At 59.0% G+C, this 57671-nt stretch carries 53 protein-coding genes and 3 tRNA genes (2 of these 56 running past the window's edge); 12 read left to right on the plus strand and 44 right to left on the minus strand.

From position 1 onward, the window contains the following. From JK208_RS04505 to JK208_RS04565, 13 genes are all read right to left on the minus strand, one after another. Nucleotides 1-1212 carry the 5' portion of a lipoprotein-releasing ABC transporter permease subunit gene (locus tag JK208_RS04505; RefSeq protein WP_211574499.1) on the minus strand. 39 nt of this gene lie to the left of the window's left edge, so the window shows 1212 of its 1251 coding nt (coding positions 1-1212); its start codon is at nucleotides 1210-1212; the stop codon falls past the left edge of the window. Next, nucleotides 1212-2528, minus strand: a complete 1317-nt coding sequence (gene proS / locus JK208_RS04510; RefSeq protein ID WP_211574500.1) for a proline--tRNA ligase — start codon at nucleotides 2526-2528, stop codon at nucleotides 1212-1214. Before proS ends, JK208_RS04505 begins: the two co-directional genes overlap by 1 nt. A 12-nt stretch (nucleotides 2529-2540) precedes the next feature. Then, nucleotides 2541-4199: a ribonuclease J gene (locus JK208_RS04515; RefSeq protein WP_062029683.1), complete on the minus strand. Its 1659-nt coding sequence runs from the start codon at nucleotides 4197-4199 to the stop codon at nucleotides 2541-2543. A 40-nt stretch (nucleotides 4200-4239) separates the two neighbouring features. Then, complete coding sequence (locus JK208_RS04520) at nucleotides 4240-5052, minus strand: type III pantothenate kinase (protein ID WP_211574501.1); 813 nt, start codon at nucleotides 5050-5052, stop codon at nucleotides 4240-4242. A 16-nt stretch (nucleotides 5053-5068) separates the two neighbouring features. Then, entirely contained in the window at nucleotides 5069-5800 is a 732-nt protein-coding gene (locus JK208_RS04525) for a biotin--[acetyl-CoA-carboxylase] ligase (protein ID WP_211574502.1), read from the minus strand. 19 nt (nucleotides 5801-5819) lie between these two features. Further along, nucleotides 5820-5894: transfer RNA gene (locus JK208_RS04530), tRNA-Val, on the minus strand. Between the two features lie 75 nt (nucleotides 5895-5969). Then, on the minus strand, nucleotides 5970-6254 hold the full coding sequence (locus JK208_RS04535) for an HU family DNA-binding protein (protein ID WP_011251684.1): 285 nt from the start codon (nucleotides 6252-6254) through the stop codon (nucleotides 5970-5972). 141 nt (nucleotides 6255-6395) lie between these two features. Further along, on the minus strand, nucleotides 6396-8948 hold the full coding sequence (gene lon / locus JK208_RS04540) for an endopeptidase La (RefSeq protein ID WP_211574503.1): 2553 nt from the start codon (nucleotides 8946-8948) through the stop codon (nucleotides 6396-6398). A 152-nt stretch (nucleotides 8949-9100) separates the two neighbouring features. Then, nucleotides 9101-10366: an ATP-dependent Clp protease ATP-binding subunit ClpX gene (clpX, locus tag JK208_RS04545; RefSeq protein ID WP_194267759.1), complete on the minus strand. Its 1266-nt coding sequence runs from the start codon at nucleotides 10364-10366 to the stop codon at nucleotides 9101-9103. A 192-nt stretch (nucleotides 10367-10558) separates the two neighbouring features. Continuing rightward, nucleotides 10559-11206, minus strand: a complete 648-nt coding sequence (locus tag JK208_RS04550; protein ID WP_062029672.1) for an ATP-dependent Clp protease proteolytic subunit — start codon at nucleotides 11204-11206, stop codon at nucleotides 10559-10561. Between the two features lie 134 nt (nucleotides 11207-11340). Beyond that, on the minus strand, nucleotides 11341-12672 hold the full coding sequence (gene tig, locus JK208_RS04555; protein ID WP_211574504.1) for a trigger factor: 1332 nt from the start codon (nucleotides 12670-12672) through the stop codon (nucleotides 11341-11343). A 59-nt stretch (nucleotides 12673-12731) separates the two neighbouring features. Continuing rightward, nucleotides 12732-12816: transfer RNA gene (locus JK208_RS04560), tRNA-Leu, on the minus strand. A 68-nt stretch (nucleotides 12817-12884) separates the two neighbouring features. After that, a complete protein-coding gene (locus tag JK208_RS04565; RefSeq protein ID WP_211574505.1) occupies nucleotides 12885-14354 on the minus strand; it encodes an NAD(P)H-hydrate dehydratase in 1470 nt (489 codons plus the stop codon). Between the two features lie 182 nt (nucleotides 14355-14536). On the opposite strand from JK208_RS04565, the gene JK208_RS04570 reads away from it, so the two are divergent. The 3 genes from JK208_RS04570 to JK208_RS04580 all read left to right on the plus strand — a co-directional run bounded on the left by JK208_RS04570 (nucleotide 14537) and on the right by JK208_RS04580 (nucleotide 18797). Then, the gene (locus tag JK208_RS04570) at nucleotides 14537-14989 is read left to right on the plus strand and encodes a hypothetical protein (protein ID WP_099286455.1); all 453 of its coding nucleotides are present in this window, start codon (nucleotides 14537-14539) and stop codon (nucleotides 14987-14989) included. Between the two features lie 501 nt (nucleotides 14990-15490). Further along, nucleotides 15491-17479: a DEAD/DEAH box helicase gene (locus JK208_RS04575; RefSeq protein WP_408872099.1), complete on the plus strand. Its 1989-nt coding sequence runs from the start codon at nucleotides 15491-15493 to the stop codon at nucleotides 17477-17479. Continuing rightward, nucleotides 17472-18797 carry a class I SAM-dependent RNA methyltransferase gene (locus tag JK208_RS04580; RefSeq protein WP_249201940.1) on the plus strand — a complete coding sequence of 442 codons (1326 nt, stop codon included), beginning with the start codon at nucleotides 17472-17474 and terminating at the stop codon, nucleotides 18795-18797. The genes JK208_RS04575 and JK208_RS04580 overlap by 8 nt, the downstream gene beginning before the upstream one ends. On the opposite strand, the gene JK208_RS04585 is transcribed toward JK208_RS04580, so the two are convergent. From JK208_RS04585 to JK208_RS04620, 8 genes are all read right to left on the minus strand, one after another. After that, a complete protein-coding gene (locus JK208_RS04585) occupies nucleotides 18742-19098 on the minus strand; it encodes an iron-sulfur cluster assembly accessory protein (RefSeq protein WP_194262092.1) in 357 nt (118 codons plus the stop codon). The two genes, JK208_RS04580 and JK208_RS04585, sit on opposite strands and share 56 nt — an antisense overlap. Nucleotides 19099-19114: 16 nt before the next feature. Continuing rightward, nucleotides 19115-19471, minus strand: a complete 357-nt coding sequence (locus JK208_RS04590; RefSeq protein WP_249201941.1) for an SUF system Fe-S cluster assembly protein — start codon at nucleotides 19469-19471, stop codon at nucleotides 19115-19117. Between the two features lie 8 nt (nucleotides 19472-19479). Continuing rightward, nucleotides 19480-20721: a cysteine desulfurase gene (locus JK208_RS04595; RefSeq protein WP_211574507.1), complete on the minus strand. Its 1242-nt coding sequence runs from the start codon at nucleotides 20719-20721 to the stop codon at nucleotides 19480-19482. Next, nucleotides 20718-21911 carry a Fe-S cluster assembly protein SufD gene (gene sufD / locus JK208_RS04600; RefSeq protein ID WP_211574508.1) on the minus strand — a complete coding sequence of 398 codons (1194 nt, stop codon included), beginning with the start codon at nucleotides 21909-21911 and terminating at the stop codon, nucleotides 20718-20720. The genes JK208_RS04595 and sufD overlap by 4 nt, the downstream gene beginning before the upstream one ends. Then, nucleotides 21908-22678 (minus strand): Fe-S cluster assembly ATPase SufC, encoded by a 771-nt coding sequence (gene sufC, locus JK208_RS04605; RefSeq protein WP_011251696.1) that lies wholly within the window; start codon nucleotides 22676-22678, stop codon nucleotides 21908-21910. Before sufC ends, sufD begins: the two co-directional genes overlap by 4 nt. 1 nt (nucleotide 22679) lies before the next feature. Then, nucleotides 22680-24164 (minus strand): Fe-S cluster assembly protein SufB, encoded by a 1485-nt coding sequence (gene sufB / locus JK208_RS04610; RefSeq protein ID WP_211574509.1) that lies wholly within the window; start codon nucleotides 24162-24164, stop codon nucleotides 22680-22682. A 12-nt stretch (nucleotides 24165-24176) separates the two neighbouring features. After that, entirely contained in the window at nucleotides 24177-24659 is a 483-nt protein-coding gene (locus JK208_RS04615; RefSeq protein ID WP_211574752.1) for an SUF system Fe-S cluster assembly regulator, read from the minus strand. 120 nt (nucleotides 24660-24779) lie between these two features. Continuing rightward, nucleotides 24780-26069 carry a DUF445 domain-containing protein gene (locus tag JK208_RS04620; RefSeq protein WP_211574759.1) on the minus strand — a complete coding sequence of 430 codons (1290 nt, stop codon included), beginning with the start codon at nucleotides 26067-26069 and terminating at the stop codon, nucleotides 24780-24782. A gap of 134 nt (nucleotides 26070-26203) precedes the next feature. Here JK208_RS04620 and JK208_RS04625 point away from each other — a divergent pair, with 134 nt between their 5' ends. Next, complete coding sequence (locus JK208_RS04625) at nucleotides 26204-28981, plus strand: phosphoenolpyruvate carboxylase (protein ID WP_211574510.1); 2778 nt, start codon at nucleotides 26204-26206, stop codon at nucleotides 28979-28981. A gap of 89 nt (nucleotides 28982-29070) precedes the next feature. Next, complete coding sequence (locus JK208_RS04630; protein WP_211574511.1) at nucleotides 29071-30654, plus strand: S10 family peptidase; 1584 nt, start codon at nucleotides 29071-29073, stop codon at nucleotides 30652-30654. 171 nt (nucleotides 30655-30825) lie between these two features. Here the strand turns inward: JK208_RS04630 and fusA are convergent, their stop codons facing one another. From fusA to JK208_RS04645, 3 genes are all read right to left on the minus strand, one after another. Next, nucleotides 30826-32928 carry an elongation factor G gene (fusA, locus tag JK208_RS04635; RefSeq protein WP_099286467.1) on the minus strand — a complete coding sequence of 701 codons (2103 nt, stop codon included), beginning with the start codon at nucleotides 32926-32928 and terminating at the stop codon, nucleotides 30826-30828. Between the two features lie 169 nt (nucleotides 32929-33097). Further along, nucleotides 33098-33400: a 50S ribosomal protein L28 gene (rpmB, locus tag JK208_RS04640; protein ID WP_041110511.1), complete on the minus strand. Its 303-nt coding sequence runs from the start codon at nucleotides 33398-33400 to the stop codon at nucleotides 33098-33100. A gap of 113 nt (nucleotides 33401-33513) precedes the next feature. Continuing rightward, nucleotides 33514-35310 (minus strand): ABC transporter ATP-binding protein/permease, encoded by a 1797-nt coding sequence (locus JK208_RS04645; RefSeq protein ID WP_211574512.1) that lies wholly within the window; start codon nucleotides 35308-35310, stop codon nucleotides 33514-33516. A gap of 67 nt (nucleotides 35311-35377) precedes the next feature. Here JK208_RS04645 and JK208_RS04650 point away from each other — a divergent pair, with 67 nt between their 5' ends. The 3 genes from JK208_RS04650 to JK208_RS04660 all read left to right on the plus strand — a co-directional run bounded on the left by JK208_RS04650 (nucleotide 35378) and on the right by JK208_RS04660 (nucleotide 37911). Then, entirely contained in the window at nucleotides 35378-36220 is an 843-nt protein-coding gene (locus JK208_RS04650) for an NUDIX domain-containing protein (RefSeq protein ID WP_211574513.1), read from the plus strand. After that, nucleotides 36217-36663 carry a DUF3574 domain-containing protein gene (locus tag JK208_RS04655; protein ID WP_211574514.1) on the plus strand — a complete coding sequence of 149 codons (447 nt, stop codon included), beginning with the start codon at nucleotides 36217-36219 and terminating at the stop codon, nucleotides 36661-36663. Before JK208_RS04650 ends, JK208_RS04655 begins: the two co-directional genes overlap by 4 nt. A gap of 123 nt (nucleotides 36664-36786) precedes the next feature. Further along, nucleotides 36787-37911, plus strand: coding sequence for an AI-2E family transporter (locus tag JK208_RS04660; protein WP_211574515.1), 1125 nt, complete (start codon nucleotides 36787-36789; stop codon nucleotides 37909-37911). A 22-nt stretch (nucleotides 37912-37933) separates the two neighbouring features. Here the strand turns inward: JK208_RS04660 and JK208_RS04665 are convergent. From JK208_RS04665 to JK208_RS04695, 7 genes are all read right to left on the minus strand, one after another. After that, nucleotides 37934-38010, minus strand: a tRNA-Pro gene (locus JK208_RS04665). A gap of 60 nt (nucleotides 38011-38070) precedes the next feature. Next, nucleotides 38071-38853 carry a MerR family transcriptional regulator gene (locus JK208_RS04670; RefSeq protein ID WP_211574516.1) on the minus strand — a complete coding sequence of 261 codons (783 nt, stop codon included), beginning with the start codon at nucleotides 38851-38853 and terminating at the stop codon, nucleotides 38071-38073. Beyond that, nucleotides 38843-39166 carry an integration host factor subunit alpha gene (locus JK208_RS04675; RefSeq protein WP_194262106.1) on the minus strand — a complete coding sequence of 108 codons (324 nt, stop codon included), beginning with the start codon at nucleotides 39164-39166 and terminating at the stop codon, nucleotides 38843-38845. Before JK208_RS04675 ends, JK208_RS04670 begins: the two co-directional genes overlap by 11 nt. 72 nt (nucleotides 39167-39238) lie before the next feature. Next, nucleotides 39239-40213 (minus strand): beta-ketoacyl-ACP synthase III, encoded by a 975-nt coding sequence (locus JK208_RS04680; RefSeq protein ID WP_211574517.1) that lies wholly within the window; start codon nucleotides 40211-40213, stop codon nucleotides 39239-39241. Nucleotides 40214-40219: 6 nt separating this feature from the next. Further along, nucleotides 40220-41329, minus strand: coding sequence for a phosphate acyltransferase PlsX (plsX, locus tag JK208_RS04685; protein ID WP_211574518.1), 1110 nt, complete (start codon nucleotides 41327-41329; stop codon nucleotides 40220-40222). Between the two features lie 73 nt (nucleotides 41330-41402). Continuing rightward, on the minus strand, nucleotides 41403-41615 hold the full coding sequence (gene rpmF / locus JK208_RS04690) for a 50S ribosomal protein L32 (protein WP_062026921.1): 213 nt from the start codon (nucleotides 41613-41615) through the stop codon (nucleotides 41403-41405). Nucleotides 41616-41768: 153 nt separating this feature from the next. Then, nucleotides 41769-42350 carry a DUF177 domain-containing protein gene (locus JK208_RS04695; protein ID WP_211574519.1) on the minus strand — a complete coding sequence of 194 codons (582 nt, stop codon included), beginning with the start codon at nucleotides 42348-42350 and terminating at the stop codon, nucleotides 41769-41771. A gap of 107 nt (nucleotides 42351-42457) precedes the next feature. Between JK208_RS04695 and JK208_RS04700 the strand changes: the two genes are divergently transcribed. After that, nucleotides 42458-43030, plus strand: coding sequence for an outer membrane protein assembly factor BamE (locus JK208_RS04700; protein ID WP_211574520.1), 573 nt, complete (start codon nucleotides 42458-42460; stop codon nucleotides 43028-43030). A 16-nt stretch (nucleotides 43031-43046) separates the two neighbouring features. On the opposite strand, the gene JK208_RS04705 is transcribed toward JK208_RS04700, so the two are convergent. From JK208_RS04705 to def, 4 genes are read right to left on the minus strand one after another with little or no spacing between them, the layout of a single operon-like run. Further along, nucleotides 43047-44441, minus strand: coding sequence for an ATP-binding protein (locus JK208_RS04705; RefSeq protein WP_211574521.1), 1395 nt, complete (start codon nucleotides 44439-44441; stop codon nucleotides 43047-43049). Beyond that, on the minus strand, nucleotides 44419-45117 hold the full coding sequence (locus tag JK208_RS04710) for a response regulator (RefSeq protein ID WP_211574522.1): 699 nt from the start codon (nucleotides 45115-45117) through the stop codon (nucleotides 44419-44421). The genes JK208_RS04705 and JK208_RS04710 overlap by 23 nt, the downstream gene beginning before the upstream one ends. After that, nucleotides 45114-45602 carry a MarR family transcriptional regulator gene (locus JK208_RS04715; protein ID WP_211574523.1) on the minus strand — a complete coding sequence of 163 codons (489 nt, stop codon included), beginning with the start codon at nucleotides 45600-45602 and terminating at the stop codon, nucleotides 45114-45116. Before JK208_RS04715 ends, JK208_RS04710 begins: the two co-directional genes overlap by 4 nt. After that, nucleotides 45599-46111: a peptide deformylase gene (def, locus tag JK208_RS04720; RefSeq protein ID WP_211574762.1), complete on the minus strand. Its 513-nt coding sequence runs from the start codon at nucleotides 46109-46111 to the stop codon at nucleotides 45599-45601. Before def ends, JK208_RS04715 begins: the two co-directional genes overlap by 4 nt. A gap of 201 nt (nucleotides 46112-46312) precedes the next feature. Between def and rpsU the strand changes: the two genes are divergently transcribed. Next, nucleotides 46313-46516: a 30S ribosomal protein S21 gene (gene rpsU, locus JK208_RS04725; RefSeq protein WP_011251722.1), complete on the plus strand. Its 204-nt coding sequence runs from the start codon at nucleotides 46313-46315 to the stop codon at nucleotides 46514-46516. 115 nt (nucleotides 46517-46631) lie between these two features. Here rpsU and JK208_RS04730 read toward each other — a convergent pair whose 3' ends face one another. Genes JK208_RS04730 through JK208_RS04755 form a run of 6 tightly spaced genes read right to left on the minus strand, consistent with a single transcriptional unit; the run spans nucleotide 46632 to nucleotide 53702 of the window. Then, nucleotides 46632-48749 carry a prolyl oligopeptidase family protein gene (locus tag JK208_RS04730; RefSeq protein ID WP_211574524.1) on the minus strand — a complete coding sequence of 706 codons (2118 nt, stop codon included), beginning with the start codon at nucleotides 48747-48749 and terminating at the stop codon, nucleotides 46632-46634. 52 nt (nucleotides 48750-48801) lie between these two features. Beyond that, nucleotides 48802-49668: a flagellar motor stator protein MotA gene (gene motA / locus JK208_RS04735; protein ID WP_062027286.1), complete on the minus strand. Its 867-nt coding sequence runs from the start codon at nucleotides 49666-49668 to the stop codon at nucleotides 48802-48804. 26 nt (nucleotides 49669-49694) lie between these two features. Next, nucleotides 49695-50645, minus strand: coding sequence for a flagellar motor protein MotB (locus JK208_RS04740; RefSeq protein WP_211574525.1), 951 nt, complete (start codon nucleotides 50643-50645; stop codon nucleotides 49695-49697). A gap of 50 nt (nucleotides 50646-50695) precedes the next feature. Then, a complete protein-coding gene (locus tag JK208_RS04745) occupies nucleotides 50696-52189 on the minus strand; it encodes a glycosyltransferase family 39 protein (protein ID WP_211574526.1) in 1494 nt (497 codons plus the stop codon). Continuing rightward, nucleotides 52101-53207, minus strand: a complete 1107-nt coding sequence (locus tag JK208_RS04750; RefSeq protein WP_211574527.1) for a glycosyltransferase family 2 protein — start codon at nucleotides 53205-53207, stop codon at nucleotides 52101-52103. Before JK208_RS04750 ends, JK208_RS04745 begins: the two co-directional genes overlap by 89 nt. A gap of 12 nt (nucleotides 53208-53219) precedes the next feature. After that, the gene (locus JK208_RS04755; protein WP_099286487.1) at nucleotides 53220-53702 is read right to left on the minus strand and encodes an Lrp/AsnC family transcriptional regulator; all 483 of its coding nucleotides are present in this window, start codon (nucleotides 53700-53702) and stop codon (nucleotides 53220-53222) included. Between the two features lie 99 nt (nucleotides 53703-53801). Here JK208_RS04755 and trxB point away from each other — a divergent pair, with 99 nt between their 5' ends. Beyond that, nucleotides 53802-54776: a thioredoxin-disulfide reductase gene (gene trxB / locus JK208_RS04760; RefSeq protein ID WP_194267786.1), complete on the plus strand. Its 975-nt coding sequence runs from the start codon at nucleotides 53802-53804 to the stop codon at nucleotides 54774-54776. A gap of 118 nt (nucleotides 54777-54894) precedes the next feature. Continuing rightward, a complete protein-coding gene (locus JK208_RS04765) occupies nucleotides 54895-55800 on the plus strand; it encodes a LysR family transcriptional regulator (RefSeq protein WP_211574763.1) in 906 nt (301 codons plus the stop codon). Between the two features lie 451 nt (nucleotides 55801-56251). Here JK208_RS04765 and JK208_RS04770 read toward each other — a convergent pair whose 3' ends face one another. The 3 genes in view from JK208_RS04770 to JK208_RS04780 are tightly spaced (at most 43 nt apart) and all read right to left on the minus strand, a layout consistent with a single transcriptional unit that may run on beyond the window. Further along, nucleotides 56252-56557, minus strand: coding sequence for an integration host factor subunit beta (locus tag JK208_RS04770; RefSeq protein WP_211574528.1), 306 nt, complete (start codon nucleotides 56555-56557; stop codon nucleotides 56252-56254). Between the two features lie 40 nt (nucleotides 56558-56597). Further along, on the minus strand, nucleotides 56598-57542 hold the full coding sequence (gene sppA, locus JK208_RS04775) for a signal peptide peptidase SppA (protein WP_211574529.1): 945 nt from the start codon (nucleotides 57540-57542) through the stop codon (nucleotides 56598-56600). Nucleotides 57543-57585: 43 nt separating this feature from the next. Then, nucleotides 57586-57671 carry the end of a MucR family transcriptional regulator gene (locus JK208_RS04780; RefSeq protein WP_194262122.1) on the minus strand. Its footprint extends 382 nt past the window's final position, so only the last 86 of its 468 coding nucleotides appear in the window; its start codon lies off the right edge, out of view; its stop codon occupies nucleotides 57586-57588.

The raw sequence follows: 57671 nt of genomic DNA on the forward strand, positions 1-57671 counted from the left end.
CGCGCGCCAGGATGGATAAAGCGTCGCCAGAAGCGAGAGCGCCAGAGACATTCCGATCACTTCCCACACCTGAGACCACACCAGTTTCGCTGGCAGACGCTCCAGAAAATAGACTTCCGGGTTGAACAGATTGGTTCCCGTCAGAGACTGAAGCCATTGACGGATCCGCTCAATGTTCAGCGCAAAAGCAATCCCCAGCGCGGATCCGGCTACGGTTCCGACAATTCCGACAGATGCGCCGCACATAAGGAAAATCCGCATGATCGCGCCCCGGCTCGCACCAAGCGTCCGCAGCACCGCGATATCCCGAGTCTTGTCTTTGACCATCATGATCAGCGACGAAATCACATTGAACGCCGCGACAAGAATGATGAGCGTCAGGATCAGGAACATGACGTTCTGCTCGACCGTCACCGCATCCAGAAAACCGTTGGCGCTCTGCGTCCAGTCCAGCACCCGCAGACGCGGATCTTCCAAACGCTCGGCAATCGCCTTGCGCGTTGGCTGGACGTTGGACGGGTCATCCGTCGAAACCTGAATGAGGGAAACCGCCGAAGACCCCAGCATCAGGAATTTCTGTGCGGCAGGAAGCGGCATCAGGACGATGCTGGAATTATAATCGTTCCAGTTGGCGTCGAAAATGGCAGCCACATGATAGGTTTTGACCCGTGGCATGGTGCCGAACGGCGTCGCCTGCCCGTCTGGCGACAAAAGCGTGATCGGAGAACCGATCGACAGCCCGGCCCGGTCGGCCATCGTCGTTCCGATCGCAACCGCGTCATCGCCCGTGAAATTGTTCAGACTTCCCGCAATGATACCGCTGCTCAGCGCCGTCCAGTCCCGAAGCGACTGCTGGGACACGCCCTGCATTTCTGCTCCGGACGAGAAACGCCCTGCCTCCACCAGCACGGTTCCCTGCGCCATGGGGATGACGGATTTTACACCCGGAACCTGCCGGATGGCGGCCACGTCGTTCTCATAAACTTCGATAGGGCGCCCGTAGCCATACACGGTCAGATCACCGTGCAGACCGAGGATGCGTCCCATCAAATCGGCCTTGAAACCGTTCATCACCGACATGACGATGATGAGAGTCGCCACTCCAAGCGCAATCCCGATCAGGGAGAAAATGGCGATGATCGAAGCGAAACGTTCGCCACGGCGGGCCCGGAGATACCGTCCCGCCACCATGCGCTCGAAGCGGCCGAACATCAGGCGGCTCCGATTTTGGCCAGAGCATCCTCGACCGACAGCTCAAACCGCTCGCCTGTAGCACGCTGCTTGAGCTCGACCTTGCCTTCCTTGGCGCCGCGCGGTCCGACGATGATCTGCCAAGGATGTCCCATCAGATCCGCATCGTTGAACTTCACGCCGGCACGCTCAGAGCGGTCGTCATAGAGGAAGTTCTCGGGATCGGTACCATAAATGCTGTCACAGATCGCATCGCAGGCCTCATCACCCTGACGCAGGTTCAGGATTGCAGCACGATATGGCGCGACCGATGCGGGCCAGATAATGCCGGCCTCGTCATGCGATGCCTCAATGATCGCACCGACCAGACGCGACACGCCAATGCCGTACGACCCCATCTGCGGATGGAACGACGCTCCATCAGAGCCGATCACTTCAATACCCATCGATTCCGTGTACTTCGTACCGAAATAGAAGATATGACCGACCTCGATCCCGCGGCCTTCGCGCTTACGCTCCTCCGGGATTTTGGCCCATTCGGCTTCGTCGTGCTTTTCGTCCGTTGCCGCATAATGATCGGTCACGGTTGAGAAGAATGTGGCGAGACTTTCGTGATCGTCACAATCGACCGGACGACCCAGCCAGTCCTGCTCTTCGAGTGCGGCATCGAAGAAGACGCCGCTTTCACCCGTCGGAGCAAGAACGAGGAATTCGTGGCTGAGATCACCACCGATCGGTCCCGTATCGGCGACCATCGGAACGGCCCGAACACCCAGACGCTGGAAGATACGCAGATAAGACAGCATCATCCGGCGATAGCTGGCGACGGCATCCTCGTATGTCGCATCGAAGGAATAGGCGTCCTTCATAAGGAACTCACGCCCGCGCATCACACCGAAACGAGGACGCACCTCGTCACGGAATTTCCACTGAATGTGATAGAGCGCCTTGGGCAGATCCTTGTAGGACTTCACGGATGCTCCGAAGATATCCGTGATCATTTCCTCATTCGTCGGCCCGTACAGCAGATCACGACCATGACGATCCTGAATCCGGAGCATTTCCGGGCCATAAGCGTCATAACGCCCCGAACGGCGCCACAGATCGGCGGACTGAAGCGTCGGCATCAGGACTTCCTGTGCGCCAATCGCGTCCTGCTCTTCACGGACGATCTGCTCGATATTGCGCAGAACCCGCAGACCTGCCGGCAGCCAGGCATAGATGCCCGAAGAGGTCTGGCGCACAAGGCCAGCCCGCAGCATCAGGCGATGAGACGCGATCTGCGCCTCGGCCGGAACTTCCTTCAGCGTCGGCTGAAAGGCTTTCGTCAAACGCATATGTTACTTCTCTCAGACGCGCAGCAGATGGACATCGACAAGCGGACGTTTCTGGAGCTTGCGCCCCAGAGCACGACGCAGGGCCGTTTTGGCCGCATCGCGGAAAGCGGCATCGTCCTGACGCAGTTCGTCCGGAATCTGGTCGATGGAGTCGGCAAACTCTTCCTGAATCCGGATGCTTTCAGGGTCATCGGATTCCAGCAGACCCGGCGCACTAATCTTGGGCTCACCAATGACATAACCTTCGTCATCGACGGCAAAACTCGCCAGAACGATGCCGTTGAACAGCATCTTGCGACGCGCTGCGAGGACACCGCCCGTCATCGGCAGCAGACGGCCGCCATCCAGTGCCAGACGGCCCGTCGGTGCCGTGTCGACAACCTTCACCTCACCCGGGGACAGATTCAGGATATCGCCGTCTTCCAACAGAATCGGCTCGGAACCCATTTCATGCGCCAGCGCAGCATGAGCCGTCAGGTGACGCCATTCGCCGTGGGTCGGAATGCTGTATTTTGGACGGACGATCCGATAGAGCGTGCGAATGTCTTCGCTGGTCGCATGGCCGGACGTGTGAACCTTGGCATCCTTGTCAGTCAGGACCGTCACACCACGGCGCGACAGATTGTCCTGCACAGCCATGACGGCCTGTTCGTTGCCCGGGATCATCCGCGAGCTGTAAATCACCGTATCGCCCTCGCCGAGGGCAATGTTCGGATGCGTGTCCGAAGCAATTCGGGACAAGGCCGAGCGCGGCTCGCCCTGACTGCCCGTGATAATCATCAGCAGGCTGTCATCATCCACGTCCCGGGCATCCTGCTCGGTCAGGAACGGGGGCAGGTCCTGAAAATAACCGCATTCACGTGCGGCCGTCTCAAGGTTACGCAGCGAGCGCCCGACGATCATGACCACACGCCCCGACGCCTGAGCTGCCTTGGCGATGCTCTCGACGCGCGCCACGTTACTGGCAAAGCAGGTCACGGCGATGCGGCCTTCCAGCCCCATGATCAGATCCGTCAGGCCCTTACGCACATCTGCTTCGGACTCGGACTTGCCCGGCTTGAGCACATTGGTGCTGTCGCCGACCATGGCCAGAACGCCTTCGTCGCCCAGCTTGCCGAACGTCTCAAGATCCGTCACCGGGCCAACCAGCGGGTTCTCGTCCAGCTTCCAGTCGCCGGTATGCACGATCAGGCCGTGCGGTGTCCGAAGTGCCACGGCCTGAGCCTCGGCGACGGAATGCGTGACGGACACAAACTGAAGATCGAACGGTCCAACTTCAAAACGCGAAGCCGGACGAATGACATGGATCTTCACCTGATTGTTCAGATGCGCTTCCTGCAATTTGCGCCGCAGAACAGCCGCCGCAAACGGCGTTGCATAAACCGGGCAGCGCAGATACGGCCACAGATGCGCCACGGCACCCAGATGGTCTTCATGCGCGTGCGTAATCACCAGACCGCACAGGTCCCGAGCGCGATCCGCGATGAAGGTCGGGTCCGGCATCAGCACTTCGGCTTCGGGTGTGTCGTTGCCCGAAAATCCGATGCCGCAATCGATGGCAAGCCAGGTGTCGCGACCATTCTTTGTCAGGCAGTAGAGATTGAAATTCATGCCGATCTCGCCCGTCCCGCCCAAGGGCAGGAAAGACAGACCGTCCGGTTTTTCCGTCATGATGGTTCCTTGCAGATACGATATAAAATTAAAACGTGAGTCATTGCCCAACGCCCTGCGGGCGCTCAGGGGAATAAGAAAGCGGCGGACCCGTGTTGCGGTCCGCCAGAAGGCGCAGGCCATCCAGCGTCAGATCGGGCGCCAGCACATCAAAAAGCGGCGTTCCCTCAGAGAACAGTGGAGCCAGACCGCCTGTTGCGATCACTGTTGGCTTTGCGTCCATTTCATCGGAAATACGACGGATCAGTCCCTCGACGAGGCCGACATAGCCCCAGAACAGACCGGAGCGCATCGCAACACTCGTATTGCGGCCAATCGCCGTGGAAGGACGGCCAATGCTCATGCGGGGCAATCGTGCGGCGGCCCGGTGTAGCGCGTCGATCGACAGGTTCACACCCGGAGCAATCGCCCCCCCACAGAACTGACCCGCCGTGTTGACCACATCGAATGTCGTCGCGGTACCGAAATCAACAACGATCAGGGGTGTGCCATAAAATTCACGGCCTGCCAGACCATTCAGACGCCGGTCCGCACCCAGTTCGTTCGGATTGTCCACAAGAACATCAATGCCCCAGTCCAGCCTTGCATTGGCGACAAGAGGCACGACATCCAGCCATTCACGACAGAAACGGCGCAGTTCATACAGCGCAACAGGAACCACGGTCCCGATAATGGCGCGACTGATCTTTGTCGCATCCAGACCGCGCCGGTCAAAAAGCGTCAGAAGCCAGGCAGCATATTCATCCGCCGTCCGTGCTTCGTTCGTCGAGATTCGCCATTGCCCGAGCCACGACTCTCCGTTGTGTACAGCGAACACGATGTTGGTGTTTCCAGCATCAATGACGAGAAGCACGTTGCGGTCCGGTCCTTCAGTCCAGCAGGATATCGCCGGTTACAACCGGAATGGTTTCACCGTTGGGAAGGGTGAGCAGCAGGCGTCCCTGCGCATCGAGCCCTGAAAACGAACCTGTAATATAGGTTTCACAACCCTGAACCGCAAGCCGCGACCCAACGGGGTGTGCGCGGGCCAGCCAGGCAGCCCGGATCGGTGCAAAGCCCTGCACCGCCAGAATGTTGGTCCAACGCTCGATCTGCGCGACCAGAATTTCGCCAAATGCCTTTGCGGATGGGGCAGCCGTTTTTTCGGAAAGCGCGGCGAGACGGCGACCGGGGATCTCGGGAGCCTGCGTCAGATTGGCGCCGATTCCCACGACAACCCACGGCCTGCCCTGTGGTCCGCCCGTCTCGATCAGGACACCAGCCATCTTCCGGCCATCCAACAGCAGATCATTGGGCCACTTCACCATGAAAGGCGTCGGCCCCACAGCGGCAGGACAGAAATGCGCGGCCGTCTCGTAAAGAGCCACTGCAGTGAGGAATGGAAGAGCTTCTATGAACGGCATAGGCTCAGCAGGCCGGAACAGGAGAGAGATCGCAAGGTTTCCCCCCGGATCAGTCCAAGTTCGTCCGCGCGTACCACGGCCTGATGTCTGGGAAAAAGCTTGAATAGCCAGATATTCGGGCTCGCCAGCCTCAGCTCTGATTTTGCACAGATCGGAAGTGGAGCCGAGCGTTTCATGGTATTCGAAACGCCAGTTCATGGCTGCATTGTATTCATAATGGTGGGCGATGACGGGATTGAACCGCCGACCCTCTCGGTGTAAACGAGACGCTCTACCGCTGAGCTAATCGCCCTCAGAATGTTTGTGAAGTCTATATACACGGTTCCGGATGGCGGTAAAGCCACCCGAAACCGTTTTGTGAGCTTTCTCAGCTCACGGCGTCCTTCAGACCCTTGCCCGGCTTGAAGCGGACAGAGGTGGATGCCGGAATGTCGATCTCTTCGCCCGTACGCGGGTTACGGCCCTTGGCGGCCTTACGCGTTGCGGTCACGAAGCTGCCGAAGCCGACGAGACGGACTTCCTGCTTCTTGGCAAGCGTCGCTTCGATCGTGCTGAACACCGCATCGACAACTTCGCTGGCCTTTGCCTTCGGAAGATCGGCAGCGTCTGCAACGGCGGCGATCAGTTCCTGCTTGTTGAGGGGCTTCTCCATGATGTGCCTTTCTGGTGTTAGAGCGCCTGAGCCGGGCTCAAATGAGTCCCTTCTGGCTCAGGCGCCTTGTTCGATCTGCGGCCGCACTATGAAGCGGATTTTTCCGGCGTCAACTGCCAGAATCGCAGAAGATCGTCCGTGTTAGTGGGGAAGTGCCTGTGGAGCCGCTTTATCCACCGTTATTTCACTGATGGGATCAACATTTTCATCCCATTCAATGGCTTCCGGCATACGAGTCAGCGCAATCTTAAGCACTTCGTCCACATGGCTCACGGGAATGATCTTGAGTGCGTGACGGACATTGTCCGGCACCTCCGCCAGATCCTTCTCGTTATCCTTGGGAATCAGGACCGTCTTGATCCCTGCCCGCAGGGCGGCCAGCAGCTTCTCCTTAAGCCCCCCGATCTCCAGAACCCTGCCCCTGAGGGTGATCTCACCCGTCATGGCCACATCCCTGCGGATGGGGATCTGCGTCATGATGCTCACCAGAGACGTCGCAAGCGCAATACCAGCGGACGGACCGTCCTTGGGCGTTGCCCCTTCTGGAAGATGGATATGGATATCCCTCTTCTCGAACAGAGGCGGCCGGATTCCGAATTCCTGAGCCCGCGAACGGACATAGGAGAGCGCAGCAGAAATACTTTCCTGCATAACTTCGCCAAGCTTGCCGGTCTGCTTGACGTTCCCCTTGCCGGGAACCATCACGCTTTCGATCGTCAGGATCTCGCCGCCAACCTGCGTCCAGGCCAGACCTGTCACGACGCCAACCATATCCTCCGTCTCGGTCTCACCATGACGGAAACGACGGACGCCAGCATATTTCTCGAGGTTTTTTGGCGTGATCTCGACATGCTTGACGCCGGTCGTGATGATTTCCTTAACCGTCTTGCGCGCCAGCTTGGCAAGTTCGCGCTCAAGGTTTCGCACACCTGCTTCCCGGGTATAGGCCCGGATAAGTTCGCGGATCGTATCATCCGTGACTGTCCACTCATCCGGCTTGAGATTATGTGCCTCAGCCTGCTTGCCCAGAAGATGACGGCGCGCAATCTGCACTTTCTCATCTTCTGTATAGCCAGAGAGGTTAATGATCTCCATGCGATCCAGCAGCGGCTGGGGCATGTTCAGACTGTTGGCCGTCGTGACAAACATCACATCCGACAAATCATAATCCACTTCAAGATAATGATCTGCAAACGTGGCGTTCTGTTCCGGATCCAGTACCTCAAGCAGCGCCGAAGACGGATCACCGCGCCAATCAGCACCCAGCTTGTCGATCTCATCGAGAAGAAACAGCGGATTGGACGTCCGGGCCTTCTTCATGCCCTGAATGATCTTGCCCGGCATGGAGCCGATATAGGTCCGCCGGTGGCCACGGATTTCGGATTCATCCCGAACGCCACCCAGTGACATACGGATGTAGTTCCGGCCGGTTGCTTTGGCGATGGAACGCGCCAGAGAGGTCTTGCCCACACCCGGAGGTCCGACAAGGCACAGGATCGGTCCTTTGAGCTTCTGCGAACGCGTCTGCACAGCCAGATATTCGAGAATACGTTCCTTGACCTTTTCCAGACCGTAATGCTCAGCTTCGAGCACGTCTTCGGCATGCTGGAACTCGCGCGTGATCTTCGAGCGCTTCTTCCAGGGAATGCCCAGCAGCCAGTCCAGATAGTTGCGGACCACCGTGCTCTCGGCCGACATCGGGCTCATGCCACGCAGCTTCTTCAGCTCGGCATGAGCCTTTTCCTTGGCCTCCCGGCTCAGGCGGGTCTTGTTGATCTTCTCTTCAAGCTCGGAGTTTTCGTCCTTGCCATCCTCGCCCTCGCCGAGTTCCTTCTGGATCGCCTTAAGCTGCTCGTTCAGGTAATATTCGCGCTGGGTCTTTTCCATCTGCCGCTTCACGCGGTTCCGGATGCGCTTCTCGACCTGAAGAACGCCAATTTCCGTTTCGATATGCGCGAACACCTGCTCGAGACGTCGTGCTGGAGACGCCGTTTCCAGAATGTCCTGTTTCTCGGAAATCTTGAGGTTCAGGTGGCTCGCAATCGTGTCGGCCAGCTTTGAAATACCCTCGATCTGGTTGATCGAGACCATGACCTCAGGCGGAATTTTCTTGTTGAGCTTGATATACTGCTCGAACTGCGAAACCGTTGAGCGGCTCAGCGCCTCGATTTCGCTTCCCGGAGCCGCATCCACGGCTTCCTCGGGAATTTCCTCGATTTCCGCTTCGAAATGTCCGTCCACATCGAACAAACGCGTGATATGCACACGACGCGTCCCCTCGACCAGAACCTTCACGGTCCCATCCGGCAGCTTCAGCAACTGCAGAATGGTCGAGACCGTACCATAACGGTAAATGTCATCGACCGAAGGATCGTCCAGAGAGACATCCTTCTGCGCTACAAGCAGGATCTGCTTGCTCTCACGCGTCACGGTTTCCAGCGCCTTCACCGACTTTTCACGCCCGACAAAGAGCGGCACAATCATGTGGGGAAAGACCACGATATTGCGCAATGGCAGAACGGCCATCACATCGTGACGCACAGGCTCCTCAACGGCTTCCACAACAGCGGGTGCGGCAGCCTTGCGAGGCTTGCGAACGGCTTTCTTGGGCGCCGTTACGGGTGTTTCGGCAACAACCACGTCATCCGTTTTTTTTGTCCGGCGACGGGTCTTCGGCTTGGTATCGTCAGTCATTCACTTGATCTCCAGAGGGACGATCTTGCGATACCAACCTGCTTTGCAGCGTCGGTATCGCATCTCTTTCATGCCTGTGAGGCATGAATTGGGACAACCTCAGTCAGTTATGTCGAAACCCGAAGGCTCCGGCACAAGAGCCGAAACCATTTTTACGCAGACTGTTCGGCGGGCTCGGACTTACCTTTCCCATAAACATACACGGGCTGAGCCTTGCTTTCAGCCACTTCGCGGTTGATGACGACTTCCTCCACCCCTTCAAGGCCGGGAAGATCGAACATCGTGCCAAGCAGGATGTTTTCCAGAATCGAGCGTAGTCCACGCGCACCGGTTTTACGCTCAATGGCACGCTTGGCGATGGCTGCCAGTGCGTCATCCGTGAAGGTCAGCTTGACGCCTTCCATTTCGAACAGACGACCGTACTGCTTCACCAGAGCGTTCTTAGGCTTGCTCAGGATCTGGATCAGCGCGGCTTCATCCAGATCATTTAACGCAGCAATGACCGGCAGACGGCCGATAAATTCGGGGATAAGGCCGAATTTCAGCAGATCTTCCGGCTCGACGCTCTGAAGGATGGCTCCCAGACGCCGTTCGTCCTCGGAACGCACATCCGCGCCGAACCCGATCCCCGAACCCTTGCCGCGGGCCGAGATGATCTTGTCCAGACCGGAGAACGCTCCACCGCAGATGAAGAGCATATTGGTCGTATCGACCTGCAGGAACTCCTGCTGCGGATGCTTGCGACCACCCTGCGGCGGCACGGAAGCGACTGTGCCTTCCATGAGCTTCAGAAGCGCCTGCTGCACGCCCTCGCCCGACACGTCACGCGTGATGGAAGGATTGTCGGACTTGCGGGAAATCTTGTCGATTTCGTCGATATAGACGATGCCACGCTGCGCCCTGTCCACATTGTAATCGGCGGACTGGAGCAGTTTGAGAATGATGTTTTCCACGTCCTCGCCGACGTAACCGGCTTCGGTCAGGGTCGTGGCGTCGGCCATCGTGAAAGGAACGTCGAGAATACGGGCCAGAGTCTGGGCGAGCAGGGTCTTGCCCGAACCCGTCGGACCAATCAGCAGGATATTCGACTTGGCAATCTCGACATCGGTGCTCTTCGCGGCGTGGGCGAGGCGCTTGTAGTGGTTGTGAACAGCCACAGAGAGCGCGCGCTTGGCCTCGAACTGTCCGATCACATAATCGTCAAGAACCTTGCAGATTTCCTTGGGCGTCGGAACGCCGTCACGCGACTTCACGAGATGGGTCTTGTGCTCTTCACGGATGATATCCATGCACAGCTCGACACATTCATCGCAGATGAAGACCGTGGGACCCGCGATCAGCTTACGGACTTCGTGCTGGGATTTCCCACAGAACGAGCAATACAGGGTGTTCTTGGAATCGCCGGATTTGTTGCTCACTGCTGCTTCCTTTCCCTTACGCACGACATGGCCGCATTCACGCAGCAGACATGCGAAAGAACTTTAACTTTAGGCCGAGGTCAAAGCCTTCGGCAACCCCGGAGCCTGAAAGCCCCAAGACACGAAAAGCGGCACATCGGAATGCCGCTTTTCAGTTCCAAGAGGAGAACTGCTCCCCGTACTGGAAACGCCTTAACTCGGGTCTGCTGTCGTCTCATGCGGATTACGCTCAACGACCTTATCGATCAGGCCGAATTCGCGAGCTTCATGCGCCGAGAGGTAGCTATCACGTTCGAGCTTCTGTTCGATCTGTTCCAGCGTCTGACCGGTATGCTCGCGATAAATCTCATTCAGCCGCTGACGGATGATGAGAATTTCGCGGGCCTGAATCTCGATGTCCGAAGCCTGTCCCTGCGCACCGCCGGACGGCTGATGAACCATCACGCGCGCATTCGGAAGGGCGTAACGATGCCCCTTCTCACCACCTGCAAGCAGCAGCGACCCCATGGATGCGGCCTGGCCGATGCAGACCGTGCTAACCGGGCAGCGGATGTACTGCATGGTGTCATAGATCGCGAGACCGGCGGAAACGACGCCGCCCGGGCTGTTGATATAAAACGAGATTTCCTTGGTAGGATTGACGCTCTCAAGATAGAGAAGCTGCGCGCAGATCAGGGAGGAGACCTGATCGTAAACGGGTCCGGTCAGGAAAATGATGCGCTCCTGAAGGAGACGCGAAAAGATGTCAAAAGCGCGCTCTCCGCGGGCAGTCTGCTCGACCACCATCGGCACCAGAGAGTTGCTCAACACCTCGAGGGGATCACGATCCCGAATGGCCATGCTGTCTGTTCCTCAATGCCCGATGGGCTTTCTTCTACTCCCTAACATGGACCCGACATGGCGTTCCGTCAAAGGGAGCAGGCAGGAAAAAACGGGCACCCCGAAGAGTGCCCGCTGGTTCCCACGCCGAAAGATCAGAGTTCGGCGGGCGGGATTTCTGCCAGTTCTTCCGGCGTCACGTCCTTGTCGGTGACGTCGGCCAGCTCGATCAGGTAATCGACGACCTTGTTTTCCAGAATCGGGCCACGGAGCCCTTCAACGGCCTGTGGGTTCTTGGAGAAGAACTCGAAAACCATCTGTTCCTGACCCGGATAACGCTGGGCTTCCTGCTGCATCGCACCCAGAAGCTCTTCACGGGAAACCTGGATTTCCTGCTTGCGGCCGATTTCAGCCAGCAGCAGACCCAGCTTCACGCGACGCTCGGCAATACGACGGTAGTCGGCCTTGAGGGTCTCTTCGTCCTTACCAGCATCTTCTTCGTCCAGACGACCGGCCTTGCGGTCTTCCTCGACGCGGGCCCAGATCTGGTTGAACTCGGCGTCAACCATGCTGGACGGCGCTTCGAAGTCCGTCTTCTCGGACAGGGCATCCAGAAGATCGCGCTTGATGCGCAGACGCGAGAGCTGCTGGTATTCGCCTTCAGCCTGCTCGGTGATGATCTTGCGGATCTGTTCGAGGTTCTCGAAACCGATCGTCTTGGCAAGCTCGTCGTCGATGGCCGGATCAACGGCCTTCTTCAGGGACTTCGCCTTGATGTCGAAGGTCACGGCCTTGCCGGCCAGTTCTTCGGCCTGATAGTCGGCGGGGAACGTCACGTTGATGACGCGCTCTTCGCCAGCCTTCATGCCTTCCATCTGCTCGGCGAAGCCGGGGATGAAGCCTTCGCCGCCGATTTCAACGTTCACGTCGTCAGCCGTGCCACCGTCGAACGGCGTCCCGTCCAGCTTGCCCACAAAGTCAACGCAGACGACATCGCCCTGAGCGGCTGCGCGGTCTTCTTCGATCGTCTCGAACTTGCGGCTGCGACGGGCAACGTCGTTCAGGGCCTTCTCAACGGTCTCTTCGCTGACCTTGGCGCCAAGGCGCGTCAGCTTCAGGCCGGACAGGTCGGGAACTTCGATTTCCGGGAGAACTTCGGTCTCAACCTTGAATTCGAGATCCTTGCCGTCTTCGATGGCGGAAACCACTTCGACCTTCGGCTGCATCGCCGGGCGGACGTTCTGCTCTGCGAACAGCTTGGTCGTGGCGTCGTTGACAACTTCTTCCAGCAGTTCCGCATTCACGGAATCGCTGTAACGCTGCTTGACGAGGGATGCCGGCACCTTGCCCGGACGGAAACCAGGCAGCTTGATCGTCTTGGCGACTTCAGCGAGTCGTGCATCGCGACGGGCCTGCAGGTCAGCAGACGGGACAACGACGGTGAAGGCGCGCTTAAGTCCTTCGTTGAGCGTGGGCGTAACCTGCATGAGCCAGGCGATCCTCTCGGTCGGTAGGTTGATCAAATCTCTTTCTCGGGAAGCCGGGTTGGTGCGGGCGGAGGGACTTGAACCCCCACGACTTGCGCCACCAGAACCTAAATCTGGCGTGTCTACCAATTTCACCACGCCCGCAGCGCTCGGCTTCCTGGCTCGTGTTACCGAACCTCGGAAGCGCGGCCTTTAGCGCATGAAACGCGACTTCACAACAGGGAGCGGACCGCCTTTTTGCGCCCGGCCTCCTGCGCAAGGCGTGTGGCGATGGCACGGGCCGCACCAAGAGGCTGGTCAAGATCTTCTGCCACAGGCCAGCCGCCATGGGCTTTCCCGGCCTCAATTCCGGCTTCCCCATGCAGCCAGACGCCTGCACAACAGCCTTCCCAGACGTCCATTCCCGCAGCGAGCAATGCAGCGATCACACCCGTCAGCGTATCTCCCGACCCTGCGGTCGCAAGAGCGGAAGACGCATGATTATTGATGGCGACCCGTCCGTCAGGAGCCGCGATAATGGTATCCGGCCCTTTCATGACAACGACGGCATTGAGACGTTTTGCTGCCATGCGCGCCGCATCGAGGCGACTTTCTTCGACAGGCCCGAACAGTTTGCGAAACTCGCCGATATGAGGCGTAATGGCCGCAACACCTTCCAGACGGGACAGATCCTGAGCGCCCCAAGCCAGCGCCCCGGCATCGGCGATCACCGTACGACCGGCCTCCAGAAGTTGCGGCAAGCTTGCTGCCACTTCATTTTCGGTCAGGCCGGGCCCGCAAATCCACACTTTACGCCGAACGTCTTCCAGTAGTTCGGCAAGCGGCTCGGCGTCCACAACCAGACCGGGGTCACCGAGTCGGTAGGCTGGCGCGCCCTCGCCCGCCGCAATCCTGACCAACCCCGCGCCGCTTCGTCGGGCCGCTGCCGCTGCAAGACGGGTCGCGCCCGGCATCTGGGCCCCACCACACAGACTGACGACCCCGCGACGATATTTGTAATCGCCCTCACCCGAGACGGGCAGGCTCCACAAACCAGGCTCGTTATGCTGCACGGTCGGTTCAATTCCCTCCCAGGCAAGCTCAGGCATCCCGATATCGGCGCAGATCACCTCACCACACAGACCAGCGCCCGGTTGCAGGACGTGACCGGGACGCGGGCGTACAAAGGTCACGGTGAGGAGGCAGTCGCGCGCCCGACCCAGAATTTCACCCGACGCCCCCGAAACGCCGCTGGGCACATCAACCGCCACGACCTGACGAGCGGCGGCCAGTACGGAAGCGATCTCGTCCGAAACCGGTCGTTTCAGTCCGGAACCGAAGACCGCATCCACCACCAGATCCGCCCGCTCCATTTCTTCAACCGAAAATGAAACCGTAAGGCCCGTCCATCGCGCAGCCATTTCCGCCGCCGGTGTTCCTGCCTTGGGGCTGGAGAGCACAGCCACACGGACCGGCCAGCCCTGACGCGCAAGATGACGCGCAACGACATAACCATCGCCGCCATTATTGCCCGGCCCGCAAGCGACGGTGACACGACAGGGCGAAAAGCGGTTCTGGATCACGCGGGCAACAGCCCATCCGGCATTTTCCATCAGAAGCGTAGAAGGCAAAATGGTGGCCGCCGCCCGATCCATCCGGTCACTTTCGTCTGGAAGAAGCAGTGCAAAAGGGTGTCGGGACATATCGGGACAATCTCCTAGCGAACTCGGAACGCAAAGACCGAACCACATTTTGCGCCGCGCGGTTTACGATGACACTTTTGCAATCACTCTGGCGCAGAGAGGGCTGCGTCGGGTATTCAGGGGAAACGTATTTCGGGAATAATCTTTCCCTCTCTTTCAATTTTCAACCCTGACGAGAATCAATGACAGGATCGATTATCTGGAGCCTCGTGCTCGCAATTCACGTGCTGTGCATGACTTACTGGGTTGGCGGGTCGATCTATTCGACGCTGGTTGTCCGTTCCACGGTCGGACTGCTTGATCCCGGACCGCGCAATTCAGTTCTGCTTCAGGGCTATACACGCTTTTTCCGAGGGCTTTATCAGGTGGTACCCTTTTCCCTGCTGAGCGGCTGGGGACTGATTTTTCATGAAGGCGGCTTTGGCGCCGTGGCCTGGCCCGTCAATGCAATGCAGCTTCTGGGGCTGGTCATGGCAGTGGTGTTCATCCTGACCGTTCAGGGGCCATTCCGTCGGGCACGCCGGGCCATGCGCCCCCAGCAGGCCCTGTTCGACACGCTGCGCAGCCGCACCGCGATCATGGCGGGACTGGGTGTTCTGACCATCCTTGTCGCAGCAATGGCACGCGGCATCTGAAATCGTATGCGATACGGCGCTTTTGGGGCCGTATCGCTTGCCATTTCTGCCATTTACCGATAACGCACCAGTTATAGCTGCGGGTCACTGCCCCGCCCTCAACTCCGGCCCGCACCTGTTGGGGTGCGCACCGTCAACGAGAGTCTCGAGAGTCATTTGAGCGCGAAAACGACCTCCGGTCCTTCCAAATCCCGTACGACTGCCACGCCCAAACGTGGTCGCCCTCCCGCTTCGCGCAGTGCCGCAGCCGAGGTTTCCCCGACGCCTGCCGATGACGGCGACACGTCTGCGACACCGGAAGCCCCTGCTGCCAAGGCCCCGCGAGCCCGACGCTCAAAAACCGCAGCTCCTGCAACCTCGGATAAGACGGAGGCTGCAAAGCCCGTCACGCGCCGCGCCCGCAAGGTGACATCTCCGGCTGGTGAGACTGTAGCCGAGGCCGAAACGCCCGTTGCCAAATCTACCGTTCGCCGCAAGAAGACTGCTGCTGAACCTGAGGCAATCAGTGAAACAGCCCCTGCCCCCCGCCGTAAGCGTTCCGCGAAAGTGGCGGATGAGACGGTAGCTGAGGCAGCGCCCAAACGTCGTGGTCGCCCGCGCAAAGTCATTCCTGTCGAGCAGCCTGAACTTAAAGTCGTGGCGGAAAAAACTCCGAAGCCTGTCGAAGCTCCGCGTCGCCGCGGTCGGCCCCGCAAAACAGACGTAGTCGCCACGGCGGCTCCCGTGGAAAAACCCGACGCCGAAAAGACCGAGAAGAAAGCCCGTACGACCCGTCGCAAGGCTTCTGCTCCGGCTGAAGAAATCGCCGCGCCCGTCGTCGAAGAAAAGACCGCCGAACCGACCAAGAGCGAAAAAACTCCGGTCCGGCGTCGTCGCACTAAGGCTATTGTTGCAGAGGCCACCGTCGCCGCTGAAGACAGTGTCGAACTCCCCGCCGTCGCTGAGACTGTCGTGATCGCCGAGGCTTCTTCCGAAACGCCCCGCTTTGCCGATCTGGGTCTTGGCGAGCCGATCATGCGAGCCATTGAGGAACTGGGATACGAGCACCCCACCCCCATTCAGGCACAGGCCATTCCTGAAGTCCTGAAAGGCCATGACGTTCTGGGCGTCGCGCAGACCGGCACCGGCAAGACCGCTTCTTTCACGCTGCCAATGCTCCAGAAGCTCTCCGGATCCCGCGCCCGCGCCCGGATGCCGCGTTCGCTGATCCTTGAGCCGACGCGTGAACTGGCTTTGCAGGTCGCGGAGAATTTCAAGCTCTACGGCAAACATCTGCGCCTGACGCATGCGCTGCTGATCGGCGGCGAAAGCATGGCCGAACAGCGCGATGTCCTGAATCGGGGCGTCGACGTACTGATCGCAACGCCGGGACGCCTGCTTGATCTGTTCGGACGGGGCGGCCTACTCCTGACGCAAACCAGCACGCTTGTGATCGACGAAGCCGACCGTATGCTGGATATGGGCTTTATCCCCGATATCGAGAAAATCGTCGGGCTTCTACCACCCCATCGCCAGACACTGTTCTTCTCCGCCACAATGGCTCCGGAAATCCGCCGTCTGGCAGATGCTTTCCTGCGCCACCCGGCTGAAATTACGGTCTCACGCCAGTCGTCTGTCGCTGCGACCATCGAAGAAGCTTTGGTGATCGTGCCAGAGGACGAAAAACGACGCACCCTCAAAAAGCTGCTGCGTCGTGAAAACGTCCAGAGCGCGATCGTGTTCTGCAACCGCAAACGCGATGTGGACATGATCCAGCAGTATCTGACCAAGCACGGCATAGAGGCTGGACATCTGCACGGAGATCTGGCCCAGTCGCTGCGCTTCTCGACGCTGGAGCGTTTTCGTTCCGGGGAACTGAAGTTTCTGATCTGCTCGGATGTGGCGGCTCGCGGTATCGACATCGGCGGCCTGTCACATGTCTTTAACTATGACCTGCCGTTCAATGCCGAAGATTACGTCCACCGGATCGGACGCACCGGACGGGCTGGTAAAAAAGGCCACGCTTTTAGTCTGGCATCGCCGCGCGATCGCAGACTCCTTGAGGCGATTGAGACGCTGACGGGTAAGGTCATTGCTCGCCCTGCTCTCGAAGGCATCACAACTGTCGACTGGGCTCCGGAAGACGGCGAACGCCGTCCGACGGAGGCCACCCCTGCGCCTCAGGAAACCTCCGAAGACAGCGAGCACCGCGCGCGCAAGCGTCGTCGGGGTGGTCGCAAACGCAACCGTGGCGACCGTGAGGAAAACGAGAGCATTCAGCAGGCAACTCCTGTTGCTGTCCCGCCTTCCGTCTCCGTAATCGAGGCTCCTGTGAGCCATCGTTCGGTTGAGCTGGCGCCCGCCTTCGAAAACGATGGCCCGAAAACCGGCTTTGGTGGAGATACACCCGCCTTCATGCTGGTTCCGCGCCGTCGGAAAATCACGGTGTCCGGTGACACCGATCTCGCTGCTCCTGTTCAGCATGATGGACGCCATTACGGTAATGAGTGAAACCTTGACCGGAGTTGCAGAACTCCGGATTGAAGGACTGGGTGCGGCAGGCGACGGCGTTGCGCATCTTGATGGCCAGAGCGTCTTCATTCCGGGCACATTGCCCGGAGAAGAGGTTCGGGTCCGCCTTGCTTCCGGCCATCCTGAACTGATTGATATCGTTCATTCATCTCCTGAGCGCGTAACGCCGCCCTGCGACCTGTTTGGGGAATGTGGCGGCTGTGCGTTGCAGCATCTTTCCCTCCCGGCTCTGCTGGAGTGGAAATCGCAGCGCGTCCTCCATGCCCTGACGGCCGCAGGTTTCACCGATCTGCCACCTGCACGGATGTTCCAGACCGCGCCTGAAACACGGCGGCGGATGGATTTTGCTGTTCAGCGCGTGCCGGGTGGCGTGATTATCGGGCTGCATCGTCGCAACGGTGACCCTGTGGACATGACGGAATGTCACGTCCTACACCCTGCGATTTTCGAACTTCTGACGCCACTGCGCGATGTTCTGGGCAGTCTGGGAGCCCTGACGAGTCGCGGAAGCCTGATGATCAACCTGATCGACAGCGGACCGGATCTGACGCTTCAGACCCCCGCCCCACTGACCAGCGCAGACCGCACCAAGCTGGCGGCCTTCGCACGCGAACATCATCTATCCCGCATTTCCTGGCAGGACCCGAAAGATCAGGGAATCGAGACCGTCGCCCATTCTGGAGCCGTGCGGGAAGAGTTTGGCGGGGTCGCCGTCTCGCCGCCCCCTTCTGCATTTCTTCAAGCAACGGCGGATGCCGAAAAGGCCATTGTCACGGCCGTTCTAGATGGTCTGCCGTCGCTGAACAAAAAAGATGTGACGGTCGAACTGTTTGCCGGTTGTGGCACGCTCACCTTTCCGATGTCGGAAAAAGGACGCGTCATGGCTTATGAAGGCAATCTCGCCGCCGCAAACTGCCTCAAAGCGGCAGCGGGTGGCCGACGCGTAGACGGTTTTCATCGAGATCTGGGGCGCCAGCCACTTCTGCCGCATGATCTGAAATCAACACGGGCTGTTGTGCTCGATCCGCCTTATGCCGGTGCAGGGGCGCAGACTGTGCCTCTGGCAAAATCTGCCGTCCCGGACATCGTCTATGTAAGCTGCAACCCTGCTGCCCTTGAAAAAGACGGCAGAGCGCTTTGGAACGCAGGTTTTTCAGTCATTGACCTGACGATCGTGGACCAGTTCCTGTGGTCCACGGAAGTCGAAGCGGTTGTTGTGCTGTCGCGGGATGCGAAGCGGATCAAACGTGAAAGCTCTCGCCGCAACCGCAACGACCCTTCTCGTTCGGATTCTTGAACGTAAAGCCGGATTCGAGATCCTTAACCTCGTAGTCCATGACAGTGCCGGTCAGGAACAGGGTGGCTTTGCGATCCACCAGCAGGGTCACGCCCTGATCCTCGACCCGCTCATCAGCGGGCTGCGGCTCTGTGACGAAATTCATTTCGTAAGACAGACCCGAGCATCCACGCGTTCCTACACTGATCCGCAGAAGCTGTCCTTGATGAGAGCCTTCATAAAGAGCTTTCAGACGCTTGGCAGCCTGATCAGAAACGCTCATGAGCGCAGGCAGAGGACGGCGCGTTGCAACATCGGACATGATGGTTTTCCCCGGATCAGAACATGTTAAGGGCAAGACGGGCATCATCGCTCATACGACTCATGTCCCACGGCGGATCCCAGACGATTTCGATCGTCGCCTGACTGACGCCCGGCACATGAGAGACGGCATCACGCACCATCTCGGGCAGTTCCTGCGCGCTGGGGCAATTGGGCGCCGTCAGCGTCATCTCCATATGGACGCGGCCGTCGTCATGCAGGTCGATGGCGTAGATCAGGCCGAGTTCATAGACATTCACCGGAATTTCCGGGTCATAAACCGTGGCAATAGCGGCAATGACCGCGTCCTGATCAGGCGCAGTTCCGGTATCCGGAACGCAGGTTGTGTCTTCAGTGGTGGGGATATCGGTCATGGCTTCACTCATGTGAGCATCATCCGGGCCCGTTCAAGACCCTCGATAAACGTGTCGATTTCATCGGTCGTGGTATAGATGCCAAAGCTGGCGCGCGCGGTTGCCTGCACGCCCAGACGGCGAACCAGCGGCTCTGCACAATGCTGTCCGGCACGGATGGCAATCCCAAGCTGATCGAGCAGTGTCGCCAGATCATGCGGGTGCGCACCATCCATAATGAAGGAAATCACGCCACCGCGCTCCGCAGGTTCACCCAAAACATGCAGACTGTTGATTCCACGCATTTTTTCCAATGCGTAGCGTGTGAGTTCCGCTTCATGACGGGAGATCGCCTCATAGCCGATCTCTTCCACAAAGCGCACGGCAGCCCCCAGACCAATCGTTTCCAGAATGGCCGGTGTTCCAGCTTCAAACTTGTGCGGGACATGCGCCCATGTCGCGCGCTCGAACGAGACATTCTCGATCATGTCACCGCCGCCCATGAACGGCGGCATAGCGTCCAGAAGCTCCATCTTGCCCCAAAGCACACCGATGCCTGTGGGGCCATAAAGCTTGTGCCCGGTAAACGTGAAGAAATCCGCGCCAAGATCCTGCACATCAATCCTGCGATGCACGACTGACTGCGACCCATCCAGCAGGATGCGAGCGCCATAAGCATGGGCAATTTCCGCCAGCTTACGGGCCGGGGTAATCGTTCCAAGCACATTGGACATATGCGTGACGGCCACAAGCGCCACCTTGCCATCCGACAGGAGCGCCTCATAGGCATCCAAATCAATGTCGCCAGCATCATTGATGGGCGCGACCCGCAGATCAATCCCCGCCCTGTCCCGCAGCATAAGCCAGGGCACGATATTGGCGTGATGTTCGAGTTCGGAAATCAGAACCGCCTGCCCTGGTTTCAGCAGACTGCCGAAACTGTGGGCCACGAGGTTGATGGCCTCGGTACTGTTGCGGGTAAAGACAATTTCGCGATGATCGGGCGCATTGAGAAGGCGGGCAACGTCATGACGGGCGCGCTCATAGGCTTCTGTCGTGCGCTCGCTCATCCAGTGCAGGCCGCGATGGATATTGGCATATTGATGATACGCCGCATCCCGCATGGCCTCGATCACGACATCCGGCTTCTGGGACGAGGCAGCGCTGTCGAGAAAAACCAGCGGGCGACCATGAACGGTTTCGTTCAGGATCGGAAAATGAGCGCGGATTTCAGCCGTGGTTTTTCCGGGCGAGGGGCTGCTGCCGGTCATGACGCCATGCTCCGCACCAGCAGATCACGCAAGGCCTCATCGGCGACCAGATCCAGTGCGTCGATCAGGAACGCCTGCACGAGAATATCGCGCGCCTGCGCTTCGGGAACGCCGCGAGAGCGCAGATAGAAAAGCTGTTCGTCATCAAGAGCGCCTACGGTCGCGCCGTGGCTGCACTTGACGTCGTCGGCATAGATTTCCAGCTCGGGCTTGCTGTTGATCTGCGCTTTTTCAGACAGCAGCAGCGCCTGATTCATCTGATATCCATCGGTTTTCTGGGCCACGCGGTCCACGAGGATCTTGCCCTGAAAAACACCCTGCCCGGCGTCGGACAGAACCGTCTTGACGGTCTGGCGCGAACTGCCATCAGGAGCGGCATGATGGATCATGGAGGTCAGGTCGTTCAGACGCTGGCCGTCCACGATCTGCACCCCATTCACATGAACCATGGCATGTGGCGCATTCAGCGTCACAACAGCTTCGTGTCGGGCAAGGCTCCCGCCCTGATTTAGGGTGAAGCTGTCATACTCGCCCTTCTCCGACACGTCAGCGGAAACAATGGCAAGATGCGTACCGCTCAGGCTCTCGCGCTGCAATTTGATGTGATGCAGCGTAGCCCCCTTGCCCACGACGATATCGAAACGCGGATTGGCGATATACCGCCCCTCACCTGCATTGACGTCATACAGCGTCAGAGAAGCGCCATCTTCCAGCACGATACGATGCTGAAGATGCGTCGAAACAGTGTCGCCGCTGGACAGACTGATAAGGGTCAGCAGCCCGGCGTCCGTTCCTGCCGGAATGTGAAGATCAAGTCCCTTTTCGCCCAGCGCCATATTCAGCGTCGCGGAAAAGACACCCTTGAGCGGGGAAACATTTTCAGAAGCCTGTTGGGCAAAGTCCAGAGGAACAGACAGCCCCTCTAAGAACCTGCCATTGGCATAAACCATGCGCGCGCCGCTTTCCGGCAGCGGCAAACCGTTCAGAAGCGCACTGACGGATTCGGCCGCCAGAGGAGCAGCCTGTGTCCATGCCGTGTCCGCGATCGCCCGCAGCGGCGTATAGCGCCATGCTTCGACGCGGCGTGTCGGCAGGCCGATTTCGGCAAGAGCGGTCCCGCGTCCAGAGGAACGCTGGATGAACGCCTCCAGCGCCGGAGCGTCTGACGCTATGAAGGACTGTACGCTCACGCTGCCGCCTCGAGAAACTGGGTATAGCCCTGCTTTTCAAGCGTCTTGGCAATATCAGGACCGCCGCTATGGATGATGCGGCCATGCGCCATGACATGCACACGGTCCGGCACGATATAGTCGAGCAGACGCTGATGATGCGTGATGACGAGCGCAGAGAAATCCGGGCTACGCAGCGAATTCACGCCTTCCGCGACGATGCGCAGGGCGTCGATGTCCAGACCGCTATCCGTTTCGTCGAGGATGGCAAAGGACGGCTGAAGCAGACGCATCTGGAGCACTTCGTTGCGCTTCTTCTCACCACCCGAGAAGCCGACATTCACCGCGCGCTTGAGCATGTCGTCGGACATGGACAGGTGTTTGGTCTCGGCACGGACAGCTTTGAGAAAGGCCACTGCATCCAGTTCGGCTTCACCACGCGCCCGGCGAACCGCGTTCACAGCAGTTCGCAGGAAATTCGCGTTGTTCACACCCGGCAGTTCGACCGGCGACTGGAACGCCAGGAACAGGCCCAGAGCAGCGCGTTCTTCGGGTTCAAGAGCAAGAAGATCCTGCCCCTTGAACGTGGCAGACCCACCCGTGACTTCGTAGTCGTCACGACCGGCAAGCACATAAGACAGAGTGGATTTACCCGAGCCGTTCGGCCCCATGATGGCATGGACTTCACCCTTGGGGACTTCGAGATCGAGCCCCTTGAGGATATCCTTGGGCGTGCCGTCGGCGTCGATGCGGGCCTGAAGACCCTGAATTTTCAGAAAATCGCTCATATTAACCCACACTTCCTTCGAGGCTGATCTGCAGAAGCTTCTGCGCCTCGACCGCGAATTCCATCGGCAGCTCTTTGAGCACCTCGCGGCAGAAACCATTGACGATCAGACCAACCGCATCTTCTTCCGAAAGACCGCGCGAACGGCAGTAGAAGAGCTGGTCCTCAGAGATTTTCGACGTGGTCGCTTCATGCTCCACGCGCGCCGTCATGTTACGGCTTTCGATATAAGGCACCGTATGCGCGCCGCACTGATCGCCGATCAGAAGACTGTCGCACTGCGTGAAATTGCGCGCATTGCGGGCCTTCGGCTGCATACGAACCAGACCGCGGTAGGTGCTGTCCGACTGACCGGCCGAGATCGTTTTGGCGATGATCGTCGAGCGCGTGTTCGGCGCCAGATGGATCATCTTAGTTCCAGTATCGGCCTGCTGATGATTGTTGGTCACCGCAACCGAATAGAACTCACCGACCGATCCCTCACCCGCCAGCACGCAGGACGGATATTTCCATGTGATCGCAGAGCCGGTTTCGACCTGCGTCCACGAAATTTTGGACCGTGCGCCACGGCAGATGCCACGCTTGGTGACGAAATTGTAGATGCCACCACGACCTTCATCATCGCCCGGATACCAGTTCTGGACGGTGGAATACTTGATCGAGGCATCTTCCATCGCGATCAGTTCGACCACCGCCGCATGAAGCTGGTTCTCATCACGCTGCGGCGCCGTGCAGCCTTCCAGATAGGAGACGGTGGCCCGGTCTTCAGCGATGATGAGTGTGCGCTCGAACTGCCCCGTATTGCGCGCATTGATGCGGAAATAGGTGGACAGCTCCATCGGGCAACGAACGCCCTCAGGGATGTAGACGAACGAGCCATCAGTAAAGACAGCGGAGTTCAGCGCCCCGAAGAAGTTGTCGGACACCGGTACAACCGTACCCAGATATTTCCGGACCAGTTCGGGATGTTCGCGGATGGCGTCGGAGATCGGGCAGAAGATGACGCCGGCCTCCGCAAGCGTTTTGCGGAAGGTCGTTGCGACGGACACGCTATCGAACACGGCATCAACAGCAACGGGCAGACGTGCTTCTTCCGCACCTTCCACCCCAGCCAGAAGGGCCTGTTCGTGCAGGGGAATGCCCAGCTTGGCATAGGTCTTGAGAAGTTCTGGATCGACTTCATCAAGGCTCTTGGGGCCAGGCTTTTTCTTCGGCTGAGCGAAGTAATGCGCGTCCTGATAATCAATCGGCGGGTGATGGATATGAGCCCAGGTCGGCTCTTCCATTTCCAGCCACGCACGAAAAGCCTTCAGACGCCAGTCCAGCATCCATTGCGGCTCACCCTTGCGCTCGGAGATCAGGCGCACCGTCTCCTCATTGAGACCCTTAGGCGCGATATCCATTTCGATATCGGTCTCAAAGCCCCATTCGTAGCTGGATTTCGCGAGTTTTTCGACTGTCTCGCGGGTTTCCGTCACGGCTGGCATGGTGTGTTGTCCTTAACTGACCGCTTCGGTCACGGAGGGGGACTCCGCTCCAACGGTGGCGACAGGGGCCGGCGCGGGGCCGCGCCTTGGCAGGCGCTCCGCATGTCGGCCCATATCCGCCAGTGTAATGCTGTTGAGTGTGCTGAGGATGGCATCGTTCACGACATCCCACTGGCCCGACAGGCCACACAGGGAGCTATGTTCGCATTCGCGTCCGTCACAGCAGGCGGTAATGGCGATGGGTCCGTCCACGGCTGCGATAACGGCGGCGACGGTCACCTTTTCAAGCTCGCCCGCGAGGCGATAGCCACCCCGTGCGCCGCGATGGGACAGGACCAGACCGCTGGAGGCCAGCCCCTTGAGGAGCTTGGCCACGGTGGGTTCGGGAACGCCGGTTTCTACTGCAAGGGCTGCGGCTGTTGCCAGTCCTTCATGACGACCGAGATGGACCAGAAGGACAGTGGCGTAATCGGCCAGTTTGGAGAGCCTCAGCATCGCTTGCACACTCGCATCTTGTTCTAATTCAAGACTTGCTAAGTCCTGATTTGTTCCAAATGACCCATACCGACGCAAAGGTCAAGGCTTCTGTGCCCGACCTTTGGCTGACATGGAATGTCACACACCAAAAAACAGTCGGGAAACGCCGTCAAGCGCCGCTCCGGCGAGAAAACCGACCACCGTGCCATTGATACGGATATATGCGAGGTCACGCCCGACACGCGACTCCAGCCGCATTGCCAGATCGTTTCCGTCCCATCCAGCCATGACGGCAGCGATGAATCCGGACAGCTTCTCCCGCAGACCCGGCAGGATCCGCTGGACCGTACTTTCCACAGCCTGATTGACTTTCAGGCGCAGCACATCGTTGGAGCGCAGAGCCGTCGCAAGCTGGACGATCGCGGCATCAATGACCGTGGCACTCCAGCCATCCTCACGTCCGCTGTCTTCCTCCACCATGCGCCGCAGACGGTCCCACAGTTCCGAACTCCATCCTTTCAGGCTGGTATGGGTCAGGACGGAGGTGATGGTGTCGGCCATATCCTTGCGGCGAACGGGATCATGTTCGATCCGGTCGATTTCGCCGCGAACCCACGTTGTGAATCCGTGTCGCAGGTCTGAGTCCATCGGATCGACCCGTTCGAACTCGGCATGAAGCGCCATGAGAACACGGCTGGCGACGGAGCCGCCAATCGCCCATCCCAGAAAACGACCGCCCTGCTCCCGCACACGGTCTTCGACGAAATGCCGCAGGTCCGACTCCCGGGACGTTACGGTGGTCTTGATGCGCTCAAGCAGGAAGGACAGAACCTCCTGATGCATCTCACTGTCCACCATGGCGCGCATGCCGCGGGAGACCAGCGGTGCCATTTCTTCACCATTGAGCAGGACCGGAAGGGCACGTGAAATCGCAGCCTTCGCACGTCCGTCCTCAAGACGGTCGAACATCACGGGAATGGCGGAGCGCATGCTGTTGACGAGTGTCTGGCGTGTCGCAGGTTCGCTCAGCATGTCGGCGATCAGGCCGGAAAGATCAATTTTCGACAAAGCACGGCGCACATCTTCTTCAGTGAAGAACTGGCCCGAAATGAAGCGGCCCAGCGCCTGTCCGAGACGCTCTTTCTGACGCGGCAGAATAGCCGTGTGGGGAATGGGGAGACCAAGCGGGTGCCGAAACAGCGCAGTTACGGCGAACCAGTCGGCAAGACCACCAACGACGCCTGCCCTGGAGCCCGCTCTCAGGAGTCCAAATGCCAGACTGCTGTCGCCGATATGACGGGCAGCCGCCAGCGTCGTGCCCGCAGCGAGTGCCCCCATGCCAACGAGCAGTCCCCCGGCCATAAAGCGTGGCGACAGACCTGAAGGGCCGGATTTTCGTGAAACGGGATGAGGCGTGTCCGCGTGCATCCACACACGGATAGCATCATCCGGACGGGCTGTCGCGCTCAGAGCAAGGTTGCGCTTGGCGGCAGGGCGTGAAAAGTATTGCGGCCCGTTTTTCGGTCCATTTTTCTTTTTTCGCAGAAGCGAGACTGCTCCCGATGTCTGACTGCGCCTCCCGGCTCGATCCGTCTCTCCATGACCGTATTGACGCGATGACGTCCCGGCTGCTCCACGAACGCGACGGTCTTGAAGACCTGATTGCGTCCATCGGGCAGGATCTGTCCAACGACGATCCGGAGACGTGCAAGACGCGGCTGACCGAGATCGGAAATGTTGTGCGTGCACTGCGTGACGAGCATTTCGTCGAGCGCGCCGCCCATCTGCGTGCCTATGTCGGTCTTGATGAAGCGGCCCCGCAGGAGCGTCTCGAAGCCGTGGCGAAATCTCTAGTGGATCAGGCTACCGATGCTGTGTCCCTCACCGTGCCGAAGATTGCCGCGGTTTTCACCGCGCATCCGACCTTCGCACTGGCAGACGGGGTGTATGACATCCTGACGCAACGGGCTGAAAATCCCGACATGCCGATCCCGTGCCTCAAAACGCATCGTCGTCCGGGACCGCCCACACTGGCACAGGAACAGGCTCTCGCACTGGCAGCCATTCTGCGGGGCCGTGATGCGCTTGATGACCTCACAACAGCGCTCCTGCGGGAAATGTCCCAGCGCTGGTCAGGAGAGAACAGCCATGTCGATCCCGCACCTGTCGTTCTGGCAAGCTGGGTCGGTTTTGATACGGATGGACGCAACGATATCGGCTGGTGGGACACTCTTCGTATCCGGCTCGAGCTGAAATCGTCCCAGCTTCATCGTCTGACGGACGGGCTGGAGCGGCTGGGCCTTCAGGAAAGCGCACTGGCCATGCGCACGCGCCGGGCTATCGAAGCCGTCAAAACACAGCACGCCGCCTGTCCGACCGGACGGGATGCCGCACCCGAAACGATCCGCGATTTTGCCCAGACGCTGATTTCGCACCGTGACAAAGCGCTTCTGGACGCGGCTGAACTTCTGCCGCTCTTTCAGGATGCCGCCGCCGGTCTTGATGAAGACAGCCTGCTGCATCTGCGGACGCTCCGCGCTGGCTTCATGAGCCACGGCCTCGGGATCGCGCGTATCCATACCCGACTGAACGCGGCACAGATCTATAATGTGGCGCGCACACGACTGGGCCTGACGGATGACCCCGCCCTGCCCTCGCGCCGACGCGTCCTGCTGACGAAAATCGACGAGGCTCTGTCCGACCTGACGCCTCGCGCCGTAGATTTCGGCTCGCTGCTGGTCGAGCCTGCATCCGCCGCTCGGCTGATGATGACCATGGCGCAAATCCTCAAGCACATCGATTCAGGATCGCCCATCCGCTTCCTCATCGCCGAGACGGAGAGTGGCTACACGCTGCTGGCGACGCTCTGGCTGGCACGACTGTTCGGAATTAAAGACCATCAGATCGAGATTTCGCCGCTTTTTGAGACGGAAAGCGCGCTGGAAAATGGTGAGACCATTCTCGAGGAAGCGTTCCGTTCAAGCCATTGGCGCGATTATCTGAAGGCAAACGGACGGCTGTCGCTCCAGTTCGGATATTCCGATTCGGGACGGTATGTTGGGCAGCTTGCCGCCACCAATCTGGTCGAGCGTCTGCGGATGCGGACTCTCTCTCTGCTAGCAGAACATGGGCTGGAGGATGTTTCCCTCACCCTGTTCGATACGCATGGCGAAAGCATCGGACGTGGGGCCCATCCTTTCAGCCTGCGTCAGCGTCTGGATTATTTCTCCCCGGCCCGCACACGACTGGCCATGCGCGAAGCCGGGATCGGCTGCCGCGTTGAAACCGCGTTTCAGGGTGGCGACGGCTACACGCTGTTCGGAACGAAGGCGCTGGCAGCCTCCACCATTGCCACTCTTGCCGAACATACGGCCGAAATCCCGCAGGACACGAAAGATCCGGTCTATACGCGCCCGGACTTCGCAGCGGACTTCTTCTCCACCATCGCGCTGGACATGGGCGCTCTGGTCGATGACCCGGGCTATGCGGCCCTGCTCAGCGCATTCGGGCCGTCACTGATCGACAAGACGGGCTCCCGCCCCTCGGCCCGTCAGTCTGACGCGGCGACCGTGACGCGCATCACCCATCCCGGCCAACTTCGGGCCATCCCCAACAATGCGATCCTCCAGCAGCTTGGCTGGTGGGCGAATGTTCTGCACGGGCTGGGCAATGCGGCGCAACGCCATCCCGAGACATTCGAGCAGTTCGCAACAGAATCATCGCGCTTCCGCGAAGCCATGGATTTTGCCCGTCAGGCACTGGCTCATTCCGATCTGGATGTTTTGCGGACCACGATCCATCAACTCGACCCCGGAACCTGGCTGGATCGTGCAGCCAACGCCCAAAGCGACGAAGAACGGCAGAGCCTGCTGAGCATTTCGCACGGGCTGGAACTGCTGCGCTTCTGGACCAGCGGACCCGCGATGTTCCGGCGTATTCAGGCGGACCACATCGCCCTGCGCGCCGCATGGCCCGATGCACCGCGTATGGCGGCGCGTGAAAAGCTGCTCCATGCGATCCGCTTTGCCCTCATCGACCGTCTGTGGGGTCTCTCGACGCGCATTCCTTATTTCGGCCCTCGCAACAGCCTGACACGGGAATCGATCACGAACCTCATCCTCTGCCTGGATGTGCCGCGCGCGCTGCATCTTCTGGACGACCTGTTCCCGGTCACCGTTCCCAGCGTTGCCAATCTCGATTTCGCAGAGCCGGGCGATGCGGCGGAAGCTGGCGGCTTTGCACGGGAACATCAGGAGATTTTCGAGCCGCTATCGCACTGTTTTGCGCTGCTGCGCGAAGTCGGGATCGCGATCATGCATGCCAACCGGGCTTTCGGCTGAGGAATGATACGCGGCCGGAACCCTTGTCGGTAACGGCCACGTCCGTTTAGAAGGCTCTCGTAACAAACCCTAACGGAAAGTTCCTCTGCATGCTTCGCAAGGCCCTTCTTCTGGGTGCAGCCATGATGGCTGTGCCTGCTCTGGCCGCAGGTCCCGCCACACCGGCACCCAATGCTGACAGCGTGACGAACGGGACGGTGACGGTCAATGGCGTCACGATCCCCTACCGGGCTGTTGCGGGAACCATTCTGGTTCATGGCGCCGACTATAACGATTCCAGCGATGTTCTGGCCAAGCGCGGCACGAAAATTGATGGCGGCAAGGACGACGACAGCAAGAACGCGCCGGTCGCGTCCATGTTCTACACGGCCTATTTCAAAGAAGGTGTGCCGTCGGAAAAACGTCCGATCACGTTCCTTTATAATGGTGGGCCGGGATCAGCTTCGGTCTGGGTCCATATGGGCACGTTCGGTCCACGTCGCGTGAACACGCCGGGCGACACCCATCTGCCCGCCGCCCCTTATGCGCTCATCAACAACCCGCAATCTCTGATGGACGTGTCAGACGTGGTATTCGTCGACGCGCCGGGCACAGGTTTTTCGCGGATCGCCGGGAAAGATGCGGACAAGGAATTTCTGGGCGTTGATGGCGACGGCGAGGCGTTCACGCATTTCATCTCGAAGTTCCTCGCCAAATATCACCGTTACAACTCGCCCAAATACCTGTTCGGCGAGAGCTACGGCACGATGCGCTCGGCTGTGGTCATCAACGACCTTGAGCAGGACGAGAACATCGACTTCAACGGCGTGATCCTGCTGTCGCAGATCCTGAACTACGACAACAGCGATGATGGCCCGGAGTTCAACGCTGGCATGGACGACCCATATGTGCTGGCGCTGCCAACCTATGCGGCAACGGCATGGTATCATCACTGCCTGCCCGCCGAACATCCGGACCTGAAGGCGTTCCTGCACGAAGTCGAGCATTTCGCGATGACCGACTACACACTGGCCCTGCGTCAGGGTGCAGACCTGCCGGAAGACCAGCGTCAGGCGATTGCGGCAAAGCTGCATGACTATACAGGCCTGCCCGTCGATTACATCCTGCGGGCGGATCTGCGCGTGAATGGGGGCGAGTTCGACCAGCAGCTTCAGGCCAAGACCGGCATGGCGACGGGCCGTCTGGATACACGCTATTCAAGCCCGACGATCGACCCGATGAGCCAGGAAGTGGATTACGATCCGCAATCCAGCGCCATCAGTTCAGCCTATGTCACGGCCTTCAACGACTATGTCCGTAATACGCTCAAATACGGCACGGACGAGGACTATCGCCTCTATAACAGCCAAGGGCACTGGGACAATCACCACCGTCAGCCCGGTCACGGCTACCAGCCCAAGGGCGAACCAAATGTCATGACCGATCTGGCCATGGCAATGAAGACCAACCCGAACCTGCATGTAATGCTCAACGCGGGCTACTACGATCTCGCAACGCCTTATTTCGAAGGCATTTACGAGATGAAGCACCTGCCGATGGCCAAGAGCCTGCAAAAGAACATCGAATACGCACAGTATCCTTCCGGCCACATGGTTTATGTGGACCCGGCAACGCTCCAGCAGTTGCATGATAATGTCGCGGCGTTCATCCGCCGGACCGATAATCTGCACTGATCGCTGACAGAACCGGAAAAAGCGGCGGAGGGGAAACCTTCCGCCGCTTTTTTTATGCGCTACTAAGACGCAGGAACCGGGAAAGCGATCTCACCCGACAACAGATCAGACACAAAAAAACCCCGCCAGATTGCTCTGGCGGGGTTCGATGTTTCAGCAAGGCTGAAGAAATCAGGCAGACTTCGCGATGATTTCGTCGGCCACGTTCCGGGGAACGGCTTCGTAGTGATGGAACTGCATGGTGAAGGACGCACGGCCCTTCGTGGCAGAACGCAGATGCGAGATGTAGCCGAACATTTCCTTCAGCGGCACCTGTGCACGGATCATCACGGTCGAACCAGAGGTTTCCTGGTTCTGGATGATGCCACGACGACGGTTGAGATCGCCCACAACGTCACCGACATGGTCGTTCGGGGTCGTGACTTCCACGTCCATGATCGGCTCGAGGATCACCGGACCGGCGTTCTTCATGCCTTCACGGAAGCAGGCCTTGGCGGCGATTTCGAAGGCCAGAGCCGACGAGTCAACGTCATGGTACTTACCGTCGAGCAGCGTGAACTTGAAGTCCACCGTCGGGAAGCCGGCGAGAACACCCGTGGTGCTCTGCATACGGATGCCCTTTTCGACAGCCGGGATGTATTCCTTCGGAACCGTACCACCGACGACCTTGTTCTCGAAGATGATCTCATCCGGCTTGTCGGACGGAGCAAACTCGATCTTGACTTCAGCGTACTGACCCGAACCACCAGACTGCTTCTTGTGGGTGTAGGTCTCGACATGCGGCCGCGTGATCGTCTCACGGTAAGCCACCTGCGGTGCGCCGATGTTGGCATCAACGCCGTATTCACGACGCAGACGGTCCACGATAATGTCCAGGTGAAGCTCGCCCATGCCGGACAGGATGGTCTGACCCGTTTCCTGATCGGTCTTGAGGTGCAGGGACGGATCTTCAGCCGTCAGCTTCTGCAGCGCCAGCGTCATCTTCTCGACGCCGTCCTTGGTCTTCGGCTCGACGGAGATGTCGATAACCGGAACCGGGAATTGCATACGCTCCAGAACCACCGGATCGGAGGCATCGGCAAGCGTGTCACCCGTAACGGTGTCCTTGAGGCCCACGAATGCGGCGATATCACCAGCACCAACGGACTTCACTTCCTGACGCTTGTCGGCGTGCATCTGGAACATGCGTCCGACGCGTTCCTTGTGACCCTTCGTCGTGTTCAGGATGGTGTCACCGGAGTTCAGAACGCCACGATAGACGCGAACGAAGGTCAGCGTACCGTACTTGTCGGAGATGATCTTGAACGCAAGGCCAGCGAACTTGCCATCCGGATCGACCGGAACGATCGGCAGGAAGTCTTCGTCGACTTCTTCACCTTCCGGCGGAGCAATACGGATGCCTTCGACTTCGTCAGGAGCCGGCAGGTAGTCGATGACCGCGTCGAGCAGGGGCTGAACACCCTTGTTCTTGAACGCCGTACCGCACATGACGGGACGGAATTCACCGGAAATCGCACCCTTCTTGATGCACTTCTTGAGGGTTGCAACGTCCACGTCGCCCTTCTCGAAGTACTCTTCCATGGCTGCGTCGTCGACGGCCAGAGCCGTATCGAGCAGGACCTGGCGGGCTTCGTCAGCCTTTTCCTTCAGGTCAGCCGGGATCTCTTCGTAGTGGAACTTGGCGCCGAGTTCGCCGCCTTCCCAAACGATGGCGCGCATCTCGACCAGATCGACCACGCCAACGAAGTTTTCTTCGGCGCCAATCGGGAGCTGCAGCGGAACGGCCACGATGTCCAGCTTCTCTTTCAGCGTGCTGAAAGCGTAGTAGAAGTCGGCGCCAGTACGGTCGAGCTTGTTGATGAAGATGACGCGCGGAACGTTGTAACGATCAGCAAGGCGCCAGTTCGTTTCGGACTGTGGCTGCACGCCGGCCACGCCTTCGATCACGAAGATCGCGCCATCGAGCACGCGGAGCGAACGGTTGACTTCGATGTTGAAGTCAATGTGGCCCGGGGTGTCGATGATGTTGATGCGGTGGTCGTTCCACTCACACGTCACGGCAGCCGAGGTGATCGTGATGCCACGCTCACGCTCCTGCGCCATGTAGTCGGTGGTGGTGTTGCCTTCGTGGACCTCACCGATCTTGTGAGAGACACCCGTGTAATACAGGATACGCTCGGTCGTCGTGGTCTTACCGGCATCGATGTGCGCGGTAATACCGATGTTGCGAATCTTCGAGAGAGCCGACTTGGCTTCCTGAACGCTTTCGGACACGGAGAACCTCCAAAATACAATGAAAGGTGTTTCAGCCTGGACCGAAACACCTCCGCTGCGGCCCTGTGAAAGGACCGAACCTGATTTATCCCAGTGGCGGCTGAATGACCCAGACCGCCATGGTTTTCAAGAGCAATCTTGTTACCAAACAAAGTTCGGCGAAGATTCCTCAGGCGGTCTGGGCAGCCTTGCGTTCCTGAACGCGCAGGATACGGCGCTTGATGACCTGGGCTTCCGTCGGAAGCTTGCGGTTCGGCGTACCCAGCAGGAACGAATCCAGTCCACCGTTGTGCTCAACCGTGCGGATACCGTTGGTGGACAGGCGCATACGCACCGAAGCACCGAGAATATCGGAGATCAGCGTGGTCTCCTGCAGGTTCGGGAGAAAACGACGGCGGGACTTGTTATTGGCGTGGCTGACGTTGTTGCCCGTCAGCACGCCCTTGCCCGTGATCTGGCAACGGCGAGACATGGTGATACTTTCCTCGATGCTGGATGACGCAGGACAGCGAGGCCCGGCGTGTTCCGTAAATCAGGCGCGGCTTATGACGTATGGTTGGGGGCTTCGTCAACCCCCGGAGACGTTCAAGCGGCGTTTTCCCCGGCCTGCGCGGCCCACATTGCGGCATAATGGCCACCTGCGGACAGCAGTTCCGGATGGCTTCCCTGCTCCACCACGCGCCCTGCGTCAAGCACGACGATGAGATCGGCATCCTGCACGGTGGACAGACGATGCGCGACAATGATCGTCGTGCGCGCCTGAGAGAGGATCGCCAGCTCCTTCTGGATGGCGACTTCGGTGCGGGTATCAAGCGCACTTGTGGCCTCGTCCAGCAGCAGGATACGCGGGTCTTTGAGGATAACGCGGGCAATAGCGACACGCTGTTTCTCGCCCCCTGAGAGCTTCAGCCCACGCTCCCCGACAACAGTCTCATACCCGTCGGGCAGTTCCCGGATGAAGGCGTCGATCTGCGCGCTGCGGGCCGCATTTTCAATCTCTTCGCGGGAGGCTGACAGATCGCCATAGGCAATATTGTCGCCAATGCTGGAATTGAAGAGCACTGTATCCTGCGGGACCGTCCCGATAATGTTCTGAATGTCGGTCGGCGCGATCTCACGCAGGTCGTGCCCATCAATGCAGACCGAGCCCTCCGTGGGATCATAGGCGCGGGTCAGCAGACGCCCGAGCGTAGATTTCCCAGAGCCTGTATGGCCGACAATGGCCAGAGACGTCCCTGCGGGTACGGTGATGGACACATCATGCAGGATCTGCCTTGCGGGGCTGTAGCCGAAAGAGACATGGCGGAACGCAACCTCCGCCGCTCCGGCCTCCGACAGTTTTCCAGCAAGATGCACAGGGTGTGGAACCTGAAGAATTTCGGACCGGATCGCGAGCAGTTCGAGATAGTTTTCCAGATCAACGCGGGCATTGCGCCAGCCTGCACTGACATAATTCAGGGCACCGACGGATGAATAAAGCCCGCTCAGATAACTGCCGATCAGAACAAACTGGGCCACAGCAAGCCGATGGAGCACAATGTCATGCGCCGCCATGGCCAGAAGCGTGGTGGTCGTCGCGGCTATCAGAAAGCCCCGGCTGATCTGGGACAGGCTGACATAACGCTGAAGGCTGATTTCCGCCTTCCGGAGATCCTTGCGCGCCGCGTCGTAACGCTCGATCTCGTGGCTTTCATTGGCAAAGCTGCGCACCGTCTCGAAGTTGAGAATGCTGTCCACAAGCTGGTGCTGGGCCTGATTGCTGGCACGGTTCCGCGCCCGGCGGGCCGTCATCCTCAAACGGGTAAAAATATAGGAAACGGTGGAATACAGCCCCAGCGCCACCAGAAGCAGCGCCACATATCGCCAGTCGAAGATTTTCAGGATGACGGTCAGCGTCATGATGAGTTCGATGACGTTGGGCAGAACGTTGAACAGCGCCAGTGACAGCAGCGTTCCAACAGCATCGGCCCCACGATCGAGTGTTCGGGTCAGGGAGCCCGTCTGCCGGTCCAGATGGAACCGGACGCTCAGATCATGTAGATGCCGCAAGCCAAGGACAGCAACACGACGCTCAAGATCCGTTTCAACCGGCTTGACCAAAAATTCCCGCAATGGGCTCGCCAGCCCGGAAATAATGCGGATGACCGCATACTGGGCGATAAGCCAGACCGGAACAGCCAGAAGAGTTTCGGGACGCGAAAGACTGCTGACCATGCGACTAAAGAGCCAAGGCGTTGCAACCGCAGTCGCGCTCTCCACCAGAAGAATGAGCAGCGCAAACCCAATGCGCGTCGCGTCCGGCCAGAGCTTCTCCGGTCGGATCAGGGGCCATAAAACACGAAGGGAAAGCGCTTCAGACGTCGAATCGGTTTTTTTGAGCATGGATTGAGTATGTGGAAGTGCTGACGGCGCTTTGCAAATGACTGTCCTGCATGCGACATACTGAACTGTGTCGAATAAATCTTTCTCCCGCACCCTTCAGCCGTTTCTGCGGCATATCGCAGCCTGCAACAGCGCCGTCCTGCCGGGCGGTCGCACTCCGTTCTTTTGTGCTGACTCACAGATCGGCTGGGCCAGCCCGTCCACGGTGCAGGCTCTTGAAACCCTTGGTGTTCGCACAGGGGAGAAATTCAGCGTCGGTGCCGGAGCGGACCTCTTTCCACTGTCCCACACGCTCTGTGAGATGGGCCTCTACGCCTCCCATCACGAGGCCTTCGACGTGCGCGATGACAGCGGCGTGGTTCTTGGACAGGTGGACCGGGGCGCCATTCCGGTTCTGGGCCTTGCAGCCGAGGGCGTGCATCTGAACGGACTGGTCGAGCGGTCAGACGGGCTTTTCCTCTGGGTCGCACGGCGCAGCATGAGCAAGCGCCTCGATCCGGGAAAGCTGGACCATCTGGTCGCGGGGGGCATGAGCGCCGGCCTCGACCCGCAAACGACCGTGATCAAGGAAGCGCAGGAAGAAGCCGGGATCCCCGCCGAACTCGCGGCAAAAGCGCAAGCCGTCGGACGGATCCACTATGCTCTTGAGCGACCTGAAGGGCTAAGGCGCGATGTCCTGCACTGTTATGATCTCCTGCTCCCCGAGGGCTTCGTGCCCGTCGCAGAGGACGGAGAAGTGGAAAGCTTCCATCTTCTTTCCATTCAGGAGGTCATGGCACTGGTCCGCGACACCGACGACTTCAAATTCAACGTCAATCTCGTCCTGATCGACCTCTTCCTGCGCCGCGGCCTTTTCGATCCCGCCGACGCCGCCATTTTACGCCGCGCCCTCTCCGGACAGGCCGCGTGAGAAAAGCAATCGCGTCCCTGATCCTGACGACGCCTCTGTTGGGCGGATGTATTGTTCCTGTCAGCGTCACACCCAATCTGTGTCGGGAAATCGGCGCGAAAGACGGATTGCAGATCCGTCTGGCATTCGGCCTGACCCGCCCTGATGGCAGTGTCATCGAAAGGCAGGACTGGCAGCAGTTTGTGGACAGCGAAATCACACCGCGTTTCCCTGCGGGTTTTACCGTGATCGACGCTCAGGGGCAGTGGTATGATGCCGCTGGTCACAAGGTCATTCAGGAAGGGTCACGAATCGTCTGGATTGTTGCGCCTTCCTTAGACCGCAGCCTTCAGGCTCATCTGAGAGCCATTCGTCAGATCTATCAAAAACGTTTCAACCAGCAGGCTGTTGGACTCAGCATACAGTCTGGCTGCTCTTCATTTGAAAGCCTTCCCGTGGAATAGTTCCGCACTACGGAACAGCGTTTCCCGGTCCTTTTGACGCCTTCTTCATCCGGACTTTTCTCGTCAAGGCAGATCGCTCTGCACGGGACGACAGTTCAGGCATGTTTTTCTTCCGGAAGTCCCATGACAGATCTTTCTTCTCCCTCAGCACCCGACACCATCACGATAGAGGCCTCAGACTCCACGGGAACGATCCAGCGGCGCGCACGGGGCTTTCTGGCACTCTTTTTCGTGGCGATAGGCCTCTATACCCTCAAGGGCTTTCTGCCGGCGCTTCTCTGGGGCTGCGTGTTCGCAATTTCGATCTGGCCGCTCTACCGCCGCGCTGAACTGCGCTTCGGTCGCAGCGACTGGCTGCCCATGATCTTCACTCTGGCCGTGGCATTGATCTTTCTGGTGCCTGTCTCACTGGTTGGGGTGAAAGTCGCGGATGAGGCACGAAGCGCGCTGGAATGGATTGATGACGTCCGCAATAACGGCATTCCGATGCCGGAATGGGTGCCTCGTCTGCCCTTTATGGCCACTCAGGCCACCAACTGGTGGCAGAACCACATGACCAGCCCCCAACGCCTCTCCCATCTGCTTCATTCTGTCGACGTCGGACACGGAATGCAGATGACCAGACAAGTGGGAACCCAGCTCGCCCGCCGGGGCACGCTGTTCGCCTTTTCGCTCCTGACACTGTTTTTCCTGCTGAAAGATGGCGACAGCGTCATCCGCAAATGCCTTCTGGGATCACAGCGTCTGTTCGGTGAGCAGGGAGAAAGCCTCGCCAAACAGATGATTTCGTCAGTTCACGGAACACTGGCTGGACTTGTTCTGGTCGGTCTGGGTGAAGGCGCGATCATGGGCATCGTCTATATGTCGACGGGCGCACCCCAGCCTCTGCTGTTTGCAATGGTGACGGCTGTAGCCGCCATGATCCCATTTCTGGCATGGCCGACGGTTGGGCTGGTGGCGCTGCTGCTGCTGGCAAAAAGCAGCATGATCGGAGCGATCGTCGTAGCCGCCATCGGCTCCGTCGTGATCTTCATCGCGGACCATTTTATCCGCCCCGCCCTGATTGGTGGCAGCACGAAAATGCCGTTCCTGTGGGTTCTGCTGGGAATTCTTGGCGGCGCCGAGACCTGGGGTCTGCTGGGTCTCTTCCTTGGTCCGGCCATCATGGCCGCCCTGCATCTGCTGTGGACGATCTGGACAGAGACAAATCCCCGCAAAGGGATCTATGCAAAAGACACTGAATATTAAGGAAGAATTATTACCGCAGGACTGGTCGGGCAGGCGGGATTCGAACCCACGACCCCCAGTCCCCCAGACTGGTGCGCTACCAGGCTGCGCTACTGCCCGTCGTCCTGCGGTGGCGGTGGTTTAGCAGTGTCCCACCCTCACCGCAATGGGGGATTGTGACTAAACTGGCAGAAGATTTCGCAAATTCTGAAGCTCTTCGAGAATTTCGCGCAGTTCCGCCCGCAACAGACCGTTCTCGGCTTCTGTCTTTTCTAGGGTGCTGAACAGAAGCTCGTTCTCGTCACGCAGGGTTATGAGAAGAGCAGAATCGTGAGCTGCGGCTTCGGCTTCGGGCGTCTGCTCTTCTGCCGGAATGTCAAAAACCTCAGTCACGATGACAGTGTGAGCTTCAGCGGGAAGTTCCGGGAAAATGATTTCGTCGTCAGCTTCGGTTGCTGATGCGATATCCAAGTCCTCATCGTGGACAACCTCCGTAAGCAGCGATTCATCCGCAGAAAGCTGCTCCTCCTCAGTCAACTCGGCGCTAACAATGGGCATAGAAACCAATTCCGTGGAGTCTGCTGAAATTTCAGGCACTGCTTCCGAAGCAGTCTCTTCAACAGCCTTCTGACCAGCCCGCGCCTTCTGTGCACGGCGCTCCCGCAACACGCGCAAAACCCCCTGCCCCTTGTATCCCTGCACATAAAGCAGGTCTGAAATCAGCCGAAGCGTCTCGATATGCTCGGGGCTGTAATAGCGCCGCCCACTTTCCCCACGGAACGGCTTTACACCCGGATAAATGGTTTCCCACGAACGCAGACGGTGCTGGGGAATATGCAGTTCCTCGGCAACCTCGCTGATGGTCCGGTACGCATCCGGAGCCTTCCTGACCTTTTCAGCGCCAGCCGGAATATCGTCATTCGGCGGCAGCACGACGGCTTCGGGCATAGACTTATCTGTCATGGGACGACGCCTCGGCAGCGACTGTCTCGGAGCCGTTCATGCGATCCCTCAACAGTTGGGAGGGCCTGAACACCAATACGGCTCTGGGGAGGATGGGAACTTCCACGCCCGTTTTGGGATTACGTCCAATGCGCTCCCCCTTCTGGCGGACGGAAAAGGTTCCGAACCCGCTCAGCTTTACGGATTCGCCCGCCTCGAGCCGGTTGGAAATCGCATCCAGAAGGCTCTCGAGAATCATGGAGGAATCGTGCCGGGAAAGACCGACACGACTATAGAGATGCTCGACAAGATTCGCGCGCGTGACTGTGCTCATGTCACTTGCGTATCATGACGTTCAGAACAGTCAAAGGAATCAATCATTAACCTGCTCTAAACAGGAAACTGACTACATCCGGACGAGAGCGGATCCCCATGTCAGACCGCCGCCCAGTGCCTCCATAAGAACCAGATCGCCCTTCCGGATCCGTCCATCTCGCACAGCCTCGTTCAGGGCCAGTGGGATGGAGGCTGCAGACGTGTTGGCATGACGGTCCACGGTCACGACGACCCGATCCGACGGCAGCGCCAGTTTCTTCGCCATACCTTCGATAATCCGCAGATTGGCCTGATGCGGCACCATCCACTGAATATCCTGACCCGTCAGATTATTGGCCGCCAGCGCCTCATCCACGGCCTGCGACAGCTTGACCACGGCATGGCGGAACACCTCACGTCCCTGCATGCGCAGTTTCTGCGTTGCGGACGCACAGCCTGCAGCACCGTCCACATAAAGAATATCGCCCGTTCGGCCATCGGAGTGCAGATGGGTGGAGAGAATACCCTCTTCGCCTTCATGACTGGCTTCCAACAGCACCGCACCCGCACCATCCCCGAAAAGGACGCAGGTGGAACGGTCCGTCCAGTCCAGCAGACGCGAGAACACCTCGCTTCCGATCACGAGGATTTTCTTCGCCTGACCTGCCTGCATCAACGCGCGTGCCGTTGCCAGCGCATAGACAAAACCCGAGCAGGCAGCGCTGAGGTCGAAACCGAAACCCGTCGTCATACCGAGCAACGCCTGAACCTGCACAGCCACAGCGGGGAAAACCTGATCCGGCGTGGCCGTGGCGACCAGAACCGCATCGACTTCGGAAGCGTCAACGCCAGCATAGCCCAGCGCCTGTCGGGCTGCTTCAGCCGCCATGCTGGCCGTGGTTTCGTCACCGGAAGCAATATGCCGCTGGGCAATACCGGTTCGGGTCCTGATCCATTCGTCCGAAGTCTCGATGCCGTATTTCAGGGCAAGATCGTCATTGCTTACGACGTCGCGCGGCAGATAGCCCCCGACACCCGTCAGACGGACACGAATGGGATCGGACATATTTTTTCAGCTCACAGGTTCAGGAACAGCCTTGGTGGACACGGCCTCAGTCGGTTCGGACGTTCCCATGCCCAACTGCTCCAGACGGTCACGGATCTTGTCGTTCAGATGGTGCGTGACGGCATCCATGGCAACATCGACGGCTGCGGCAAAGCTCTCGCCGTCCGCGCCACCATGCGATTTCACGACAATGCCGTTCAAACCGACGAACAGGGCTCCGTTGTAGCGACGCGGGTCAATCCATTCCCGCATCCGCTCCAGTCCGGGCTTGACCAGCAGATATCCAAGGCGGGTCAGGAGATTGGTTTCAAAAACGCGCCGCAGGAGGCCAAAGGCAAGTTTCAGTGCGCCTTCACCGGTTTTCAGCGCGATATTGCCGGTAAATCCGTCCGTCACGATCACGTCCGTCGTGCCGGCGGTAATATCATGTCCTTCGACAAAGCCATGAAACTGCGGCGCCAGAGGGCTGGCCCTCAGGCGCTCGGAAGCCTCTCGCAGACGGTCATCCCCTTTCAGCTCTTCCGAACCGACATTGAGAAGGCCGATTGTCGGAGACGGCAGGCCGAGCGCGGCCTGAGCAAAAGCCTCGCCCATGATCGCAAACTCAACCAGATTGCGCGCATCACAGGCGATGTTCGCACCGAGATCGAGCATCACGACATCACCACGCGCAGACGGCTGAACCGCAGCCATGGCAGGTCGGGAAATGCCCGGGAGAGCTTTGACGATGATTTTCGCAAGCGCCAGCATGGCGCCGCTATTACCCGCAGAGACAACGCCGCGAGCTTCCCCTGCCGCTACGGCTTCCATGGCCATACGCATGGACGAGCCCCGAACGCGCAACGCGGACGTCGGCTTCATCTCCATGGGGATGCTGGCGTCTGAGTGACGGATATCACACAGGCTTGCGGCTTTGGGGTGTTTTTCCAGAGCGGCCCTGAGAACAACTTCATCTCCGATCAGGAGAATACGAGCCTTCGGGTGCCGGTCGGCAGCCAGATCAAGTCCGGCAAGGACGATATCCGGGGCCCTGTCACCACCCATTGCATCGACGGCGAGGGCATAAGGCCCGGAGGCCGCGACGTCACGTTCGGGCGTGACAGGCGCATTGGTCATTGAGACAGTTTCCCGGACAGCATCACAGATGCGGGGCCGCGCTCCTGGGAGGCAACGGACCCGCAGGTAGGGATCAGGCGCGGACGGCGGTCTTCAGGCCCTTGCCGCTGTTGCCAGCAGCGACCACTTCACGGCCGTCATAGTGACCGCAATGGCTGCAAACGTGGTGCGGACGCTTCAGTTCGCCACAGTTCGAGCACTCTGCGTGCGCCTCGACGGTCAGGGCGTCGTGGCTGCGACGCATGCCACGACGGGACGGCGTAGTCTTTCTTTTAGGGACGGCCATGGCTTTTATGCCTCTTTCTGCTTCTGTGTCGGCACCCCTGCTCCGCTCCCCGCGGCATCCGGTGCCCTGTTGTTCGTCGTCTCGTATTTACGTCGAGTTCAGGCGGGCGGCTCTAGCAGAGCCTGAAGAAACCCGCAAGTCAGACGTGGGATTTTATTCTTTCCTGTCCCCGTTCTTCAGCGCGGAAAGTGCTGAAAACGGATTGGGACGGCGTGGACCATCCAGTCCTTCGCCAGACAACTCAGCCCCTTCTTCCCCTTCTGCGGGCGCCACGTCAACCGCATTTTCCAGACCGACGCCGGGTTTGCGCGGATACGGGTCCAGCATCAGGGCAAGCTGCTCCGCTGCAGCCTCGCCGATATCAAGGGCCTTTCCGTCATGCGGAACCTCGTCCGGGCCGTCCAGATCGATAGAATCGATGTCGAACTCGTCTTCCGGCATCTCTTCTGCGGGGATGAACTTCAAAAAGAAGGTTTCGGCCAGAACATCCTTGAACGGTTCTGACGTGATGACGCAGACCTGCGTAAGCTTTGCCGCAAGATGCCCTTCCGCCAGAACGCTTCGACTGGTCGATGGCGTCAGACGGAAACGGCAGGTCAGGGTTTCAATCTCGGGGATACCCAGACGGGCCGCGAGGGCTGCCCGCTCTGCGGGCGTTGCCTCGATCGTCTCGTCCAGTCCCGATCCCAGCCGGTTGAAGAGGATACGTCGGGAAAATTCAGGAGAATGGGACATTCAGGCACTCCAGCCCCCGGATTATGGGGGAAATCGTTGACATGCAGGCGCCATTCGGGCACGCGCTCAGTGGAGCGGTTCTCTTGCACAGGATAGTTTCCGGATCCATGAATAACGCATCTTCCCCGACGCCCCAAAGCAGAACACGCGTCCTTCGCCGTTTCGCACAGGCGGGAGTGGCATGTGTTCCGCTACTGCTCGGCGGATGCTCGTTCTTTTCCCCGATTCCCGAGCCGCGCGGCTCCCTGATCGAAAAGACCGATTACGCACAGCTCGTACCCGGAACAAGCACCCGCACTGACGTTCTCGATCTGCTGGGCTCACCGACGGCGCACGCGACCTTCGACGACAATACTTGGATCTACGTCTCGATGATCACGTCCCCAACGCCACTGACCTTCCCGAGCGTTAAAAAGCAGGAAGTCGTGGTGCTGAATTTCGATAATGGCGGCGTCCTGCGCAAGGTAGACACACTCAACAAGAAGAACGCGATGTATGTCGGTATGGTGGGCGCGAAGACACCAACGCCAGGCACCAGTTCGTCCATCCTGCAGGAACTGCTGGGCAATGTCGGCCGCTACAACCCGATGAGCGGCATGAGCAGCCAGTTCGGCGGAAGCACCGGCCCGATGGGCGGTCAGGGCACCGGCAATGGTGGCGCTGGCAACTCGCTGCCCTAAGTTTCTGGAAACCTGATTATTTCGGGAGGTTGAGCAGAACGCCCAAACCTCCCAACGGACTGTCCGTCAAACGGATGGACCCGCCATGGGCATGAATGATGTCCCGCACAATCGTCAGACCCAGACCTCCGCTTTGTCCGTCCTGACTGACGCTCGTGCCATTCAGTTCCGAAATGGCGGCCCGGCGGCTGGCGGACAGGCCCGGCCCGTTATCTTCTACAGAGATTTCGATATTCCGCTCTCCTTCGCGCAGGGAGAACCGCATCGCTCCGCCGTGGCGGCGGGCATTTTCTGCCAGATTCGTCAGAACGCGGCGCAATGCGTCAGGCCGGACTACCGCTTCAACGCCTTCCCGACCTTCAACGCCCAGAACCTGCCCTCCCGCACGCAAAGTGGCGGCTGCGACATCCTCCAGCATGCCTCTCAGATCGGTCAGAACGGGTTCCTCGGCCCCTTCTCCTCGCGCGAATGACAGATAGCTGCCGATCAGACGTTCCATGTCCTCGATATCCGTGACCATATCCGCCAGATCCGGCTTGAGGCTCTCGGCACGGATCGGGCCGAAGGTCGGGATCATGGCAACTGTCAGGCGCAGTCGGGTCAGGGGCGTTCGCAAATCATGCGAAACACCCGCCAGAACAGCCGTACGTTGCGCCACAAAGCGGTTCACCCTCGCCTGCATGCGATTGAACGCAACAGCAGCCTGTCGCACCTCCCGCGCGCCCTGAGGGCGGATCGGCCCGGCATCCCTTCCCATTCCGAACAATTCGGCAGCACGGCCAAGACGGCGGATGGCGCGCACCTGATTGCGCATGAACAGCCCGGCGATCAGGAACAGCAGAATGGAACTACTGACGGCCCAGACCACGAACAGCCAGATCGGCCCGATATTCAAGCGTTTCACCGGCACCATGACCACCATCACACCCTGCGGAAGCTGGATCGAGGCACGGACCGTCTGGGGCGCTTCAGACCAGTCCACATCATAGGCTTGGCCAAGGTTCTGCCGGATCGAGCGGGCAAAATCATCATCCATCGGGCCGAGTACATGATTCGTGCCGTACCGGGAGAGTTTTTCGGCAGGATGGAATGAGAAGCCCAGCTGGGTCCGCGAGGACGCATCCTGAAGAATAAACGCTCGTTCCTCCGAGGATGAGGCGTGCTCGATCATCGCCACGACAAGCGAGATCTCGCCCGTCACGCCGTCTGAGAGGCGGCGGGAGACGACATTCAGATAGGTTCCGTAAAACAGGCCCAGCGCGATCGCCTGCGTCACCAGCAGCGGGATGAGCACGATCAGCATCGACCGCCCCATGAGGGAGCGCGGCAGAATACGCCTTAACGGACGGTCCAGCTTCTGCCAGGACTCGTCCCGCTCAACCGTCGGATCAGCGTCCCGGTTTGAGAACATAACCCTTGCCCCGCACGGTATGAAGAAAACGGGGCTCTTTGGGATCCACCTCGATCCGGCGACGCAAACGCGTGACCTGAACATCGACGGCACGTTCGCCAATCTCGTCCATTTCCAATGCCTTGGCGATGGCTTCACGCGATAGAACCGTTCCCGGCTGGCTGGTGAGAACGCCCAGAAGCGCGGATTCTCCTCCCGTCAGATGCACGGCCCCCTGAGGACCACTGAGCAGGCCACGTTTGGCGTCGAATTCCAGCTCTCCCAGCCGCAGGATATCGGGAACTTCGTCCACTACCGGCAAGGCAGGCACCACACGTCGAAGATGGGCCCTCAGGCGAAGCAGAAGCTCACGCGGCTCGAAAGGCTTGCCCAGATAGTCGTCCGCACCGGCTTCAAGCCCCCCGATCCGGTCCGCAGGCTCCCCCCGCGCCGTCAGGAGCAGAATGGGAAGTGACAGGCCATCTTTGCGAAGGCTGTTAGTCAAAGACAGACCATCCTCGCCCGGCATGGTGACATCGAGGACGAGCGCATCGGGCTGGATCCGTTGCAGAACGTCGCGGGCTGCCAGAGCATCAAGGGCCGTGCTCACACGATAGCCGTTCTCGGACAGATAACGCTGAAGCAGCCGCAAAAGGCGCGGATCGTCATCAACGACCAGAATATGCTCGTCGCTCATGGCACAGAACTCCCGACTGGTCTCTGAAGGGGGGTCAGGACTCGGCGAAACCCTTCCACAGCCGTCATGCCCGCCTCACGATAAGCCCGGGTCATCACTTCGCGGATCATGAGGAACAGTTCGCGTTCAAGAGCCTCTCCGGCTTCCGTCAGACGCAGGGGACGTCTGCGGCGGTCATGGCGGTCTTCTTCCTGTACGAGCAGTTTGCGATCCCGAAGGTCGCCCAGAGCGCGACCCAGAGACTGTTTGGTAATGCCAAGACTGTTCAAAAGCGCAGTGGGGGTAATCCCCGGATGTGCGGCAGCCAGGAAAAGAATGCGGTGATGCGCTGGCCCCAGCCCTTTCTCGCGCAGAAGACTTTCACAATCGGCATTCAGGGTCCGCCAGGCCAGCATCATGGCCTCATAAGACTGACGGATCCGGTCTTCTCGCAGATAAAGATGGGCCGTCGCGGATGACGGGATGTCCATGGTTCTGGCCGTCACCGAAGGGTTTCCTCCACATATCCGAAGCGATCGAAGTCAATGATGCGCTGCGGATAGAGAATGCCGTTCAGATGGTCGTTTTCGTGCTGCAGAACATTGGCATGAAATCCCGTCGCCTCGCCTTCGACCAAGACACCATCCTGATCCAGCCCAGAATACCGTACTGCGGCATAGCGCGGCACGTCCGCCCGCAGCCCCGGAATCGATAGGCACCCTTCGGTGCAAGTCATCATCTCTTCACCCAGAGGCGTGATTTCGGGATTGATGAGAACGCGGGGCAGCAATGCCTCCTCGGGAGTCGCCACGCGGCTTGCAGGAACATGATAGACGAACATCCGCAGCGGCTGATGGACCTGAGGTGCTGCCAGCCCTGCCCCGCGCGCATCGGCCATCGTTTCCATCATGTGTGCGATAAGAGACTGGATTTCCGGGGCTTTCGGGTCGGAAACGGCCCGTGCCACCTGATGCAGGACGGGGTTGCCCATCCGGGCAATCTTGAGCAGGGCCATGAAATCCTCTTTCTTCAGACAGGCGTTGCATCGGATGGAACGCACATGCACGCCGCAGAGTGCGCTTTGCGAAGAATCCATTCAAGCATGGCCGAATGAATTGCGTTCCCCGCAAAAGATGTGTTAAGGGCACCATCCTTAGTTGGATTGCCATATCACGGGTGGCGCTGAAGAGCGGGCCCATAAGGAGTTGACGGCACCGTGCAGGTTCTCGTTCGTGACAACAATGTTGACCAGGCGCTTAAGGCGCTCAAGAAGAAGATGCAGCGCGAAGGCGTGTTTCGTGAAATGAAGCTGCGTCGCCACTTCGAAAAGCCCTCCGAGAAGCGCGCCCGCGAAGCAGCTGAAGCTGTTCGTCGCGCCCGCAAGATGGAGCGTAAGCGTCTGGAGCGTGAAGGCTTCTAAGCCTTCCCGTCCTCCGAACGGAAAAAAGCCGCCTCCTTCGGGAGCGCGGCTTTTTTTATGCCTAAAATTCTCCTGCTCCCCTGCCCGCCATCTGCGGACAGGGGAGACGCACAGCTTACTGCGCGTCCATCAGGCGGTGACTGAGATAGATGGCTTCCAGAGCCCGCTCATGCGCAACTTCCGCCGCATTGACTGTACCCGCATGGCCGCCTTCCACGTCTTCATAATACAGGAAGGGCTGCTTCAGGCTTTCCAGCCGGGCCGCGAAACGACGCGCATGGATCGGGCCGACGCGATCATCGCGCGTTGACGTAAAAATAAACGGCTCCGGATAGGCCACACCCGCCTTCAGGTTCTGCAAAGGCGACATTTTCTCCCAGAACGCGCGCGGCCCCGGCTCCGAGACGCTGCCATACTCGGCCGCCCAGGACGCGCCCGCCGCCATCTGCTCGTAATTCATCATATCCAGAAGCGGCACGCCAATGATGGCGGCATTCCACAGTTCTGGATGTTGGGTGAACTCCACCCCCGCCAGCAGACCGCCATTGGAGCGTCCCCGCAGCCCCAGATGCCGTGGCGATGTGATATGACGCGCCGTCAGATCCCGGGCAACGGCTGCAAAGTCGTCATAAGCCTTCTGCCGCCCTTCCCGACGCGCGACATCATGCCATGCCGGGCCAAATTCTCCGCCGCCACGGATATTGGCCATGACGTAAACGCCACCGCGGTCAAACCACGTGATCCCAAGATCGGGATGATAGACCGGCAAATAGGAGAGTCCGAAACCACCATAGGCCGTCATCAGCGTCGAACGGGCCCCGTCTTTCTGCCAATCCTTGGCATGCACAATGAAATAGGGAATGGCCGTCCCATCCGTGCTGGTCGCCGACATCTGTTCGACAACCAGATTGGACGCATCGAACAAATCGGGCTGGCGATACAGAGGCTGATCGGTCTGAGTCGTCGTATTCAGGCCCCAGATCTGTGGCGCCTGAATGAAACCTTCAAGCTGAAGATAGGCCTGTGAAAGACCAGGATCTGACGAAACAATTTCTGCGGCCATATTCTTTGGGAGATCAATGGACCGCGACGTCCATGCTCCAGTCGCGGCCCGGCGAAAGAGCTTCAGGACAGGTTGAACGTTGTCATATAGAACAACCACCAGACCCTCTTTTGTCACTGCCAGAGCATCACCCATACCATCCCCGATCGTCTGACGGGATGTCGGCGACAGGATGAGCTGAGGCACGGCAGGATTTTTCAGGTCCAGCGCGACAATGCTATCGGCGTGAAATGTCTGACCGGACACCGTCCAGTCCTGCAAGAGATGCAGAACCAGTTGGCCATCCAGATAGGACAGGCTGTCATATTTTTCTGGCAGAAGCAGCCGGGTCAGCGTCTGCGTGGCAGGATCAAACAGACTGACTTCCGTGTGGAAAAAATCCCGATGGCGGCTGATCAGAACGAGTTCGTGGCCTTTTTTATCACGCAGGCGCTCCGGCGCCACATCCATATCCGTGATCTGACCGCGATAGACCTCGACGGCCTGATCCAGCTTCTGCCCACGATGCAAAAGCCGAACCGAATACGGGTACCCCGAATGCGTCAGCCCGGCATTGCCCGTCCCCCAGTCCCGCGAGACCAGAAGTGTATTGGCATCAACCCAGATGGCCGTCTGCTTTCCGGACGGAAGATCAAAGCCGTCTTTTACAAAAGTATCTGTCTGCGTGTCGTATTCCCGGACCACATGGGCATCTTCCCCCGCCTGTGAGAGCGACATGAGACAGAACCGGTCCTGCGGGCTGAGACAATCCAGGCCTTCCATGACCCAGTTGGCATGTTCATTGCGCGCCAAAGCATCAAGGTCGAAACGCGTTTTCCATTGCGGATGGCCGGACTGGAAGGAGGAGGTAGACGTGCTGCGCCATATCCCGCGTGTATGATGCTCATCCTGCCAGAAGTTCCAGATTTCTCCGCCCTGCTGCGTCGGAAGCGCAAGACGTGCGGGGGACTGCTGGGCCGTCAGGATTTTCTGATAGAGAGGCTTGTAGCGGGGATCAGAAGTGAGCGTCGCCTCTGTATGGGCGTTCTGTGCCCGCACCCATTCCAACGCTTTGGCGCCGTCTGTCTGACTCAGTTCAGCAGGCGACGGAAGAGAAGATGAGCCCGCATAGGCTGCCAGAGGCAGGATGGAGAGAGACAGACAAAGTGCTCTCGCAAGAACAGGAGACATGGAACGCCTTTACGATACCGACAATATCGGCATCGTAAAGGCATCCGGACAATCAGGCCACAGCTGCTGCGCTGACTGCTTCTTCCACTTCCTGAAAGCTCGGCATCAGATCGGATGGAATGCTTTTGCGGCCGATTTCGACACTGACCTGAGGCGCATTGCCCTGAAGATGCGCCACGATCACAGAGCGCACGAGATCAAGATAAGAGGATTCTTCCTCCACTACGCCCCCCAGCCGACTGGCAATTGGTGCGACAATTCCGTAGGCCAGAAGAATACCAAGAAATGTTCCGACCAGAGCGCCTGCAATCATTTCACCCAGAATGATGGGCGGCTTGCTGATGGACGCCATGGTCTTGATCACACCCAGAACGGCCGCCACGATCCCAAGTGCGGGCAGCGCATCAGCAATGGACTGCAGCGCATGGGAAAGGTGCATTTCCTCCCGCATGTTTTTCTTGAGTTCATTCCCCATCACCTCATCCATCTGATACGGATCGGTGGCGTTCATACCCGCCATACGCAGGTAATCGCAGATGAACGAACAAACATGGGAATTGTCCCGGATTTTCGGGAAAGCACCGAACACCGTACTGCCCTGCGGGTCTTCGATATGGGATTCAAGCGCCATGAACCCTTTGGAAGAGGCCAGCTTCGAGATATGGAACAGCAGACTCAAAAGGTCGACATAGTCCGAACGGACATACTGCGAACCCTTCATAGCCTTCTTCAGGCCACCCGGCAGGTGCTTCACGGCCGCTATGGAATTGGCCATCAGAAAGGTTCCGACGGCAGCCCCCAGAATGGTCAGAAGCTCAAAAGGCATTGATGAAACGAGAGGGCCAATGGCCCCGCCGGATGCCACGAACGATCCGAAAACACAGCCCAGAACAACAACCAGACCGATAATGATGAACATCCGAAAACTTCCTGACTGACCTGAATTTATTGAGAAATATCGGGCGACAGCACCAGAACGATGCGACGGTTCCGCGGGTTGAGAGGCTGGATGGGGTCAAACAGGTTCCGATCGGCATATCCGCTGACGGATTTCAGGCGCCCATCCGGAAAGCCGTTCTGAACCACCAGATCCCGTACGGCGACCGCTCTTGCACTCGACAGGCTCCAGTTGCTCATCTGTCCGGGACGGTAGGGTGCTGCGTCCGTGTAACCGGCGATGGAGAGCTTGCCGTGCAGTTTTTCGAGGTAGGGCACGATCGCCTTGATCAACTGAACTGCATGGGCATCAGGAGTAGACTTGCCCAAAGCGAACATCGGTTGATGGTCGGAATCTGCGATTTGGATATGAAGGCCATCATCGCCCGCGGAAACAGAGACCTGCGAGCGGACATCGGCCAGTTCCGGCGCATTACTGATCAGAGCCTGAATTTTCTGGGCCGCAGCCATTCTGGCAGCCTGTTCGGCCTTCTGGTCTGCGTTCTGGGGAGAAGAGGTGACAGGCGGCTCGCCGGGCTGGATCTGATTATCATGAAGAACGACGATCTGGGCCGTATGAGGGCTGGACGTGCTCTGATCTCTGGCCGTTTGTGCGCCCGAAGCCCCTCCCTGCACCGGTTTTCCGTACTGGTCCTTGCCCGGTTTCAAGGCGACGGCTTTTGTTTCCAGAGAAACAGGCTCGGGAGCCGCAGGCAGAACATTATCCACGGGTGGCGGCATGTCTTTCCAGACCGCCATCGGATTGAAGAAGTTGGCGATACCCTTTCGCTGCTCTTCCGTCGTGGCGTTGATGAGCCACATGACCAGAAAGAACGCCATCATGGCCGTTACGAAATCGGCGTAGGCGATTTTCCATGCCCCGCCGTGATGACCACCTTCAACAACGTCAAAACGTTTGATGATGATCTTTCGTGCTTCTTTGCCGTTCTGGTTGGACATCCCGCCTCCTGAGTGGTCTCAGTATGACAGGCGAGTTCTTAAGGAGAGGTTTAAGAACGCTCCGGCAACCGCACGCCTGTGACAAAATCCGGCTCATGCACGGCGTAACAGCGTATAGCCTGCCCCCGAACTTCGCGGCAGGATGTCGCGGCTTTCTGCCCTTCCCTGCCATGCCTCTGCTCTTCAATCACGACCGTTTTCGCCATCGCTGTGGCTGGAAGGCGGAAAAGATCCCAACGCGGGTCTGTTCCGATAACGGGAAGAATATTCTGTGTGAATGCCAGACGGGAGGCCAGACCATAATCTTCGGCGGCCAAAGCCGTCGCGCCCTGCGCCTTTGCCTGTAAGGCCACCTTGCGGGCAAATTCATCCCATCCTCCGGTCAGACGCAACACCGGGTCGCGATGCGGGACGAGATGAAGCGGCGAAAATATTGCCTGAATGCAAACGATCATAGTGATGACCAGTCCGCTGACCACAGGCCAGCGGATGCGCCATCCGGCTTCAAGCGCGGCGATGGCAAGCACCGGATAGATGACGGCAGGCCAGTTTGGCTGCACGCGGTCTCCGAAAGCATGGGCGACAAACACGGCCGTCGGCACCAGAGCCAGCCATGCCAGCAGCCAGTTGCGTCTGACACACACCCAAAGCCCGATCACAAACAGGATAAAAACAAGCGGCGTGGCAAGTCCGATCTGTCCGCCGATCAGTTCGCCCATAAACTGGAGCGCCCGTGCCGGATGCCAGTCGCCCGTTCGGCCTCCCTGCCTGATAAAGCTGGCCCAGTGATGTCTCGCATTCCACACAATGACAGGCGACATCGCCACGAACAGCCCCGGAAGAGCCAGCCAGGGACCGGGTTGCTGACGCAGACGTTTCGTCGTGAGAACTGCCCCTCCCAGTCCAAGACCGATCAGGACGGCTGTATATTTTGAATCAAACGCCAGTCCCAGCAGAAGGCCAGATCCGATCCACCACGGAAGAGCCGCGCGTGCGGTCAGTTCGGGATCAATCGCGCGGCTGAGCGTGTAGAGAAACAGCGTAATGAAGAACAGCAGCGGCGTATCGGGCGTCATCGTCGCAGCACCCAGACCGAGCATCAGGGTAGCATTCAGCAACAGCGCGGCCCTGAGCCCCGATTGCGGCCATGGAGACCCCGGTAACAGCCGCCGCGCCGCATGGTACAGCGCCCAGCTTCCCGGCAGGACGGACAGTGGACCCAGCAGACGGACACCCAGCGTCGTATCCCCGACAATCCACGTTCCAACACGGACCCACAGGGCCACCATGAACGGGTGATCCAGATAGCCGGGCTGAAGATTGCGCGACCAAACCCAGTAATACGCCTCGTCCGGCGTTAGTGGCACACTGGCTGCAAGGTACAGACGGATGATCGTCAGACCCGCGAGAAGCTCCCAGAAGAGCCGGATATTTCGCGCATTTTCACCCACGGTCTCAGCGCCAGACCAGCGTGGAAGACACCGCATAGTTCCAGACCACACCAACGACGGCCCCGGCGGCAGACGAGCGGTCCCAGTGACCATGACCCGCACTATCCAGCATCATCCGGGCAATGCCGATATTGGCGACGGCCCCCAGCGAACAGACCGCGACGAAGACAGCCAATCCTCGCCAGAGCTTATGACCCTTGAGGCGACGATCATGGTAGGTGAAGCGGTTGTTCAGCAGAAAATTCGTCAGAATAGCGACAGCGGTTCCGGCGAGTTGTGCCCAGGAAAAACTCAGGCCGCATGCGCCTGCCAGATCCAAAACGCTGACATTCACGACCACACCAATAAGCCCGACCAGCGCAAAGGCCATGAAGCGGGTCGGCAGCCAGCCATGCGTCAGCTTGTCGAGTATCATGGTCGCAAACTGAAGCAGTACCACGACATCAAGCTTGCTCTCGCCTGCAAGGCGCGGGCGGAAGACGAATGGCACCTCGACAATCCGGACAGTTTTGGGAGCGGACATCACCAGATCAAGCAAAATCTTGAAGCCTGTCCCGGACAGGCGCGGCAACAGGGATTCAAAAAGATCCCGACGAATGGCGAAAAAGCCGCTCATCGGATCGCTCAATGGATGCGGCATGACGGCCTGTGCAGCCCGGATGCCCGCATCCGAAAGCAGATGCCTCCAACGACCGGCCAGTCCACCACTATCGCCACCCTCGACATGGCGGCTGGCCACGACCAGTTCGGCACCCTTCTGTAATTCAACAAGCATGGTCCGCAAAACGGATTCATCGTGTTGCAGATCGCCGTCCATCACCGCAACCAGAGGAGCGCTGGACGACAGAATACCTTCGATTACGGCAGAAGACAGCCCCCGACGGCCAACGCGGCGCACCAGTCGGACCCGTGGGTCCAGCCGCGCAAGCCGGGACACCTCATTGGCCGTTCCATCCGGTGAATTGTCATCAACGAAAATGACTTCCCACGCCGTGCCCTCAAGCGCCCCTTCAAGCGCCGCAACCATCGGCCCCACATTGGACACCTCGTTGTAGCAGGGAACAATGACGCTCAGTTCGGCCGGAAGAGACAGCAACCGGGAAGCGGTCATGGGTTCAGCCGGTCAGATCGGCACGCCGGCAAGATCGCGGCTCGTATGGATGGTCTGGAGAGTCTGGACGCGAACGACATGCGGACTGTCAGTCAGCAGGCGTGTCAGGGCATTCTGATGGGCGGCATCACGGGCAACCAGACGGACGAGAAAATCTCCGCCGCCCCGGATCATGTGACATTCGCGCGTTTCGGGCCATGCGCCGACCTGAGCCTCGAAGGCCTCAAGAACACTTCCCTTTTGGCTATCAAGGCCAATCAGGGCGTAGAAATTCAGAGACCATCCCAGCAGGGCAGCATCCACTTCGGCGTGATATCCCTTGACGATTCCCAGCTCCTCAAGCCGTCGGACCCGCCTCAGGCAGGGAGGCGCGGAAATGCCGGTACGACGGGCAAGTTCCACGTTGGTCATGCGTCCATCGGCCTGGAGTTCGGCAATGATCTGCCGGTCGATGGCGTCCAGTTCAATCGGTGCGGAGTGCGAAGAAGCGTTCATTTCAATCTGACGTATATGTCAGCCGACATGATCCGCAAAGATGGCACATGCGTCCGAAGTCCCTATATGAAGGGGCCTGATATCATTTGAGGACCAATCATGCCCGAAATCCATCATACGGATCTGCTGGTTGTGGGCGCTGGCCCTGCTGGCTACACGGCGGCAATCTACGCGGCCCGCGCAAGTCTTAAGCCGATTCTCGTGACCGGAATGCAGCCCGGCGGCCAGCTGACCATCACGACGGATGTTGAAAACTATCCCGGCTTTGCGACTCCTGTTCAGGGCCCCTGGCTGATGGAGCAGATGCGCGCGCAGGCCGAGCATGTCGGAACGCGCCTGATTTATGACCTGATCGTTCAGGCCGATCTGAAAAAAGGCCCCGGACCGGATGGATATTTCCGTCTGGTCGGAGATTCGGGAGACGAGTTCCGTGCCCGCACGGTTGTGATCGCTACGGGTGCTCAGGCCCGGTGGCTCGGCCTCGAATCGGAAAAGCGTCTCCAGCGCGGCGGCGTCTCTGCCTGCGCGACCTGTGACGGCTTTTTCTATCGCGGCAAGACGGTAGCCGTGATCGGTGGCGGCAATACGGCAGTCGAGGAAGCGTTGTATCTGACGCACCACGCGGACAAGGTTCATCTGATCCATCGCCGGGACAGCCTGCGCGCCGAGCGCATCCTTCAGGAACGCCTGTTTTCCAACCCGAAGATCGAAGTTCATTGGAACAAGGCTGTCGAAGAGGTTCTCGGTTCAGGCGAACCGGAAGTAGTTTGTGGGATCGCTCTGAAAGATACCCAGACAGGCGCGCCGTCCAAACTGGATGTCGACGGGGTTTTCGTCGCCATCGGCCACACGCCGAATACCGGTCCTTTCCTGCATGAAGTCGCATGTGACAGCGACGGATATATCCTGACGGAAAGCGGCGGGACCGAAACATCCGTCAAGGGCGTGTTTGCAGCAGGCGACATTCAGGATCGCATTTTCCGGCAGGCCGTCACAGCGGCCGGAACAGGCTGCATGGCCGCTCTGGAAGCCGAACGATATCTTTCTGGCATACCTGCCATGACAAAAACTTGACCCTCGCGCGTGCTTCAGACAATTTCGTCCTTTCAACGACATATCTTGACGGATAACGCCGGGACGTATGGGTAAAAAGGACGAAGACCGTCGCCTTGGCGAACGGGGAGAAAACCAGATGGACTGGGACAAGCTGCGGATTTTTCATGCCGTGGCGGAAGCTGGTTCCTTTACCCATGCCGGTGACCGGCTGGGATTGAGCCAGTCGGCAGTCTCCCGGCAGATTTCCGCGCTTGAAGACGTCCTGCGCGTGCCGCTGTTCCATCGGCATGCGCGCGGGTTAATCCTGACGGAACAGGGCGATGTCCTGAACCGTACGGTCCGGGAGGTTTTCTCCAAACTGGCTCTGACCCAGGCTTTCCTGAGCGAAAGCAAGGAGCGGGCCGCAGGAAAGATCAAGATTACCACGACAACGGGCTTCGGCCTCTCATGGCTCTCCCCACGTCTGAACCGTTTTCTGGAACTGCATCCCGACATTGAAGTCACACTTCTGCTTGAAGATGCGGATCTGGATCTGGGCATGCGTGAGGCAGACGTCGCCATCCGGCTACACCCGCCCACACAGCCCGATCTGGTGCAGCGTCATCTCGCCAATTTCCCCATGCCGATTTATGCAAGCGCCGCCTATCTTGAGCGCCATGGGACACCAAACTCTATCGAAGATCTGGCCAATCATCAGATCATCAGCTTTGCAGGCTGGCACCTGCCACTGCCTAATGTGAACTGGTTGCTGGATCTTCTGCGTCAGGAAGGTGTTGCACGCCAAGGCAGCCGTCGTCTGGCCATCAACAATATCTCGGCGGTCGCGAATGCGATTGCAGCCGGAACCGGCATCGGCTCCCTGCCCCTTTATGCCGCAGCAGGCTATCCTGATCTTGTCAGGATATTGCCGAACCAGCAGGTGCCCTTGGTGGAAGCCTATTTCGTCTACCCTGAAGAATTGCGGACATCAAAGCGGATCGCGGTCTTCCGGGACTTTCTTCTTTCCGAAATCAGCAACCTCAAAGGGCAGGAACAGGGATAAGAAACTGGGAGGCTTTTACGCCTCCTACCCTCTGCGACCATGCGTCGAGGGACAGACATGAGGCCGATTGCTGGATCGGAAGACCGCTTCCCCAATCGGCGCAAATCCACTGCCCCGTCCGAGGCGATGCGCATTGTTAGGCATCTGCTCAAGCACAATGACGCCTGACGCCATTCGGTAACAGGCTGCTGCCTGCGGTGAGTGTGCTTTGTTGCCCTGATGATGCGCCATAATGTTCCCGCCAGGTTTCGGGGAGCCATGAGCCCATGCTGCCGAGGGAGCCATAAGCAAAGCCCCAAAAGAGACGCCCGTTATCCAGACAGAGATCACCAGAAAATGCGGAAGAGGCTTCATAAGTTCATGGTATCGCAAAAACGCTTTACCGAGCCAGTCTTCACCATTCCCGGTCATATCCTTGCAGCACAGCTGATGCGCCTTGGCCACAATAGTGTCAGTTCCCGGATTTTGACGATGACAGGCGCCGGTTAACGCGCTCCCGGAGTTCCTTGCCCACCTTGAAGAACGGGACGCTCTTTTCCTCAACAGGCACGATATCGCCCGTCCGGGGATTGCGCCCTGTCCGAGCTGCACGTTCACGGGGGAGAAATGCCCCAAAACCACGCAGTTCCACACGATCCCCGCGCGCAAGTGCAGAACCGATCTCGTCAAAGACCGCGTGGACGATGCGTTCTATATCGCGGGTGAGAAGGTGCGGATATGCTTCCGCCAGTTCGGCGATAAGTTCGGATCGAGTCATGACAGTTGTTCCACCTGACTCCGCCTTCTGAAACAGGCCATCAGAGTTGCAAAATCGCAACGGCTCCGTCAAGGCCTTCACGGTCGAGAGCGCTGGAGAAACTTCCTCCCAGCAACCCTGTCAGAAGCGCCTTTTTGCCGGGCCATTCATACCAGCGTCTGGAGCGTTCTGGCATCAACGGCATAACCGGATAGGACAGCGTCCCGATATTCAGCCGTTTTCTGAGCCACAGACGCGCCGCATCTTCGTCCCCGAGTTCATCGACAAGCCCGAGTGCAATGGCCTGCCGACCCGTATAGGCACGTCCATCGGCCATGCTGCGGACTTTCTCTTCCGTCAGATGACGGCCGTCCGCAACCATCGACACGAATTGAGCAAACAGATCGTTGACGATGCCCTGAAGCATCTGACGTCCTTCAGGAGTCAGAGCACTGGTAGGATCAGTCTGGTCTTTCATGGCACCGGATGTAATGGCATCCACGCCGATTCCCAGACGTCCAAGACCGGCCGAAACATCGGGACGCTGAAAAATAACCCCGATCGAACCGGTCAGCGTTGAAGGCAAGGCAACGATATGCTGCGCCGGTACAGAGAGCATATAGGCCGCAGATGCTCCCATATCTCCCATTGAAACAGAAACCGGCTTGACCGCGGCGAAGCGCTTGACTGCGTCATGAAGCCTTTCGCCGCCTGTAACGCCTCCACCCGGACTGTCCACAACCAGAAGGAGCCCGGTCACATCCGGTGCCGTCTGGGCCTGTTTCAGAGCACGGACGATCTGTGAAACGTCGTTCTGCACGACGCCGTTGATGGCAAGACGGACGATATGCGGTCTGTGGCTGAAATTCGGCCCAACAGACCCACGATGGCCCATCATGGAAATGACAACCGCGCCGCAGAACGCAACGAGCGCTCCCACCCGCCAGAAGAGTAATTGCCGATGCTTTAACTGACGTGTCAGAAAAAGATTCAATTCAACACTCATAACGGGAATTCTGCTCCTGCTTTCCGGACGCGGCCAAAGAAGATCAGTCTTCTTTCTTGGTGCGACGTGCGCGGGTAGACTCTTTCTTGCCCTCTCCGCTTGCCGCACTGATCTTCCGACCCAGACCGA

Source organism: Gluconobacter sp. Dm-74, from assembly GCF_018256135.1.
Taxonomy (GTDB): domain Bacteria; phylum Pseudomonadota; class Alphaproteobacteria; order Acetobacterales; family Acetobacteraceae; genus Gluconobacter; species Gluconobacter cadivus.

Coding starts and splice junctions, on each gene's coding strand:
- tig (WP_211574504.1), bottom strand. CDS start 12,672: ATGCAGGTTACGCCCACGCTCAACGAAGGACTTAAGCGCGCCTTCACC.
- plsX (WP_211574518.1), bottom strand. CDS start 41,329: ATGACCAATGCGCCTGTCACGCCCGAACGTGACGTCGCGGCCTCCGGG.
- JK208_RS04580 (WP_249201940.1), top strand. CDS start 17,472: ATGAGTGAAACCTTGACCGGAGTTGCAGAACTCCGGATTGAAGGACTG.
- JK208_RS04570 (WP_099286455.1), top strand. CDS start 14,537: ATGACAGGATCGATTATCTGGAGCCTCGTGCTCGCAATTCACGTGCTG.
- proS (WP_211574500.1), bottom strand. CDS start 2,528: ATGCGTTTGACGAAAGCCTTTCAGCCGACGCTGAAGGAAGTTCCGGCC.
- rpmB (WP_041110511.1), bottom strand. CDS start 33,400: ATGTCTCGCCGTTGCCAGATCACGGGCAAGGGCGTGCTGACGGGCAAC.
- JK208_RS04515 (WP_062029683.1), bottom strand. CDS start 4,199: ATGACGGAAAAACCGGACGGTCTGTCTTTCCTGCCCTTGGGCGGGACG.
- lon (WP_211574503.1), bottom strand. CDS start 8,948: ATGACTGACGATACCAAGCCGAAGACCCGTCGCCGGACAAAAAAAACG.
- JK208_RS04565 (WP_211574505.1), bottom strand. CDS start 14,354: ATGTCCCGACACCCTTTTGCACTGCTTCTTCCAGACGAAAGTGACCGG.
- JK208_RS04660 (WP_211574515.1), top strand. CDS start 36,787: ATGACAGATCTTTCTTCTCCCTCAGCACCCGACACCATCACGATAGAG.
- rpmF (WP_062026921.1), bottom strand. CDS start 41,615: ATGGCCGTCCCTAAAAGAAAGACTACGCCGTCCCGTCGTGGCATGCGT.
- JK208_RS04740 (WP_211574525.1), bottom strand. CDS start 50,645: ATGTCCAACCAGAACGGCAAAGAAGCACGAAAGATCATCATCAAACGT.
- JK208_RS04525 (WP_211574502.1), bottom strand. CDS start 5,800: ATGAACTGGCGTTTCGAATACCATGAAACGCTCGGCTCCACTTCCGAT.
- JK208_RS04710 (WP_211574522.1), bottom strand. CDS start 45,117: ATGAGCGACGAGCATATTCTGGTCGTTGATGACGATCCGCGCCTTTTG.
- JK208_RS04625 (WP_211574510.1), top strand. CDS start 26,204: ATGTCTGACTGCGCCTCCCGGCTCGATCCGTCTCTCCATGACCGTATT.
- JK208_RS04615 (WP_211574752.1), bottom strand. CDS start 24,659: ATGCTGAGGCTCTCCAAACTGGCCGATTACGCCACTGTCCTTCTGGTC.
- JK208_RS04745 (WP_211574526.1), bottom strand. CDS start 52,189: ATGGTCACTGGGACCGCTCGTCTGCCGCCGGGGCCGTCGTTGGTGTGG.
- JK208_RS04700 (WP_211574520.1), top strand. CDS start 42,458: ATGAATAACGCATCTTCCCCGACGCCCCAAAGCAGAACACGCGTCCTT.
- JK208_RS04680 (WP_211574517.1), bottom strand. CDS start 40,213: ATGTCCGATCCCATTCGTGTCCGTCTGACGGGTGTCGGGGGCTATCTG.
- JK208_RS04755 (WP_099286487.1), bottom strand. CDS start 53,702: ATGAACGCTTCTTCGCACTCCGCACCGATTGAACTGGACGCCATCGAC.
- trxB (WP_194267786.1), top strand. CDS start 53,802: ATGCCCGAAATCCATCATACGGATCTGCTGGTTGTGGGCGCTGGCCCT.
- JK208_RS04695 (WP_211574519.1), bottom strand. CDS start 42,350: ATGTCCCATTCTCCTGAATTTTCCCGACGTATCCTCTTCAACCGGCTG.
- motA (WP_062027286.1), bottom strand. CDS start 49,668: ATGTTCATCATTATCGGTCTGGTTGTTGTTCTGGGCTGTGTTTTCGGA.
- def (WP_211574762.1), bottom strand. CDS start 46,111: ATGGCCCTGCTCAAGATTGCCCGGATGGGCAACCCCGTCCTGCATCAG.
- JK208_RS04550 (WP_062029672.1), bottom strand. CDS start 11,206: ATGGCCATTCGGGATCGTGATCCCCTCGAGGTGTTGAGCAACTCTCTG.
- JK208_RS04705 (WP_211574521.1), bottom strand. CDS start 44,441: ATGTTCTCAAACCGGGACGCTGATCCGACGGTTGAGCGGGACGAGTCC.
- JK208_RS04585 (WP_194262092.1), bottom strand. CDS start 19,098: ATGTCCGATGTTGCAACGCGCCGTCCTCTGCCTGCGCTCATGAGCGTT.
- JK208_RS04620 (WP_211574759.1), bottom strand. CDS start 26,069: ATGCACGCGGACACGCCTCATCCCGTTTCACGAAAATCCGGCCCTTCA.
- JK208_RS04595 (WP_211574507.1), bottom strand. CDS start 20,721: ATGACCGGCAGCAGCCCCTCGCCCGGAAAAACCACGGCTGAAATCCGC.
- JK208_RS04645 (WP_211574512.1), bottom strand. CDS start 35,310: ATGCTCAAAAAAACCGATTCGACGTCTGAAGCGCTTTCCCTTCGTGTT.
- sufB (WP_211574509.1), bottom strand. CDS start 24,164: ATGCCAGCCGTGACGGAAACCCGCGAGACAGTCGAAAAACTCGCGAAA.
- JK208_RS04675 (WP_194262106.1), bottom strand. CDS start 39,166: ATGAGCACAGTCACGCGCGCGAATCTTGTCGAGCATCTCTATAGTCGT.
- JK208_RS04590 (WP_249201941.1), bottom strand. CDS start 19,471: ATGACCGATATCCCCACCACTGAAGACACAACCTGCGTTCCGGATACC.
- JK208_RS04535 (WP_011251684.1), bottom strand. CDS start 6,254: ATGGAGAAGCCCCTCAACAAGCAGGAACTGATCGCCGCCGTTGCAGAC.
- JK208_RS04770 (WP_211574528.1), bottom strand. CDS start 56,557: ATGACTCGATCCGAACTTATCGCCGAACTGGCGGAAGCATATCCGCAC.
- JK208_RS04670 (WP_211574516.1), bottom strand. CDS start 38,853: ATGACAGATAAGTCTATGCCCGAAGCCGTCGTGCTGCCGCCGAATGAC.
- JK208_RS04730 (WP_211574524.1), bottom strand. CDS start 48,749: ATGTCTCCTGTTCTTGCGAGAGCACTTTGTCTGTCTCTCTCCATCCTG.
- JK208_RS04630 (WP_211574511.1), top strand. CDS start 29,071: ATGCTTCGCAAGGCCCTTCTTCTGGGTGCAGCCATGATGGCTGTGCCT.
- sufC (WP_011251696.1), bottom strand. CDS start 22,678: ATGAGCGATTTTCTGAAAATTCAGGGTCTTCAGGCCCGCATCGACGCC.
- JK208_RS04765 (WP_211574763.1), top strand. CDS start 54,895: ATGGACTGGGACAAGCTGCGGATTTTTCATGCCGTGGCGGAAGCTGGT.
- sppA (WP_211574529.1), bottom strand. CDS start 57,542: ATGAGTGTTGAATTGAATCTTTTTCTGACACGTCAGTTAAAGCATCGG.
- JK208_RS04750 (WP_211574527.1), bottom strand. CDS start 53,207: ATGACCGCTTCCCGGTTGCTGTCTCTTCCGGCCGAACTGAGCGTCATT.